General features: G+C 62.7%; 51 protein-coding genes and 1 tRNA gene (1 of these 52 only partly in view). 21 read left to right on the forward strand and 31 right to left on the reverse strand.

Features of this window, described 5'->3' with window-relative positions; all coding sequences use genetic code 11:
* Positions 1-20 precede the first annotated feature (20 nt).
* Positions 21-1,493 carry an inorganic phosphate transporter gene (locus tag ACEWE8_RS22420; RefSeq protein ID WP_046784907.1) on the reverse strand — a complete coding sequence of 491 codons (1,473 nt, stop codon included), beginning with the start codon at positions 1,491-1,493 and terminating at the stop codon, positions 21-23.
* A 317-nt stretch (positions 1,494-1,810) separates the two neighbouring features.
* On the reverse strand, positions 1,811-2,011 hold the full coding sequence (locus ACEWE8_RS22425) for a hypothetical protein (protein ID WP_012312935.1): 201 nt from the start codon (positions 2,009-2,011) through the stop codon (positions 1,811-1,813).
* 466 nt (positions 2,012-2,477) lie between these two features.
* Between ACEWE8_RS22425 and pcaR the strand changes: the two genes are divergently transcribed.
* The 7 genes from pcaR (at position 2,478) to pcaC (ending at position 10,498) form a co-directional block, all read left to right on the forward strand.
* A complete protein-coding gene (gene pcaR, locus ACEWE8_RS22430; protein ID WP_046784908.1) occupies positions 2,478-3,353 on the forward strand; it encodes a pca regulon transcriptional regulator PcaR in 876 nt (291 codons plus the stop codon).
* Between the two features lie 325 nt (positions 3,354-3,678).
* Positions 3,679-5,022 (forward strand): MFS transporter, encoded by a 1,344-nt coding sequence (locus ACEWE8_RS22435; RefSeq protein ID WP_046784909.1) that lies wholly within the window; start codon positions 3,679-3,681, stop codon positions 5,020-5,022.
* A 218-nt stretch (positions 5,023-5,240) separates the two neighbouring features.
* Entirely contained in the window at positions 5,241-6,446 is a 1,206-nt protein-coding gene (gene pcaF / locus ACEWE8_RS22440) for a 3-oxoadipyl-CoA thiolase (RefSeq protein WP_177433159.1), read from the forward strand.
* A 188-nt stretch (positions 6,447-6,634) separates the two neighbouring features.
* Positions 6,635-7,924 (forward strand): MFS family transporter, encoded by a 1,290-nt coding sequence (locus ACEWE8_RS22445; RefSeq protein WP_046784911.1) that lies wholly within the window; start codon positions 6,635-6,637, stop codon positions 7,922-7,924.
* Positions 7,925-7,933: 9 nt separating this feature from the next.
* Positions 7,934-9,286, forward strand: coding sequence for a 3-carboxy-cis,cis-muconate cycloisomerase (locus ACEWE8_RS22450; RefSeq protein ID WP_046784912.1), 1,353 nt, complete (start codon positions 7,934-7,936; stop codon positions 9,284-9,286).
* A gap of 11 nt (positions 9,287-9,297) precedes the next feature.
* Positions 9,298-10,089: a 3-oxoadipate enol-lactonase gene (gene pcaD / locus ACEWE8_RS22455; protein ID WP_046784913.1), complete on the forward strand. Its 792-nt coding sequence runs from the start codon at positions 9,298-9,300 to the stop codon at positions 10,087-10,089.
* Between the two features lie 10 nt (positions 10,090-10,099).
* Positions 10,100-10,498, forward strand: coding sequence for a 4-carboxymuconolactone decarboxylase (gene pcaC, locus ACEWE8_RS22460; RefSeq protein ID WP_046784914.1), 399 nt, complete (start codon positions 10,100-10,102; stop codon positions 10,496-10,498).
* A gap of 126 nt (positions 10,499-10,624) precedes the next feature.
* Here the strand turns inward: pcaC and ACEWE8_RS22465 are convergent, their stop codons facing one another.
* The 5 genes from ACEWE8_RS22465 to ttgA all read right to left on the reverse strand — a co-directional run bounded on the left by ACEWE8_RS22465 (position 10,625) and on the right by ttgA (position 18,565).
* Complete coding sequence (locus ACEWE8_RS22465; RefSeq protein WP_046784915.1) at positions 10,625-11,137, reverse strand: DUF962 domain-containing protein; 513 nt, start codon at positions 11,135-11,137, stop codon at positions 10,625-10,627.
* A 155-nt stretch (positions 11,138-11,292) separates the two neighbouring features.
* Positions 11,293-12,546, reverse strand: coding sequence for an OprD family porin (locus ACEWE8_RS22470; protein WP_125924258.1), 1,254 nt, complete (start codon positions 12,544-12,546; stop codon positions 11,293-11,295).
* A 257-nt stretch (positions 12,547-12,803) separates the two neighbouring features.
* Entirely contained in the window at positions 12,804-14,258 is a 1,455-nt protein-coding gene (locus tag ACEWE8_RS22475) for an AdeC/AdeK/OprM family multidrug efflux complex outer membrane factor (RefSeq protein ID WP_046784917.1), read from the reverse strand.
* The gene (gene ttgB, locus ACEWE8_RS22480) at positions 14,255-17,407 is read right to left on the reverse strand and encodes a multidrug efflux RND transporter permease subunit TtgB (protein ID WP_046784918.1); all 3,153 of its coding nucleotides are present in this window, start codon (positions 17,405-17,407) and stop codon (positions 14,255-14,257) included. The genes ACEWE8_RS22475 and ttgB overlap by 4 nt, the downstream gene beginning before the upstream one ends.
* Positions 17,408-17,410: 3 nt before the next feature.
* The gene (gene ttgA / locus ACEWE8_RS22485) at positions 17,411-18,565 is read right to left on the reverse strand and encodes a toluene efflux RND transporter periplasmic adaptor subunit TtgA (protein WP_046784919.1); all 1,155 of its coding nucleotides are present in this window, start codon (positions 18,563-18,565) and stop codon (positions 17,411-17,413) included.
* Positions 18,566-18,820: 255 nt separating this feature from the next.
* Here ttgA and ttgR point away from each other — a divergent pair, with 255 nt between their 5' ends.
* A complete protein-coding gene (gene ttgR / locus ACEWE8_RS22490) occupies positions 18,821-19,453 on the forward strand; it encodes an efflux transport transcriptional regulator TtgR (RefSeq protein ID WP_046784920.1) in 633 nt (210 codons plus the stop codon).
* A gap of 71 nt (positions 19,454-19,524) precedes the next feature.
* Here the strand turns inward: ttgR and ACEWE8_RS22495 are convergent, their stop codons facing one another.
* Positions 19,525-20,976 (reverse strand): MDR family MFS transporter, encoded by a 1,452-nt coding sequence (locus ACEWE8_RS22495; RefSeq protein WP_046784921.1) that lies wholly within the window; start codon positions 20,974-20,976, stop codon positions 19,525-19,527.
* Between the two features lie 383 nt (positions 20,977-21,359).
* Between ACEWE8_RS22495 and ACEWE8_RS22500 the strand changes: the two genes are divergently transcribed.
* Positions 21,360-22,229, forward strand: coding sequence for an oxaloacetate decarboxylase (locus ACEWE8_RS22500; RefSeq protein ID WP_046784922.1), 870 nt, complete (start codon positions 21,360-21,362; stop codon positions 22,227-22,229).
* Between the two features lie 20 nt (positions 22,230-22,249).
* Here the strand turns inward: ACEWE8_RS22500 and ACEWE8_RS22505 are convergent, their stop codons facing one another.
* Entirely contained in the window at positions 22,250-22,390 is a 141-nt protein-coding gene (locus ACEWE8_RS22505) for a hypothetical protein (RefSeq protein WP_168216568.1), read from the reverse strand.
* 126 nt (positions 22,391-22,516) lie between these two features.
* On the reverse strand, positions 22,517-23,425 hold the full coding sequence (locus ACEWE8_RS22510; protein WP_046784923.1) for a LysR family transcriptional regulator: 909 nt from the start codon (positions 23,423-23,425) through the stop codon (positions 22,517-22,519).
* A 104-nt stretch (positions 23,426-23,529) separates the two neighbouring features.
* Between ACEWE8_RS22510 and ACEWE8_RS22515 the strand changes: the two genes are divergently transcribed.
* Positions 23,530-24,405 carry an MBL fold metallo-hydrolase gene (locus ACEWE8_RS22515; RefSeq protein WP_046784924.1) on the forward strand — a complete coding sequence of 292 codons (876 nt, stop codon included), beginning with the start codon at positions 23,530-23,532 and terminating at the stop codon, positions 24,403-24,405.
* 27 nt (positions 24,406-24,432) lie between these two features.
* Complete coding sequence (locus tag ACEWE8_RS22520) at positions 24,433-25,047, forward strand: NAD(P)-dependent oxidoreductase (protein WP_012312954.1); 615 nt, start codon at positions 24,433-24,435, stop codon at positions 25,045-25,047.
* Here ACEWE8_RS22520 and ACEWE8_RS22525 read toward each other — a convergent pair.
* Positions 25,041-25,919: a LysR substrate-binding domain-containing protein gene (locus ACEWE8_RS22525; protein ID WP_046784925.1), complete on the reverse strand. Its 879-nt coding sequence runs from the start codon at positions 25,917-25,919 to the stop codon at positions 25,041-25,043. The two genes, ACEWE8_RS22520 and ACEWE8_RS22525, sit on opposite strands and share 7 nt — an antisense overlap.
* A 113-nt stretch (positions 25,920-26,032) precedes the next feature.
* Here ACEWE8_RS22525 and ACEWE8_RS22530 point away from each other — a divergent pair, with 113 nt between their 5' ends.
* Positions 26,033-27,670: a 5-guanidino-2-oxopentanoate decarboxylase gene (locus tag ACEWE8_RS22530; protein ID WP_046784926.1), complete on the forward strand. Its 1,638-nt coding sequence runs from the start codon at positions 26,033-26,035 to the stop codon at positions 27,668-27,670.
* A 12-nt stretch (positions 27,671-27,682) separates the two neighbouring features.
* Here ACEWE8_RS22530 and ACEWE8_RS22535 read toward each other — a convergent pair whose 3' ends face one another.
* Complete coding sequence (locus ACEWE8_RS22535; protein ID WP_039604874.1) at positions 27,683-28,603, reverse strand: AraC family transcriptional regulator; 921 nt, start codon at positions 28,601-28,603, stop codon at positions 27,683-27,685.
* A gap of 202 nt (positions 28,604-28,805) precedes the next feature.
* Here ACEWE8_RS22535 and ACEWE8_RS22540 point away from each other — a divergent pair, with 202 nt between their 5' ends.
* Positions 28,806-29,099, forward strand: a complete 294-nt coding sequence (locus ACEWE8_RS22540) for a putative quinol monooxygenase (RefSeq protein ID WP_012312958.1) — start codon at positions 28,806-28,808, stop codon at positions 29,097-29,099.
* A gap of 56 nt (positions 29,100-29,155) precedes the next feature.
* Entirely contained in the window at positions 29,156-29,389 is a 234-nt protein-coding gene (locus ACEWE8_RS22545; protein WP_046784964.1) for a hypothetical protein, read from the forward strand.
* Here the strand turns inward: ACEWE8_RS22545 and ACEWE8_RS22550 are convergent, their stop codons facing one another.
* From ACEWE8_RS22550 to bglX, 6 genes are all read right to left on the reverse strand, one after another.
* On the reverse strand, positions 29,390-29,995 hold the full coding sequence (locus ACEWE8_RS22550) for a flavin reductase family protein (protein WP_046784927.1): 606 nt from the start codon (positions 29,993-29,995) through the stop codon (positions 29,390-29,392).
* Between the two features lie 116 nt (positions 29,996-30,111).
* Positions 30,112-30,438, reverse strand: a complete 327-nt coding sequence (locus tag ACEWE8_RS22555) for a hypothetical protein (protein WP_046784928.1) — start codon at positions 30,436-30,438, stop codon at positions 30,112-30,114.
* Positions 30,439-30,824: 386 nt separating this feature from the next.
* Positions 30,825-32,144: an MFS transporter gene (locus tag ACEWE8_RS22560; RefSeq protein WP_046784965.1), complete on the reverse strand. Its 1,320-nt coding sequence runs from the start codon at positions 32,142-32,144 to the stop codon at positions 30,825-30,827.
* Positions 32,145-32,421: 277 nt separating this feature from the next.
* On the reverse strand, positions 32,422-33,756 hold the full coding sequence (locus ACEWE8_RS22565; RefSeq protein ID WP_046784929.1) for a sigma-54 dependent transcriptional regulator: 1,335 nt from the start codon (positions 33,754-33,756) through the stop codon (positions 32,422-32,424).
* Positions 33,750-35,507, reverse strand: a complete 1,758-nt coding sequence (locus ACEWE8_RS22570) for an ATP-binding protein (protein ID WP_046784930.1) — start codon at positions 35,505-35,507, stop codon at positions 33,750-33,752. Before ACEWE8_RS22570 ends, ACEWE8_RS22565 begins: the two co-directional genes overlap by 7 nt.
* Before the next feature lie 82 nt (positions 35,508-35,589).
* Positions 35,590-37,881, reverse strand: coding sequence for a beta-glucosidase BglX (gene bglX, locus ACEWE8_RS22575; RefSeq protein WP_125924249.1), 2,292 nt, complete (start codon positions 37,879-37,881; stop codon positions 35,590-35,592).
* A 186-nt stretch (positions 37,882-38,067) separates the two neighbouring features.
* Here bglX and ACEWE8_RS22580 point away from each other — a divergent pair, with 186 nt between their 5' ends.
* Positions 38,068-38,685 carry a TPM domain-containing protein gene (locus ACEWE8_RS22580; RefSeq protein ID WP_046784931.1) on the forward strand — a complete coding sequence of 206 codons (618 nt, stop codon included), beginning with the start codon at positions 38,068-38,070 and terminating at the stop codon, positions 38,683-38,685.
* Between the two features lie 99 nt (positions 38,686-38,784).
* Complete coding sequence (locus ACEWE8_RS22585) at positions 38,785-40,014, forward strand: SAM-dependent methyltransferase (RefSeq protein ID WP_046784967.1); 1,230 nt, start codon at positions 38,785-38,787, stop codon at positions 40,012-40,014.
* A 31-nt stretch (positions 40,015-40,045) separates the two neighbouring features.
* On the opposite strand, the gene ACEWE8_RS22590 is transcribed toward ACEWE8_RS22585, so the two are convergent.
* A complete protein-coding gene (locus ACEWE8_RS22590; protein WP_046784932.1) occupies positions 40,046-41,059 on the reverse strand; it encodes a DUF4917 family protein in 1,014 nt (337 codons plus the stop codon).
* Positions 41,060-41,172: 113 nt separating this feature from the next.
* Between ACEWE8_RS22590 and ACEWE8_RS22595 the strand changes: the two genes are divergently transcribed.
* Positions 41,173-42,240 (forward strand): glycerophosphodiester phosphodiesterase, encoded by a 1,068-nt coding sequence (locus tag ACEWE8_RS22595; RefSeq protein WP_052750405.1) that lies wholly within the window; start codon positions 41,173-41,175, stop codon positions 42,238-42,240.
* A 92-nt stretch (positions 42,241-42,332) separates the two neighbouring features.
* Here the strand turns inward: ACEWE8_RS22595 and ACEWE8_RS22600 are convergent.
* From ACEWE8_RS22600 to ACEWE8_RS22615, 4 genes are all read right to left on the reverse strand, one after another.
* Positions 42,333-42,406: transfer RNA gene (locus ACEWE8_RS22600), tRNA-Gly, on the reverse strand.
* Between the two features lie 119 nt (positions 42,407-42,525).
* Positions 42,526-43,416, reverse strand: a complete 891-nt coding sequence (locus ACEWE8_RS22605) for an alpha/beta fold hydrolase (protein WP_046784933.1) — start codon at positions 43,414-43,416, stop codon at positions 42,526-42,528.
* Positions 43,417-43,760: 344 nt separating this feature from the next.
* Positions 43,761-44,453 (reverse strand): pseudouridine synthase, encoded by a 693-nt coding sequence (locus ACEWE8_RS22610; RefSeq protein ID WP_046784934.1) that lies wholly within the window; start codon positions 44,451-44,453, stop codon positions 43,761-43,763.
* Positions 44,454-44,487: 34 nt separating this feature from the next.
* A complete protein-coding gene (locus ACEWE8_RS22615; protein ID WP_046784935.1) occupies positions 44,488-44,718 on the reverse strand; it encodes a cysteine-rich CWC family protein in 231 nt (76 codons plus the stop codon).
* A 246-nt stretch (positions 44,719-44,964) separates the two neighbouring features.
* Here ACEWE8_RS22615 and ACEWE8_RS22620 point away from each other — a divergent pair, with 246 nt between their 5' ends.
* Positions 44,965-45,405: a hypothetical protein gene (locus ACEWE8_RS22620; RefSeq protein ID WP_046784969.1), complete on the forward strand. Its 441-nt coding sequence runs from the start codon at positions 44,965-44,967 to the stop codon at positions 45,403-45,405.
* A 31-nt stretch (positions 45,406-45,436) separates the two neighbouring features.
* Here ACEWE8_RS22620 and ACEWE8_RS22625 read toward each other — a convergent pair whose 3' ends face one another.
* The gene (locus tag ACEWE8_RS22625) at positions 45,437-46,543 is read right to left on the reverse strand and encodes an enoyl-CoA hydratase/isomerase family protein (protein WP_115273686.1); all 1,107 of its coding nucleotides are present in this window, start codon (positions 46,541-46,543) and stop codon (positions 45,437-45,439) included.
* 126 nt (positions 46,544-46,669) lie between these two features.
* Between ACEWE8_RS22625 and ung the strand changes: the two genes are divergently transcribed.
* The gene (gene ung, locus ACEWE8_RS22630) at positions 46,670-47,362 is read left to right on the forward strand and encodes a uracil-DNA glycosylase (protein ID WP_046784937.1); all 693 of its coding nucleotides are present in this window, start codon (positions 46,670-46,672) and stop codon (positions 47,360-47,362) included.
* 52 nt (positions 47,363-47,414) lie between these two features.
* On the opposite strand, the gene ACEWE8_RS22635 is transcribed toward ung, so the two are convergent.
* The 5 genes from ACEWE8_RS22635 to ACEWE8_RS22655 form a co-directional block, all read right to left on the reverse strand.
* Positions 47,415-48,446 (reverse strand): AbrB family transcriptional regulator, encoded by a 1,032-nt coding sequence (locus ACEWE8_RS22635; RefSeq protein ID WP_046784938.1) that lies wholly within the window; start codon positions 48,444-48,446, stop codon positions 47,415-47,417.
* Positions 48,439-49,953, reverse strand: a complete 1,515-nt coding sequence (locus ACEWE8_RS22640) for a tripartite tricarboxylate transporter permease (RefSeq protein ID WP_046784939.1) — start codon at positions 49,951-49,953, stop codon at positions 48,439-48,441. The genes ACEWE8_RS22635 and ACEWE8_RS22640 overlap by 8 nt, the downstream gene beginning before the upstream one ends.
* A 3-nt stretch (positions 49,954-49,956) precedes the next feature.
* Positions 49,957-50,415: a tripartite tricarboxylate transporter TctB family protein gene (locus tag ACEWE8_RS22645; RefSeq protein WP_046784940.1), complete on the reverse strand. Its 459-nt coding sequence runs from the start codon at positions 50,413-50,415 to the stop codon at positions 49,957-49,959.
* An 83-nt stretch (positions 50,416-50,498) separates the two neighbouring features.
* Positions 50,499-51,479, reverse strand: coding sequence for a tripartite tricarboxylate transporter substrate binding protein (locus ACEWE8_RS22650; protein WP_012312979.1), 981 nt, complete (start codon positions 51,477-51,479; stop codon positions 50,499-50,501).
* A gap of 31 nt (positions 51,480-51,510) precedes the next feature.
* Positions 51,511-52,800, reverse strand: a complete 1,290-nt coding sequence (locus tag ACEWE8_RS22655; RefSeq protein ID WP_046784941.1) for an OprD family porin — start codon at positions 52,798-52,800, stop codon at positions 51,511-51,513.
* A 199-nt stretch (positions 52,801-52,999) separates the two neighbouring features.
* Here ACEWE8_RS22655 and ACEWE8_RS22660 point away from each other — a divergent pair, with 199 nt between their 5' ends.
* Positions 53,000-53,671 (forward strand): response regulator, encoded by a 672-nt coding sequence (locus ACEWE8_RS22660; RefSeq protein WP_012312981.1) that lies wholly within the window; start codon positions 53,000-53,002, stop codon positions 53,669-53,671.
* Positions 53,664-55,043, forward strand: a complete 1,380-nt coding sequence (locus ACEWE8_RS22665) for a sensor histidine kinase (protein ID WP_046784942.1) — start codon at positions 53,664-53,666, stop codon at positions 55,041-55,043. The genes ACEWE8_RS22660 and ACEWE8_RS22665 overlap by 8 nt, the downstream gene beginning before the upstream one ends.
* 40 nt (positions 55,044-55,083) lie before the next feature.
* Here ACEWE8_RS22665 and ACEWE8_RS22670 read toward each other — a convergent pair whose 3' ends face one another.
* A complete protein-coding gene (locus ACEWE8_RS22670; RefSeq protein ID WP_046784943.1) occupies positions 55,084-55,890 on the reverse strand; it encodes an HDOD domain-containing protein in 807 nt (268 codons plus the stop codon).
* 31 nt (positions 55,891-55,921) lie between these two features.
* A protein-coding gene (locus ACEWE8_RS22675; protein ID WP_046784944.1) for a folate-binding protein YgfZ crosses the window boundary here: on the reverse strand, positions 55,922-56,322 show its 3' portion. Its footprint extends 541 nt past the window's final position; the window shows 401 of its 942 coding nt (coding positions 542-942); the start codon falls outside the window, past its right edge; its stop codon occupies positions 55,922-55,924.

Here is a 56,322-nt window from a genome sequence, read left to right on the forward strand (position 1 = left end):
TTTCACTGCGCCGCTATGGCTCAGCCCATCACCTTGGACGCCAGCCAGAACAGGCCAGCCGCCAGGCCCATCGTCGCCGGCAGGGTCAATACCCAGGCCAGCAGGATGGTTTTCACTGTGCCGCCTTGCAGGCCGCTCTTGTTGGCAACCATGGTGCCGGCCACGCCGGACGACAACACGTGGGTAGTCGAAACCGGCAGGGCGAACACGTTGGCCATGCCAATGGCGCATGCTGCGGTGATCTGGGCCGACATGCCCTGGGCATAGGTCATGCCCTGTTTGCCGATCTTCTCGCCTACGGTCAGTACCACGCGTTTCCAGCCGACCATGGTGCCCAGGCCCAGAGCCAGGGCGACGGCAACGATTACCCAGAACGGGGCATATTCGGTGGTGGCGGTGAGGTCCTTGCGCAATTTGTCGAGGTCGGCCTTTTCACGCGCATCCAGCCCCGGCAGCTTGCCGACCTTCTTCGCCGTGTCATCCAGGCACAGCAGATAGCGGCGCACTTCCACGCGCTTGTCGGCTTCCAGGGCACGGTAATCGGTCACGCCCTGCAGCGAGGATTGCAGTGCGGCGATGGTGGGTTCGGTCTGCTGCGGGTTGCAACTGAACTGCTCCGGCAGGTCGCTGGCTTGCGCCTTGCCCAGTGCCAGGAACTCGCCCAGGGTGGCGGCGTTGCGCTGGTAGAACTGGCTCAGGTGCATCGTCGCGTCGCGGGTGCGCTCGATCTGGTAGGTGGTGCTGTTCAGGTCGAGTACGAACTTGGCCGGAACAATGCCGATCAGTACCAGCATGATCAGGCCGATGCCTTTCTGGCCATCGTTGGAGCCGTGTACGAAGCTCACGCCCATTGCCGAAATTACCAGCACCAGGCGGTTCCAGAAGGGTGGGTGCTTCTTGTCGTCGAGCTTGCGGCGCTGCTCTGGCGTCTTGTGCATCTTCGACAGCGGGCGCCACCATTTCAGGCCGAGCAGCAACAGCGCAGCCACAGCAAAGCCGGCCATGGGCGAAATGACCAGGGACATGGCGATGTCGATCGCCTTCTGCCAGTTGACGCCGTCACCCAAGGGAATGTCGCTGATCAGGGCATTGGCCAGGCCCACGCCAAGGATCGAACCGATCAAGGTGTGCGAGCTCGAGGCCGGGATGCCGAAATACCAGGTACCCAGGTTCCATGTGATGGCCGCAGCCAGCAACGAGAAGACCATGGCCAGGCCATGCCCGGTGTTCACATTGATCAGCAGCTCGACCGGCAGCAGGTGAACGATGGCGTAAGCCACCCCGACACCGCCCAGCAGAACGCCAAGGAAGTTGAACACCCCGGAGAAGAACACGGCCAGGTGTGGTGGCATGGCTTTGGTATAGATGACGGTGGCTACCGCGTTGGCGGTGTCATGAAAGCCATTGATGAACTCGAATGCGAGCACGAAGGTCAGGGCGAGCAGCAGGCTCACCAATACCCAGGCATCCAGTCCGCTGAATAAATCGATCATGAAGGTTGTCTGGCGGTCATTTGGGGGGCGGGATTATGCCAGAAAACCTTGGCAATCGATGCACCCGCAGCTGACCGATGGCAGTCTTTTGATCGACTTCCAAGCATTGTCGTCCACGGAGTAAAGCGTAGAAGGTTTCGCTAAAAATCACAAAAAACGCCGAATTTCGCCGTTTTCCTGCAAACTGGAATGGCTATTCATGATTCAAACGGCTGTATGAAATTTGTGTAATTCCATTTCATACTCGGCCTTTTGGTAACGATCGGTGCCAGGGGCACCGCCCTCGACCGCGAATGCAATTGCGCGCAGCAAGCCGCTCAGGTGTCTTCGTTGCGCAACTCTTTCTCCATCTTCTCCAGTTCCTGGTTGAAGGCCTGATCCTGGACCGTGGCCCGTTTGCGCCAAGGTTTGCGCTCCGGTTCCGGTTGAGCGGCGTAAGTGGTGACTTCACCACCGTAAACTTCCTTGTAACGTTCAGCCTGGCGCTCCAGTTCCGCGCGCAGTTCATCTTTCGTCACAGTAGTACCTGAATGTAAAAGTGGCCGGTAGTGCGTGCACGTGCACGTTGCCCATGCACAGGGCGTGCTGGTCGTCGGATAAGGGTCAGGCCGTAAGTGCCTTGCCCGAATGCGGATCCGGGCCAGCCGACTGGATTATAGCAATCGATAAAATGCCAGACAGTGTTATTTACCCAGCCCTTACAACCGTCGTTCAAGTGGCGGGTAATGGCTGCTTGTGCAAAGTTTGAACGGCCGGCGCTTGGAAAGTTCGCTTATGTTCAGATGTCAGGCAGGGAAATAAAAACGGCCTCGCACAAAGGCGAGGCCGTTGCCTGGGGACTTCTACGGTGGGTACCTGACCAGTCTCTCCAAAGAAGCCACAAGTGGCAGAAGAAAGGTATAAGCAAACGTGTCAGCGGTCAATTGCGATTATCGGCCGTTTGTTCGATAATCGCACGAAGCAGCGATTTTTTTGAGGTGAGCGATGAGTGACGAAATCCCGGCCAACGAAACTGCCAGCCCAGAGTCGGTGCGCCCGAGCGCCCCTGCCTTGGCGCCGCCAATCGTGGCCTCGCCAGCCAAGCGCATTCAGGCATTTACCGGTGACCCGGATTTCATGACTTCGCTGGCGCGGGGGCTTGCCGTGATCCAGGCATTCCAGGAGCGCAAGCGCCACCTGACCATCGCTCAGATCAGCCACCGCACCGAGATCCCACGAGCGGCGGTGCGTCGTTGTTTGCATACGCTAATCAAGCTCGGCTATGCCACGACCGATGGGCGTACCTATTCGCTGCTGCCCAAGGTGCTGACCCTTGGCCACGCCTACCTTTCGTCGACGCCCTTGGCGATGTCGGCCCAACCTTATCTGGACCGCATCAGCGATCAGTTGCACGAGGCTGCCAACATGGCCACCCTCGAAGGCGACGACATTCTTTATATAGCCCGTTCGGCCACTGTGGAGCGGTTGATATCGGTCGATCTGTCAGTCGGTGGGCGGCTGCCGGCCTACTGCACGTCGATGGGGCGCATTCTGTTGGCAGCGATGGACGACACCAGCTTGCGCGAGTACCTTGACCGCGCCGACCTCAAGGCCCGCACCAGCCGTACCTTGCATGATCCGGAGTCGCTGTTCGCTTGCATTCAGCAGGTGCGTGAGCAGGGCTGGTGCGTGGTCGACCAGGAACTGGAGCAGGGGCTGCGCTCGATTGCTGTGCCGATTTATGATGCGTCCGGGCAGGTGCTTGCGGCGTTGAATGTCAGTACCCATGTGGGGCGTGTAAGCCGCAGCGAGCTGGAGCAGCGCTTCTTGCCGATCCTGCTGGCATCCAGTCGCGATCTTTGTCATCAGTTGTTTGGCTGAAACACGTACAGCCCGTCTTGCCGCTGTGCACTGTTATCGAACATGCCAACCGTTTCCTGTTCGATAAACGCACAGTGTCGCTCTGGACGAATTGCGCGCCCTCCATTGGCTGATTAATGTCTCTCGCAGCGGTCGGCTGTGCCGACCGAACAAGAAAAACACAAGAGGCGCACATCATGACCACTGTCACTTCGCTGCTGCGGCCGCACCCGCACGCAGTTGTGTTGTATCCAGGCTGACTCAGGCCGCATTCCTTCGACTTTGAACCCTGTACCGGTTGCCCTTGTGCAGTGGCTCGACTGTGCCCAATTTCTGGATAACAACAATGAACAAGCCACAATCTGTCGGGAACTGCCTCGACGTTCAATCCTTCATCAATGAACAACCGCTGTCGCGCTACCAGTGGCGCGTGGTGATCCTTTGCTTCCTGATTGTCTTCCTCGACGGTCTGGATACTGCGGCCATGGGCTTTATCGCTCCGGCATTGTCCCAGGAATGGGGTATCGACCGCGCCAGCCTTGGCCCGGTGATGAGCGCCGCATTGATCGGGATGGTGTTCGGTGCCTTGGGGTCAGGGCCGCTGGCCGACCGCTTTGGCCGCAAGGTCGTGCTGGTAGGTGCGGTGTTGGTGTTCGGTGGTTTCAGCCTGGCCTCGGCCTACGCCAGCAACGTCGACCAGTTGCTGATGCTGCGCTTTCTGACCGGCCTCGGGCTGGGTGCCGGTATGCCCAATGCCACCACACTGCTTTCCGAATACACCCCAGAGCGCCTCAAGTCACTGTTGGTGACCAGCATGTTCTGCGGTTTCAACCTGGGCATGGCCGGTGGTGGGTTCATTTCCGCGAAGATGATCCCGGCCTACGGCTGGCATAGCCTGTTGGTGGTGGGCGGTGTGCTGCCGCTGCTGCTGGTTGTGGTGCTGATGGTCTGGCTGCCTGAGTCGGCACGCTTTCTGGTTGTACGCAACCGCGGTACCGACAAGGTGCGCAAGACCCTGGCGCCGATTGCACCGGCCGTCGTAGCGCAGGCAGCCAGCTTCAGTGTGCCGGAACAGAAGGCTGTGGCCGCGCGTAACGTGTTCGCAGTGATCTTCTCCGGCACCTATGGCCTGGGTACGATGCTGCTGTGGCTGACCTACTTCATGGGCCTGGTCATTGTCTACCTGCTGACCAGCTGGCTGCCGACGCTGATGCGTGACAGCGGCGCAAGCATGGAGCAGGCCGCGTTCATCGGTGCGCTGTTCCAGTTCGGTGGTGTCCTCAGTGCCGTGGCAGTAGGCTGGGCCATGGACCGTTACAACCCGCACAAGGTCATCGGTATCTTCTACTTGCTGGCTGGCGTGTTCGCTTATGCGGTAGGGCAGAGCCTGGGCAACATTACCGTGCTTGCCACTCTGGTGCTGGTAGCCGGGATGTGTGTGAACGGCGCGCAATCGGCCATGCCTTCGCTGGCGGCGCGGTTCTATCCGACCCAAGCGCGTGCCACCGGTGTTTCCTGGATGCTCGGCATCGGCCGCTTTGGCGCGATTCTCGGCGCCTGGAGTGGCGCGACCCTGCTTGGCCTGGGCTGGAACTTCGAGCAGGTGCTGACGGCATTGCTGGTGCCAGCTGCGCTGGCCGCGGTAGGCGTGATCGTGAAAGGCCTGGTGAGCCACGCCGACGCGACCTGAGCCTGCGCTGACGGGCCGCGCTGCGGCCCCTTGGGAAAGGGTGGCTGGACGACAATATGTTCGATAAACGCACGGATAGTCGATTATCGGATTGTCAGCGACCCGCCACTCTCCTTAATCTGAGCCCAACGTAGCACCCTGAACCGAGGTCGAGCTGGGTGCGCTGCGTGACTTTGAACCCGCACCGCCGAGGCCCATGGCCCACTGGCAGGAGAAGCTTGATGCGCGACGTATTTATCTGTGACGCTATTCGCACCCCCATCGGCCGCTTCGGCGGCGCCTTGGCCGGCGTGCGTGCCGATGATCTGGCCGCTGTACCGCTCAAGGCGCTGATCGAGCGTAACCCGGGTGTGCAGTGGGATCAGGTCGACGAAGTGTTTTTTGGCTGTGCCAACCAGGCCGGTGAAGATAACCGCAACGTGGCACGCATGGCCCTGCTGCTGGCGGGCCTGCCCGAGAGTATCCCGGGTGTGACCCTGAACCGCCTGTGCGCCTCGGGTATGGACGCCATCGGTACTGCATTCCGTGCCATCGCCAGCGGCGAGATGGAGCTGGCCATTGCCGGCGGCGTCGAGTCCATGTCGCGCGCGCCGTTTGTCATGGGCAAAGCCGAAAGCGCCTACTCGCGCAACATGAAGCTTGAAGACACGACCATCGGCTGGCGCTTCATCAACCCGCTGATGAAGAGCCAGTACGGTGTGGATTCCATGCCTGAAACCGCTGATAACGTCGCAGACGATTACCAGGTTTCGCGTGCCGACCAGGATGCCTTCGCCCTGCGCAGCCAGCAGAAGGCCGCCGCAGCCCAGGCTGCCGGCTTCTTCGCCGAAGAAATCGTGCCTGTGCGTATCGCCCACAAGAAGGGCGAAACCATCGTCGAGCGCGATGAGCATCTGCGCCCGGAAACCACCCTTGAGGCACTGGCCAAGCTCAAACCGGTCAACGGCCCGGATAAGACGGTCACCGCTGGCAATGCCTCGGGCGTGAACGACGGTGCTGCGGCACTGATCCTGGCCTCGGCTGAAGCGGTGAAGAAGCACGGCCTGACCCCGCGTGCCCGTGTTCTGGGCATGGCCAGCGGCGGTGTAGCGCCACGGGTGATGGGCATTGGCCCAGTACCGGCGGTGCGCAAGCTGACCGAGCGCCTGGGTGTAGCCATGAGCGATTTCGATGTGATCGAGCTCAACGAAGCGTTTGCCAGCCAAGGCCTGGCGGTGCTGCGTGAGCTGGGCGTGGCCGATGATGCGCCGCAGGTGAACCCCAACGGCGGTGCGATTGCCCTGGGCCACCCGCTGGGCATGAGTGGTGCGCGCCTGGTGCTGACTGCACTGCACCAACTGGAGAAGAGCGGCGGGCGCAAGGGCTTGGCGACCATGTGTGTCGGTGTTGGCCAAGGTCTGGCGTTGGCCATCGAGCGGGTTTGACCTGTTCCGGCCTTTTCGCGGGACAAGCCCGTTCTCACAGGGGACCACGCCTCTCTTGTGGGCGCGGGCTTGGCCCGCGAAAAGGCCGGACTTATGCGACACAAGGCCAATAGCCAGCCCGGAAGCGGAACGAGTGTGTTACTAAGTGTGTCTAGACCTACTTAGCACACTCCAGGAGTAAAGCCGTCATGACCTCAACCTACTACACCGGTGAAGAGCGCAGTAAGCGCATCTTCGCCATCGTCGGTGCCTCCTCAGGCAACCTGGTGGAATGGTTCGACTTCTATGTCTACGCCTTCTGTGCAATCTATTTTGCGCCGGCCTTCTTCCCCTCTGACGACCCCACTGTTCAGTTGCTCAATACCGCGGGCGTGTTTGCCGCTGGCTTCCTGATGCGGCCAATCGGTGGCTGGATCTTCGGTCGCCTGGCGGACCGCCATGGCCGCAAGAATTCCCTGATGATCTCGGTGCTGATGATGTGTTTCGGCTCCTTGATGATTGCCTGTTTACCCACCTACTCGAGCATTGGCACCTGGGCCCCGGCATTGCTGTTGCTGGCCCGCTTGATTCAGGGCCTGTCGGTAGGCGGCGAGTACGGCACCACTGCGACCTACATGAGTGAGGTGGCGCTGCGTGGCCAGCGTGGTTTCTTTGCTTCGTTCCAGTATGTCACCCTGATCGGCGGCCAACTGCTGGCAGTGCTGGTGGTGGTGATCCTTCAGCAACTGCTGACCGAAGACGAACTGCGCGCCTGGGGCTGGCGCATTCCGTTCGTGGTCGGCTCCATCGCTGCACTGATCTCGCTGATGCTGCGCCGCTCGCTGCACGAGACCAGCAGCGCCGAAGCCCGCAAGGACAAGGACGCAGGTTCCATCAAAGGCCTGTTCCGCAACCACACGGCAGCCTTCATCACCGTGCTCGGCTATACCGCCGGTGGCTCGCTGATCTTCTATACCTTCACTACGTACATGCAGAAGTACCTGGTCAACACTGCGGGCATGACCGCGAAGAACGCCAGCTTCGTGATGACCGGCGCCTTGTTCCTGTACATGGTGATGCAGCCGTTCTTCGGCATGCTCTCCGACCGTATCGGCCGACGTAACTCGATGCTGCTGTTCGGTGCCTTGGGGACGCTGTTCACCGTGCCGTTGCTGATGGCGCTAAAGACCGTCAGCAGCCCGTTCATGGCCTTCGTACTGGTGACCCTGGCACTGTGCATCGTCAGTTTCTACACCTCGATCAGTGGCCTGGTGAAGGCCGAGATGTTCCCGCCGCAGGTGCGTGCGCTTGGTGTAGGCCTGGCTTACGCGGTAGCCAACGCAATGTTCGGCGGCTCGGCCGAGTATGTGGCCCTGGGCTTGAAAAGCCTGGGTATGGAGAACACCTTTTACTGGTACGTGACGGCGATGATGGCAATCGCGTTCCTGTTCAGCCTGCGCCTGCCGAAACAGGCGGCGTACCTGCACCATGATGATTAAGGACGTTGCATGAGCAACCTACTGTTCGACGCCTATTTCACCGCCCCGGCCATGCGCGAGATCTTTTCCGACCGCGGCCGTCTGCAGGGCATGCTCGATTTCGAAGCTGCCCTGGCCCGTGCCGAGGCTGCTGCCGGCCTGGTGCCGCACAGCGCGGTAGCGGCCATCGAGGCGGCCTGCCAGGCCGAGCGCTTTGACGTTCGCGCGCTCGCCGATGCCATTGCCACGGCAGGCAACTCGGCAATCCCGCTGGTCAAGGCGCTGGGCAAGGTGATCGCCAGTGGTGTTCCCGAGGCCGAACGCTATGTGCACTTGGGCGCCACCAGCCAGGATGCGATGGATACCGGGCTGGTGCTGCAGTTGCGTGATGCACTGGCGCTGATCGAGGCTGACCTCGCCACGCTGGCCGAAACCTTGTCGCGCCAGGCCCTGCTGCATGCCGACACACCGCTGGTGGGGCGTACCTGGCTGCAGCACGCCACCCCGGTGACCCTGGGCATGAAGCTTGCCGGCATACTGGGCGCCGTTACGCGCCACCGCCAACGGCTGCAGGAGCTGCGTCCGCGCTTGCTGGTGCTGCAGTTCGGTGGCGCTTCCGGCAGCCTGGCGGCCTTGGGCAGCAAAGCGCTGCCGGTCGCCGAGGGCCTGGCCGCTCAGTTGCAACTGACCTTGCCCGAGCAACCCTGGCACACCCAGCGCGACCGCCTGGTGGAATTCGCCTCGGTGCTGGGCCTTATTGCCGGCAGCCTGGGCAAGCTGGGCCGCGATGTCAGCCTGCTGATGCAGACCGAGGCGGGCGAGGTGTTCGAGCCTTCCGCGCCTGGCAAGGGTGGGTCGTCGACCATGCCGCACAAGCGCAACCCGGTGGGCGCTGCAGTGCTGATCGGTGCCGCCACCCGGGTGCCGGGGCTGCTATCGACGCTTTACGCAGCCATGCCCCAGGAGCACGAGCGCAGCCTAGGCCTGTGGCATGCCGAGTGGGAAACACTGCCGGAGATCTGCTGCCTGGTTTCAGGCGCCTTGCGCCAGGCCCAGGTGATCGTCGAAGGCATGGAGGTGGACGCCGAGCGCATGCGCAGTAACCTCGACCTGACCCAGGGCCTGGTGCTGGCCGAGGCGGTGAGCATCGTCCTGGCCCAACGCCTTGGCCGCGACCGCGCCCATCACTTGCTCGAACAATGCTGCCAGCGCGCCGTGGCCGAACAGCGCCATTTGCGCGCTGTGCTGGGCGACGAGCCGCAGGTGACCGCCGAACTGACTGAACAAGAGCTAGACCGTCTGCTCGACCCTGCCCATTACCTTGGCCAGGCCCGCGTCTGGGTGGCGCGCGCCGTGGCTGAACATCAACGTTTCACTGCCTGAAGGAGACCGCTGTGGCGCATTTGCAACTGGCCGATGGCGTACTGAACTATCGACTCGATGGCCCGGACGATGCCCCGGTGCTGGTGCTGTCCAACTCCCTGGGGACTGACCTGGGCATGTGGGACAGCCAGATTCCGCTGTGGAGCGAGCACTTGCGTGTACTGCGTTACGACACTCGCGGTCACGGCGCTTCGCTGGTCACCGATGGCCCATACAGCATCGAGCAACTGGGCGGCGATGTGCTGGCGCTGCTCGATGCACTGGATATCCGGCATGCCCACTTCGTCGGCTTGTCCATGGGTGGCCTGATCGGCCAGTGGCTGGGTATCAATGCGGGCGAGCGTCTGCACAGCCTGACCCTGTGCAATACCGCGGCCAAGATCGCCAATGACGAAGTGTGGAATACCCGCATCGACATGGTGCTCAAAGGCGGCCAGCAGGCCATGGCCGACCTGCGCGACGCCTCGATCGCTCGCTGGTTCACCCCCGCGTTTGCCCAGGCCCACCCTGAGCAGGCGCAGCGCATCTGCCAGATGCTCGCGCAGACCTCTCCACAGGGCTACGCCGCCAACTGCGCGGCAGTACGCGACGCCGATTACCGTGAGCAACTCGGCCGTATCCAGGTGCCTACGTTGGTCGTTGCCGGTACCGAGGACGTGGTGACCACGCCGGAACATGGCCGCTTCATGCAGGCCGCGATCATCGGTGCCACCTATGCCGAATTCCCGGCAGCGCACCTTTCCAATGTCGAGATCGGCGAGGCGTTCAGCCTTCGCGTGCTTGACTTCCTGCTGGCTCGCTGAGGAATCTGCCATGGATGAGAAACAACGTTACGACGCCGGCATGCAAGTACGCCGTGCAGTACTCGGCGATGCCCACGTGGATCGCAGCCTGGAGAAACTCAACGACTTCAATGGCGAGTTCCAGGAAATGATCACTCGCCATGCCTGGGGTGATATCTGGACCCGCCCAGGCCTGCCACGGCACACGCGTAGCCTGATCACCATCGCCATGCTGATCGGCATGAACCGCAACGATGAACTCAAGCTGCACCTGCGCGCGGCGGCCAACAACGGCGTGACCCGTGAAGAGATCAAGGAAGTGCTGATGCAGAGCGCTATCTACTGTGGTATTCCAGCAGCCAATGCCACCTTCCACCTGGCAGAGTCGGTGTGGGATGAGTTGGGTGTAGAGTCTCGTCAACAGCCGTGAAGCTCACGCACCTGTAGGAGGAGCGGCCTTGTGTCGCGAAGGGCTGCGAAGCGGCCCCAGGATGGTTGTAGCGTCGCGGAAAGTGATGGGGCCGCTTCGCAGCCCTTTCGCGACACAAGGCCGCTCCTACGCAGAGCGCAGCGCCACCGGCCCGGCATTGGCCTCAACTGCATGCTTGAGCGCCGGGCACATTCCCAGCATGAACGCCGCCTCCGCCACCACGAACAGCGGCCCGATGATCAGCCCGCTGATATCGTCGACGAACGCTGGCTTGCGGCCTTCGTAGTAATGCCCGACGAACTGGATGATCCAGCCCACCACAAATGCCCCTGCCCCAGCACTGAGCCACAGCGCGGTGCTTTGCAGCGCCAGTGCCTGGCCAACCCACAGGCACAGCCCCAGCAGCAAGCCCATCACCAGCCCGAAACGCAGGTCCAGGCGCAGGTAGAACCACACCGACGCCGCCGCTGCCACAAGGGCAGGGGACAGCCAGATCCCGGCGACGTCCCAGCCCGGGCGCGACAGCAGGATGGTCACGGCCAGCACGATCAGCGGAATGCCGACGAAGTGGGTAGCGATATTGCGTGGGTCGCGGTGGTAGCTGGCGTATTGGCTCAGGTGTTCAACGAGGTTTTTCATTGTTGTTCCTCCCTGGGTGGCCTGTTTGCATGGTGTAGCCTGTGCCGCACTGTTGGCGGGCACAGGCCACTCATACTGCTCAGGATAGCCTGTGGCGCACCACTATCATCAGCTTAGCGAATGGTGGCAGTGCGCATGGCTGATGGCCGGTGAGATCACAACAGGTTCAACGGATAACTCACGATCAAGCGGTTCTCATCGAACGCGTTGGTGCTGAAGTCCCTGCGCATGGTGGAGTTGCGCCATTTCAGCGAAAGGTCCTTGAATGACCCCGACTGCACCACGTAGGCCAGTTCGGTTTCCCGCGCCCATTCCTTGCCGTCGTCGATGCTGCCAGAGGTGACATTGTCACCCTTGATGTAGCGGTTCATCAGGGTCAGGCCGGGGATACCGACGGTGACGAAGTTGAAGTCATGGCGCACCTGCCAGGAACGTTCCTTGGCATTGTCGAAGCTGGAGTTGTAGCTGTCGTTGGCCAGGGTGCCACCGCTGGTGCCGTTGACCCGCAACCAGGCATCGTCGCCACTGACTTTCTGCAGGCCGACGTAGAAGGTGTTGCCCTTGTAGCGTGCCGAGAGCATGGCCGAGGCCGTGCGGTTGTCCAGCTGGCCTGCGCGTTCGGCCCCGTCTTCTTTGCCGATGAAATAGCCGAGGTTGGCGCCCAGGGTCCATTCGCCCAGCGGCTGGCTATGTACCAGGTTGATGTATTGCTGACGGTAGATGTCCTTGAGCTGGGCATCCCACAGGCCGATCATCGTGCGCTTGTCGTTGAAGGTATATTCGCCACCGCCGAAGTTGAAACGATCGGACGTGAACGCCGCCCGCCCATTGAGCGACATGTCTTCCATGCTGGCGTCGTTGCGCGGGCTGTTGGCGCGGAACTGGCCCGCGTACAGGGTCAGGCCCTCGATTTCTTTCGAGGTGAGCTGGCCGCCGCGGAAGGTCTGCGGCAGCGAGCGGCCGTCATCCGAGCGCAGAATCGGCAGCACGGGCATCCATTCGCCTACTTTCAGTTCGGTCTGCGACAGCTTGGCTTTCAGTGCGACGCCCAGGCGGCCGAAGTCGTCGGCGGGCCGGCCGTCATCGTGGACCGGTAGCAGGTTAGTATTGGTGGTGCCCTTACCGCCGTCGAGCTTGACCGAATACATGCCCAGTACATCCACGCCGAAACCTACGACGCCCTGGGTGAAGCCGGAGCGGGCATCGAGGATGAAGCTTTGCGTCCATTCCTCTCCCTTGGCTTGGGAGTGAGCCGGGTCGACGAAGTTGCGGTTGATGTAGAAGTTGCGCAGGTTGAGGGTGGCCTTGGCGTCCTCCATGAAACCGCCTTCGGCGGCCAATGCGGGGAGGGCACAGGACATGGCCAACAGGCCGGGCAGCAGCTGGCGTGCGGGGTGCGAAATGCTCATCTGTCGTGGATCTCTTGTTTTTATTGGCGAACCGGTGCGCTGCAGAGTGCAGCCTGCAGGGCGGGTCTTTTTGTCAAATTGGCAACGTGTTGCTGGAGAGGATGGTGCGGGGAGGGCAGCAGTGAGGCAATTCGTCGCAAGCGGAAGCGGGCGATAATCGAACGGAATGTTCCAGTTGGTTAATTATTTGTCAGGCAGCGTTGTGCGCAACAAAAAACCCACCGCGAGGGGTGGGTTTTTTGTTTTTACCTGAACAGTCAGCTCTTCGGTGTTGCCGCCGATGCCTGCTGATTGGCCTGCCCGGTCTGCTCGTACCAGCCACCGCCGAGCGCTTTGTACAGGTTGACCTCGCTGGTCAGCTGCGACAGGCGATCGGTGATCAGCGACTGCTGTGCACTGAACAGGTTGCGCTGGGCGTCGAGGAAGGTCAGGTTGCTGTCGATACCGATGCGGTAACGGCGTTCGGCCAGGCGGTAGTAATCCTGGTTCGCCTGCACCAGGTCACGTTGCGCCTGCAACTGCTCTTCGAAGGTCTTGCGTGCCGCCAGGCCATCGGAGACTTCCTGGAAGGCGGTCTGGATGGTCTTTTCATACTTGGCGACGTTGATGTCCTTCTGGATCTTCGAGTAGTCCAGGCTCGCCTTCAGACTGCCGGCATTGAAGATCGGCAGGTTGATCTGCGGCTGGAACAGCCAGGTCCCCGAACCACCTTTGAACAGCCCGTCCATGTCCGGGCTCAGGGTGCCGGCGTTGGCGGTCAGGCTGATGCTCGGGAAGAACGCTGCTCGCGCTGCGCCAATGTTGGCGTTGGCGGCCTTGAGCAGGTGTTCGGCTTCCTGGATGTCCGGGCGGCGCTGGAGGATGTCCGACGGCAGGCCAGCCGGCACTTCCGCCAGCTGGTCGGCATCGAGCTCCAGCGGCTTGGGCAGGTTGGCCGGGATGCCGGTACCCACCAGCACGGCCAGGCTGTTGAGGTCCTGGGCGACAAGGCGCTGATACTGCGAATACTTGACCCGTGCCCCTTCCACGGCGGTGCGCGCCTGGCTGAGGTCGAGCGCCGAAGCCACACCGACTTCGTTGCTGCGGCGGGTCAGGTTGTAGCTTTCCTCGTAGGTCTTGAGCGTCTCTTCGGTCAGCTTGAACAGTGCCTGGTCGGCCTGCCAGGTGTAGTAGGCGTTGGCCACGCTAGCCACCAGGGCGATCTGCGTGGAGCGACGCGCCTGCTCACTGGACAGGTAGGTTTCCAGGGCCTGCTCGGTCAGGCTGCGTACGCGGCCGAACAGGTCCAGCTCGTAGGCGCTGACGCCCAGCGTGGCCGAGTACTGGCTGGTGATGTTGGCTTCGCCGGTGGTCGACAGGTCAGCCGGGACGCGCTGGCGGCTGCCGCTGCCAGTGGCCGAAACCGCCGGGAACAGGTCGGCGCGCTGGATGCGGTACTGCGCGCGGTAAGCGTCAAGGTTCAGTGCCGCCACGCGCAGGTCACGGTTGTTCACCAGCGAAGTCTGGATCAGCTGCTGCAGTGCCGGGTCGTGGAAGAACTGGCGCCAGCCCTGTTCGGCGGCGGCCACGTCGGCCGACTCGGTCGGCGAGTACGCAGGGCCTTGCGGCCACTGCGCTGCCACCGGTGCTTCCGGCGTCTGGTAATCAGGGATCAGCGAGCAGCCGCCGAGAATGAAAGCGGTTACCGCCAGGGACAACAAAGACTTGGTCATTGCCCAGCCTCATAACGTGGAGTTTCAGGGGTGGCGTCCTGTTCCGGCTTTTTGCTGCCGAACAGCGACGACACTGCGACGAAGAACAGCGGTACCCAGAAGATGGCCAGCACGGTCGCACTGATCATGCCGCCGATTACCCCGGTACCGATGGCATGCTGGCTGCCCGCGCCAGCGCCGCTGGAAATGGTCAACGGTACCACGCCGAGGATGAATGCCAGCGAGGTCATGATGATCGGGCGCAGACGCATGCGGCATGCCTCGATCGCTGCGTCATACAGGCTCTTGCCTTGTTCGTGCAGTTCCTTGGCGAATTCCACGATCAGGATCGCGTTCTTCGCCGCCAGGCCGATGGTGGTCAACAGGCCTACCAGGAAGTACACGTCATTGGACAGGCCGCGCAGGCTGGTGGCGATCAGCGCACCGATGATGCCCAGTGGAACGACCAGCACGACGGCGATCGGGATCGACCAGCTTTCATACAGTGCTGCCAGGCACAGGAACACGAACAGGACCGAGAGGGCGAACAGTGCCGGCATCTGCGAGCCGGAGAGCTTTTCCTCGTAGGACATGCCGGTCCAGGAGTAGCCGATGCCGTCCGGCAGTTCGCCAGCGATCCGCTCCACCTCAGCCATGGCTTCACCGGTACTGTAGCCTGGTGCCGGTGCACCGAGAATTTCCATTGCCTCAACGCCGTTGTAGCGCGACAGCTTGGGCGAACCGTAGGTCCATTCACCTGTGGCGAAGGAGGAGAACGGCACCATCTCGCCTGCACCGTTGCGCACGTACCACTTCTGCAGGTCTTCCGGGCTCATCCGGGCGTTCGGTTCGCCCTGGATGTACACCTTCTTGACCCGGCCGCGGTCGATGAAGTCGTTGACGTAGCTGGCACCCAAGGCAATCGACAGGGTGTTGTTGATGTCGGAGATGGTCACGCCCAGGGCGCTGGCACGTTCGTCATCAATGGTCAGCTGGTACTGCGGCTCATCGTTCAGGCCGTTCGGACGCACGGCGCTGAGCACCTTGCTCTGGGCAGCCTTGGCCAGGAACTGGTTGCGCGCTTCCATGAGTTTCGCATGGCCGACGCCACCACGATCCTGCAGGAATACGTCGAAGCCGGTGGCGTTACCCAACTCCAGTACCGCAGGCGGAGCAAAGGCGAACACCATCGCATCACGGAAGCTGAAGAAGTGCTGCTGGGCACGCTCGGCCAGGCCGAACACGCTGTTCTCCTTGGAGCGTTCGTCCCACGGCTTGAGCATGATGAACGCCATGCCCGAGCTTTGCCCGCGACCGGCGAAGTTGAAGCCGTTGACGGTGAACACCGACGACACGGTATCGGCTTCGTCCTCGAGCAGGTACTCACGCATCTGGTCAATCACCACCTGGGTGCGCTCGGCACTGGAACCGGCCGGTGTCTGCACCTGGGCGAACAGTACGCCCTGGTCTTCCTCGGGCAGGAACGCGGTAGGGATGCGGGCGAACAGCCAGATCATGCCGACGACGATCAAGGCGTAGCCCAGCAGGAACGGCACCTTGTTGCGCAGGATGGTACCCACGCTGCGCTCGTAGCCGTTCACGCTGCGGTCGAAGTTGCGGTTGAACCAGCCGAAGAAGCCACCTTTGGCCACATGGTGCTCGCCCTTTTTGAGCGGCTTGAGCATGGTGGCGCACAGCGCCGGGGTGAAGATCAGTGCCACCAGCACCGACAGGCCCATGGCCGAGACGATGGTGATGGAGAATTGCCGGTAGATCACACCCGTGGAGCCGCCGAAGAAGGCCATCGGCAGCAGCACTGCCGACAGCACCAGGGCGATACCCACCAGCGCGCCCTGGATCTGCTCCATCGACCGCTTGGTCGCCTCTTTGGGCGGCAAGCCTTCCTCGGACATGACCCGTTCGACGTTCTCCACCACGACGATGGCGTCGTCCACCAGCAAGCCGATGGCCAGGACCATGGCGAACATGGTCAGGGTGTTGATGCTGAAGCCCGCGGCGGCAAGGATGCCGAAGGTGCCCAGCAATACCACCGGTACGGTCATGGTGGTAATGATGGTGGCGCGGAAGTTCTGCAGGAACAGGTACATCACCAGGAATACCAGGACCACGGCTTCGATCAGGGTGTGTATGACCCCGCTGATCGATTCGGTGACCACCGGCGTGGTGTCATACGGGAACACCGCCTTGACCCCTGGCGGGAAGAACGGCTCCAGGTCGCTGATGGTCTTGCGCAGGGCCGTGGCGGTATCCAGGGCGTTGGCGCCGGTCGCCAGCTTGACCGCAAGGCCCGAGGCCGGCTTGCCGTTGAACTGGGCGCTGATGGCGTAGTTTTCGCCGCCCAGGCCGACCTGGGCAACATCGCGCAAGCGAACCTGCGAGCCATCGCTGTTGACCTTGAGCAGGATATTTTCGAACTGCTCGGCGGTCTGCAGGCGAGTCTTGCCGATGATGGTGGCGTTCAGCTGGGTGCCGGGTATGGCAGGCAGGCCGCCGAGCTGGCCGGACGACACCTGCACGTTCTGCGCGGCGACCGCGGTCTTGACGTCGACCGGAGTCAGCTGGAACTTGTTCAGCTTGGCCGGATCGAGCCAGATACGCATGGCGTACTGTGCACCGAACACCTGGAAGTCACCGACACCTGCCGTGCGCGAAATCGAGTCCTGCATGTTGGAAACGATGTAGTTGGCAAGGTCATCCTTGGTCATGCTGCCGTCTTCGGACACCAGGCCGATCACCATCAGGAAGTTCTTCACTGCCTTGGTGACGCGGATACCTTGCTGCTGCACTTCCTGCGGCAGCAGTGGGGTGGCCAGGTTCAGCTTGTTCTGTACCTGAACCTGCGCGGTATCGGGGTTGGTGCCCTGCTCGAAGGTGGCGGTGATGGTCATGCTGCCGTCGGAGTTGCTCTCCGAGGACACATAACGCAGGTTGTCGATACCGTTGAGCTGCTGCTCGATCACCTGCACCACGGTGTCCTGCACGGTTTGCGCCGAGGCGCCCGGGTAGGTCACGGAGATGGCGATGGCCGGCGGCGCGATGCTTGGGTACTGGTTGATCGGCAGCTTCAGGATCGACAAAGCGCCGACCAGCATGATCACCAAGGCGATCACCCAGGCGAAGATCGGGCGATCGATAAAGAACTTCGACATGGTTTACTCCGCTTTGGCGTCTGCTTTGGCCGCGCTGGCCTGATCAGGGCTGCCCGGTTTCTTGACGTTGGTGGCATCGCTGACCTTGACCTCGACACCCGGGCGCACGTACTGCAGGCCCTCGGTGATCAGGCGGTCGCCCGGGTTCAGGCCTTCTTCGATCAGCCAGTCGCTGCCCAGGGTGCGGCTGGCCTTGAGCTGGCGCAGTTCGACCTTGTTCTCCTGGTTGACTACCAGCGCGGTCGGTGCACCCTTCAGGTCACGGGTCACGCCTTGCTGCGGGGCCAGGATGGCATTGCTGTTGACCCCGGCCTTGAGCCGCGCGTGCACGAACATGCCGGGCAGCAGGGTGTGATCAGGGTTGGGGAAGATGGCGCGCAAGGTCACCGAACCTGTGGTCTCGTCGACCGCCACTTCGGAGAACTCCAGGCGACCTTCCTGCTTGAACAGGCTGCCGTCTTCCAGCACCAGCTGGACGGACGCGGCGTTGTCGCCGGACTTCTGCAACTGGCCGCTTTCCAGGTCACGGCGCAGCTTGAGCAGCTCGGCGGTGGACTGGGTGACATCGACGTAGATCGGGTCGAGTTGCTGGATGGTGGCCATGGCATTGGTCTGGCCATTGCTCACCAGCGCACCTTCAGTGAACGACGAGCGACCGATACGACCGCTGATCGGCGCCAGTACCTTGGTATAGCGCAGATCGATCTGGGCACTTTTGAGCGCTGCCTCGGCCTGCAATCGTTTGGCATTGGCGTCGTCGTATTCCTGCTTGGACACCGCCTGTTCGTCTATCAGCTGCTTGTAGCGCTCGGCCAGCGAGCGGGTAGCCTGGAGGTTGGCCTGGGCGTTGGCCAGGGTGGCCTCGTATACGGCAGGGTCGATCTGGTACAGCTGCTGACCGGCCTTGACGTCGCTGCCTTCCTTGAACAGGCGCTTGAGAATGATGCCATTGACCTGAGGGCGCACTTCGGCAATGCGATAGGCGCTGGTGCGCCCCGGCAGCTCGGTGGTCAAGGTGAAGGCCTGGGGCTGGATTGTCACGACGCCGACCAGAGGAGCCTGTGCTGCGGGCGCGGCTTCTTCTTTGTTACAGCCACTTAGCAGAGTTGCCAGGGCGACGGCGGAAACCAGAGCGGTAACGGCTGGCTTGAATTGCATGAGGATCCTCGGGTCGCTAGAGCAGGGAGACGCTCAAGAGTAATGGAAGAGTCTTGTCAGAAAAAATGCTATCAGGTGGATAAATAGCTTACTAACGAATATACTTACATTCATGGTTGTTTGTAAATACCGTTGGGTAGTACTTGGCTACTATCCGGCCCCTTGATTAGCCCATCCGGAGGCACCCTTCAGAGGTGACCCCGGCGGATTCCCCGCAAGCAACGTGCCTGCGGGCCCAGATGAGGTTGTACTGCCATGGTCCGTCGAACCAAAGAAGAAGCCCAGGAAACCCGAACCCAGATCATCGAGGCGGCGGAAAAGGCTTTCTACAAGCGTGGGGTTGCGCGAACCACCCTGGCTGACATCGCCGAACTGGCGGGCGTGACCCGCGGTGCTATCTACTGGCATTTCAACAATAAGGCGGAGTTGGTGCAGGCGCTGCTCGACAGCCTGCACGAAACCCATGACCACTTGGCGCGTGCCAGTGAAAGCGAGGACGAACTGGACCCACTCGGCTGCATGCGCAAGCTGCTGCTGCAAGTGTTCAACGGGCTGGTGCTCGACGCCCGGACCCGGCGTATCAATGAGATCTTGCATCACAAGTGCGAGTTCACCGATGACATGTGTGAAATTCGCCAGCAGCGCCAAAGTGCGGTGCTGGATTGCCATGAGGGCATTACCCTGGCGTTGGCCAATGCCGTGCGCCGTGAGCAGTTGCCGGCCGGGCTGGATGTAGAACGGGCAGCCGTGGCCCTGTTTGCCTATGTCGATGGCCTGATCGGGCGCTGGTTGCTACTGCCAGACAGCGTCGATCTGCTGCGCGATGCCGAAAAATGGGTGGACACCGGGCTGGATATGCTGCGCTGGAGCCCTGCCTTGCGCAATTGACACTTTGTTAAGGATTGTGAGGGAGTGTTTTCCCTGAGCATTAAGGGATGATTAAAACCTAAGGTGCTCCCTTAGCGCCCACGCAACTGCCGGTCCGGCAATGCCACTGCCGCCACCAGCCCCAGCAGCGCCACCGTGGCGCTGCCCAGCAACAGGTGCCTGAAGGTTTCCAGCAATCGTGCCTGGGTTGCAGGATCCGCTTCCCCAGCCTGCAGGCTCCCCAGCAACGGATTACCCGCCAATTCGAACCCACCCTGATGCAGCAGTGCCAGCAGTACGCTGGACATGCAGGCCACGCCCATGGCGCCGCCAAGTGAGCGGAACAGATTGGTCGTGCTGGTGGCCACGCCGATGTCCTTGCTATCCACAGCGCTCTGGGTGCCTACCAGCGATGTCGGGAACTGCAGCCCACAGGCGATGCCTGTGAACAACATGAAAAGCGCACTGAGAACGCCCGACTGCGGTGGGGTGATGGCCATGGCGAAGATCGCCACCGGCATCAGCAACGCACCGGCGAGGATCTGCGGCTTGTAGCGGCCAGTGAAGCTGGTCATGCGCCCGCCGGTGAATGCACCGATGGGCAGGCCGATGGCCAAGGGCAGCAGGTGCAGCGCGGCGCTGTCGGCCCCGGCCCCGGTGATGCCCTGGTAGCGCAGGGGCATCAGCATGGTCAGAGAGATCGATTGGAAACTGGCGAAGAAAATCACCGCCCAGCACAGCACGGCCACCCGGTTGCCGAACAGCTCCAGTGGCAGCAACGGTTCCTGGCAACGACGTTCATGCCCGATGAACAAGGCTGTGCCAAGCCCGGCACAGGCGAACAGGGCCATCACGGCAGGCGCAGTCCAGGCGTGGCCCTGGCCGACCAGGGTAATGCCCAGCAGCAGGCTGCCCAGGCCAAGGATCAACAACACCGCCCCCACATAGTCCACCTGGGCCTGGCGGCGTTGCACGGGCATGCCCTCCAGGGCGCGGTGGATGGCCCACAGGGCGGCCAGGCCCAAGGGCAGGTTGATCCAGAACACCCAGCGCCACGACAGGTATTCGGTCAGCCAGCCACCCAGTACCGGCCCGGCCACGCTGGCTGCGGCATACATGCTGCTAAAATAGCCCTGGTAGCGGCCACGCTCCCGGGGTGGTACGAAGTCGCCAATGATCGCCTGGCTCACCGAAACCATGCCGCCCGCACCGATACCCTGCAGCACCCGCGCCAGCACCAGCTGCTGCATGTCCTGGGCCAGGGCGCAGGCGATGGAGGCCAGGGTGAACAGGCTGATGCCGGTAAGGATCATGCGGCGGCGCCCATACAGGTCCCCCAGCTTGCCGTAGATCGGCACTGCCACGGTCATCGCCACCATGTAGCCCGATATCACCCAGGCCAGCAGCCCGACGTCATTGAACCGGGCGGAGATGGCAGGCAGTGAAACGGCGACGATGGTCTGGTCGAGGGCGCCAAGGAAGATGGCCAGCATCAACGCGGTGAGGACGCTGCGCAGGGCGGTCGGGGGCAGTGCGGCGGTCACGGAGGGGCACCTTGTTTGAAAGACAGCAGTGGCTTTGCTGGCCCACGAGGGGGCTGGCACCAAGACCGCAATTGTAACCTGACTTAGGTAGCTACCTATGTACTATCAGCATCGCCCATGCAAGATCGGCATTGGCGCATTCATCCAGTGCTGCATGGCTGCGTGATATCGTGCATGGACCGCAGAGCCTTGAATCCGCGGGTCGCACCAGCTTGGTGCGGCATGATGTCGCAGGATTCCAGTGCCGCTGTATCCCACACCTTTTATTCCTCTGCCTGCATGTCGAGCATGAGCGCCCCGATGGCGACGGTTGGAACAGGTCAGGTAGACCCGATTCAGGGGTCGGTAGCAACCGTTCAATTTCACGTATAAGCGGAGTGATCATGCCCAAGGCTTCCCATCAAGATCTGCGTTTTGCCTTCCGCGAGCTGCTCGCTTCAGGTTCCTGCTATCACACGGCCTCCGTGTTCGACCCGATGTCGGCGCGTATTGCCGCTGACCTGGGCTTCGAAGTCGGCATTCTCGGCGGGTCGGTCGCCTCGCTGCAGGTGCTGGCCGCACCAGACTTCGCCCTTATCACACTGAGTGAGTTCGTCGAGCAGGCTACCCGCATCGGCCGTGTGGCCCAGCTGCCGGTGCTCGCCGATGCCGACCACGGTTATGGCAATGCGCTGAACGTCATGCGCACGGTCATCGAACTGGAACGCGCCGGTGTGGCTGCGCTCACTATCGAAGACACGCTGCTGCCGGCCCAGTTCGGGCGCAAGTCCACCGACCTGATCCCGGTCGAAGAGGGCGTTGGCAAGATCCGTGCGGCGCTGGAGGCCCGGGTCGACTCGTCGCTCTCGATCATCGCCCGCACTAACGCCGGCGTGCTCAGCACCGAAGAAATCATCGTGCGCACCCAGAGCTACCAGAAGGCCGGTGCCGATGCTATCTGCATGGTGGGTGTCAAAGACTTCGAGCAACTGGAGCAGATCGCCGAGCACCTCAGCGTGCCGCTGATGCTGGTGACCTATGCCAACCCGAACCTGCGCGACGATGAGCGCCTGGCACGCCTTGGCGTACGGATCGTGGTCGATGGCCATGCCGCCTACTTTGCCGCGATCAAGGCCACTTATGACTGCCTGCGCCTGCAGCGCGGCCAGCAGAACAAGTCGGAAAACCTCACGGCCACCGAGCTGTCGCACACCTACACCCAGCCTGAGGACTACATCCGCTGGGCCAAGGAATACATGAGCGTCGACGAGTGACCGGCATTGCGCCGTTCGGCTCAGCGGACGGCGCTCAAGGTGGCGGTGTGCGGCACGCAGTGCGCCTGCTCGCAACTGGCTGCCGCGTTGGGCTGGCTGCGTAGCAGCTCGGCGCGCCAGCAGGCGGAGCCGTAAAGGCCGACGGCTGCAGTCATTGCCATGACAAGGGCGACTCTTCTTGATTTGATGCCCATGGTGCTCACCTCCTGTTGCAAAAACAGGTGATACCTCAAGCATAGGTCAATCACAGGTGGACGCTTGACGCAACAGCCCGGTTGCGCGGCAGTTCACAACAAATCTTTATCCCACTCCGGTTCGTCCCTGAAGCGCTGCGCCAGAAAATCCAGCATGCTGCGCAAGGTCGCCGGCATATGCTTGCGTGATGTGTACACCGCATTCAGGTTCAGCTCCTGCGGGCGTGCATCAGGCAGCAGGCGCACCAGTTCGCCTGTACGCAGGGCCGCGGCAGCCTGGTAAGTCGGCAGCATGGCGACCCCCGCACCGGCCAGTGCCGCCTTCTGCAGGGTCATGGCCTCGTTGGCACTGATATTACCTTCGACCGGGACAGTGATCGGCTGGCCGCCCACTTCGAAATGCCAGACGCTGTGGCCGAAGTAGGCATGAGTAAGGCAATTGTGCTGGCTCAGCTCCTCAACCCGTTGCGGGGTGCCATGCTCATGCAAGTAGGCGGGTGCCGCGCAGACGACTGAGCGGCATACAGTGAGGCGCCGGGCGATGAGGTTCGGGTCCAGGTCGTTGCTGGTGCGGATGGCCAGGTCGATGCGCTCGTCCACCAGGTTGACCGTGCGATCAAGCATCTGCAGCTCGACTTTCACCCCAGGGTAGCGGCGCACATACGCGGCTACCGCATCCACCAGTTGTGCCTGGCCGAATGAGGTACTGACGCTGATGCGCAGGGCGCCACGGGGCGCATCCGCCGGTTGCTGCACGGCGGCCTGCAGGTCGCCGGCCAGTTCCAGCAGATGCCGGCAGCGGGGCAGGGTCTCCAGGCCAGCGGCGGTCAGGCTCAATTTGCGCGTGGTGCGCTGCATCAAGCGCGCGCCAACCCAGTCCTCCAGCTCGGCGAGGTAGCGCGAGACCACCGGGCGGGACAGCTGCAGTTGATCGGCCGCCGCCGACTGGCTGCCCAGGTCGACGACGGTGACAAAAACGCGCATCGCGTTCAAACGGTCCATGATTTGCCCGATTTCAGAAACAAACTATGTTCGAGCATCGCATTTTTTGTCATGGATCGGGCAACTAAGCTGTTGATCATTCTTCTCGCGGACGGTCACAGAGCATGTCGATATACACTCCCTTGCGCAGCCTGGTGCTGGCATGTGTCGCCCTGGCTGGCCAGGCCCAGGCTGCCGAGCCGTTGCAACTGGACATTTACAACCCAGGCCATGAGGCCATCTTCCCGGTCAGCTCGGTAATCGTCAGTGGCGAAAAGGACGCCATCCTGGTCGACGCCCAGTTCGGCAAGGCCCAGGCCGAACAGCTGGTGCAACGCCTGCGTGCTGGCGGCAAACACCTGACGACCATCTACATCAGCCATGGCGACCCGGACTACTACTTCGGCCTCGACACCCTGACCCAGGCCTTCCCTGAGGCCAGCGTGGTTGCGTCGGCCGCCACCGTTGCCCATATCCGCCAGACCATGGATGCCAAGCTGGCTTACTGGGGCCCGCAGATGGGCTCCGACAAACCGGCGCGGCTGGTGGTGCCACAGGTGCTCGATGGCAATCGCCTGATGCTGGAGGGGCAGCCGCTCGAAGTCATGGGGCTGGATGGCCCGCAACCTGAGCGCAGTTTTGTCTGGATTCCGTCGATCAAGGCGGTGGTGGGTGGGGTGGTGGTCTCCGAAAACATCCATGTGTGGATGGCCGATACCCAGTCAGCCAAGTCGCATGCGGATTGGCTTGGCACGCTCAAGCATATCGAGCAGCTGGCACCGCGTACTGTCGTGGCCGGCCACTACTTGGGGCAGAGCGATCATTCGCTCGATGCCGTGCATTTCACGGCGAGCTACATCCAGGCGTTCGATGTTGAAGCGGCCAAGGCCAAAGACGCCGATGGGCTGATCGGCGCAATGAAGAAGCGTTACCCGGGCCTGGCCGACGAGAGCTCGCTGGAGCTCGGTGCCAAGGTCGCCAAGGGCGAGATTAAGTGGTAATTCCATTCAACTGAAGGAGTGTTCCTCATGAGCAAGATCGCAATCATCGGTGCTACTGGCCGCGCTGGCAGCCAACTGCTGGAAGAGGCGTTGCGCCGCGGGCACAGTGTGCTCGCCATTGCCCGCGACCCTTCGACACTGCAGGGGCGCGCGGGCGTGACCGTGCAGGCGCTCGACGTCAAGGACAGCGCGGCGCTTCAGAAGGCGCTGGCGGGTGTGGATGCGGTGCTGAGCGCTGCGCATTTTTCGACCATTGAGCCGCATGCGATCATCGAGCCGGTCAAGCGTGCGGGCGTCAAACGCCTGTTGGTGGTCGGGGGCGCCGGCAGCCTGCTGTTGCCTTCCGGGCATCGGGTCATCGACAGCCCGGACTTTCCCGAGGCTTACAAGGCCGAGGCCAGCGCCGGTGTACGCTTTCTTGAGGTGCTGCGCCAGGAACAGAACCTGGACTGGACCTTCCTGTCGCCGTCGGCTGAGTTCGTCGAAGGGGAGCGGACAGGGCATTACACCTTGGGCAAGGACCACCTGCTGATCGGCGCCGATGGCAAGAGCTGGATTACCTTTGCCGACTACGCCATTGCCATGCTCGATGAACTGGAGAAACCGGCGCATTCGCGGCAGCGGTTTACCGTCGGTTACTGAGCCTCGGCACGGCCCTCCAGCCAGTCCATCAGCTCGGCCAGCCCTGCTGGCAAGCTTTTGGACTGGCAGGCCAGGTAATAGGCTTTGCCGGTGGTCACCTTCAACCCGAAGGGCATGCACAAACGCCCGCCGCGCAGGTCATCGCCAATCAATGCCCAATCGCCAATGGCAATTCCAGTGCCCTGGGATGCCATGGCCATGGCCATGTCCAGCGTCTCGAAGTGCTGCTTCGGCCCGTGCAGGTCGAGTGACGCACCGGCCGCTTGCAGCCACAGGCGCCAGTCATGCTCATCCCGCGATGGGTGCAGCAGCATATGGCGCGCCAGGTCCTCGACCTGCTTCAGTGGTAAAGGCCCAGCCAGTAACGATGGCGCGCAGACGGGCGTGAGTTGCTCATCGAACAGCTTGCGCACCCGCAGCCCATGATTGGGCAAGCTGCCATAGACCACCGCCGCATCGAACCCTTCGCGCCGAAAATCCACGCCATGTTGCACCGTGGTGGTCAGCTCTACCGGCACATCCGGGCGCAGTGCCTGCCATTCCATCAGGCGCGGCAACAGCCAGCGCATCACGCAGGTCGGCGCCTTGAGCTGCAAGGTCGTGCTGCGCCCGCCCACCTCGCGCACACCCTGTTCGATCAAGGCGAACACCTGTTGCACGCGCGGCAGCCAGTCCTGGCCTTCACGCGTCAGGCTCAGGCCGCGGGCCTGGCGTTGGAACAGGGCATACCCCAGGTGCTCTTCGAGCCCGGCGATCTGCCGGCTGACGGCGCCCTGGGTGATATGCAACTGCTGTGCGGCACGGGTGAAGTTGCAGTGCTGAGCGGTGATCAGGAAGGTGTGCAGAGCGGAAAGCGGTGGAAGGCGTTTCATCGCGCAAGCCATGATTACAGGACATGGCTAGTATGTGTTTTTTTGCCTTGTGGCGATAGCTGTGCGTTGGGTCCAATGAGCGCAGATTCCAACAAGATCCAAGGTGAAACGCGATGGCTACCTGCGGCGAAGTACTGGTCAAACTCCTCGAAGGCTATGGCGTAGACCATGTCTTCGGCATCCCCGGCGTACATACCGTGGAGCTCTACCGAGGGCTGGCGGGCTCGTCCATCCGCCATATCACACCGCGTCATGAGCAAGGTGCCGGGTTCATGGCTGACGGCTATGCGCGTACGCGTGGCAAGCCGGGTGTATGTTTCATCATCACCGGCCCAGGGATGACCAACATCACCACCGCGATGGGCCAGGCCTACGCCGATTCGATCCCGATGCTGGTGATTTCCAGCGTGCAGTCGCGCAGCCAGCTGGGTGGTGGCCGTGGCAAGCTGCACGAGCTGCCCAACCAGAGCGCCCTGGTGGCTGGGGTGGCTGCCTTCTCGCAAACCTTGATGAGCGCTGATGACTTGCCACAGGTACTGGCGCGCGCGTTTGCCGTGTTCGATGGCGCCCGGCCGCGCCCGGTACATATCGAGATTCCGCTGGACGTGCTGGTCGAGCCTGCTGACCATCTGCTGCCGGGCCGCCCTGTACGCAGTAGCCGCGCGGGCGCCGCGCCGCAGGCTGTGGCACTGATGGCCGAACGCCTGGCCAAGGCGCGCAAGCCTTTGATCCTGGCAGGCGGCGGTGCTTTGGCTGCTGGCCCTGCGCTGGCGCGCATGGCCGAGTACCTGCAGGCCCCTGTGGCTCTGACCATCAATGCAAAGGGCCTGCTGCCCTCTGACCATCCGTTGCAGATCGGTTCGACCCAGTCGCTGGTCGCCACCCGCGCGCTGGTGGCTGAGGCTGATGTAGTGCTGGCGATTGGCACCGAACTGGCTGAAACCGACTACGACGTGACGTTCAAGGGCGGCTTTGAAATCCCCGGCGCACTGCTGCGCATCGACATCGATCCGGACCAGACCGTGCGCAATTACCTGCCGGAGCTGGCGCTGGTCGCCGATGCCGAGCTGGCAGCACAGGCATTGCTCGATGCCTTGCACGACCTGCCACAGCCTGCCCGCGATGGCGCGTGGGGGGCGGCACGCGCGCAGCGCCTGCGCACGTCACTGCACGCTACCTGGGACCAGCCAACCCTGAGCCAGACCCGCCTGCTGACCAGCATTCTGGAACGCTTGCCCAACGCCATCCTGGTGGGCGATTCGACTCAGCCTGTGTACACCGGCAACCTGACCCTGGATATGGATCAGCCACGCCGCTGGTTCAATGCCTCGACCGGTTACGGCACCTTGGGTTATGCACTGCCGGCGGCGATGGGGGCGTGGCTGGGCAGCGCCGAGCAACCGGCCACGCGTGCCCCGGCAGTGTGCCTGATCGGGGACGGAGGGCTGCAGTTCACCCTGCCGGAGCTGGCCAGTGCGGTGGAGGCGCAGGTGCCGTTGATCGTGCTGCTGTGGAATAACCAGGGCTATGAAGAGATCAAGAAATACATGGTCAATCGTGCCATCGAGCCGGTAGGGGTCGATATCCATACCCCGGATTTCATTGGCGTGGCACGTGCGTTGGGGGCTGAAGCGGAACAGGTTGGCGATGTGCAGCAGTTGCAGGCGGCCCTGGGGCGGGCAGTGGAGCGTAAGGGGCCGACGTTGATCCAGGTCGATCAGAACCAGTGGCAGGCGGTGGTAGAAGGCTGATTGTGCACTCTGTTACCCGGCACTGGCCCGCAAGCGCGCCACATCCCGGATCGGCGGCGCGCCATACAGCCGGCTGTACTCGCGGCTGAACTGTGATGGGCTTTCATAACCCACCCGATAACCCGCCACCGCTGCCTCGAGGCCATCGTTGAGCATCAGCCGGCGGGCCTCCTGCAGGCGCAACTGCTTCTGGTACTGCAAGGGGCTCATGGAGGTCACGGCTTTGAACCTGTGGTGCAAGGTTGACGTGCTGAGGTTGACCTCCCGAGCCAGGTCCTCGATGCGCAGCGGTTGCTGGTAATTCTGATTGAGCCAGGTGATGGCTTGGCACACCCGGTGCGTCTGGCTGTTGGCCAGGGCAATTTCATACAGGCGGTAACCCTGAGGGCCGCGCAACAGGCGATAGAGGATTTCCCGCCGGATCAGCGGCGCCAGCATGGCAATGTCACGCGGGGCGTCCAGCAGGCGAATCAGGCGCAGCAGTGCGTCGAGCAGTTGCGGATCTGTCCTTTCCACATAGAGGCCGCGACCTGAGGGCAGATTGGGCACCAGCATCGGCCCGCTTTCGGCAATCAACTGGCTGATCTCGGCCGGGTCAAGGTCCAGACGCAGGCCCAGGCTGGGGTTTTCCGGGCTGGCATCGAGCTTGGCACCGCTGAGCGGCAGGGTCACCGACACCACCATGTAATGCAGCGGGTCGTAGGCATACTGCTCGTCGCCCAGAAACAAGCTTTTGCTGCCTTGGGCGAGGACGCACAGGGCAGGCTGGGCCAGGGTTGGCACCGAGCGCACGTTCTCGGTGTAGCGCACCAGGTACAGATCATCGATGGCCGACGCGGGGCCGTGGGCTTCGCCGGCATGGCGCCCGATCAGCTCGGCCAGTTCCTGGCGCTGCACTTCCAGGGTCGGATCAATGGACGGGGCGGTGGTCATGATGGCTTTCCTCTGCTGACCGACGCAGCATAGGTTTGGGCAATGGCGGGCGCTAGTCCAAAGCTGCACGTCGATTGCCTGATCCTGCCGTGCGGCAGGATCAGGCAATCGACGTGCAGTAATGGCCTAACGCGCCGCGCGAGCGCGCCACTAACCTTGGCAGCCTGGTTTTCCCGTCCGTCTGCTCCAAGGAGATCGTGCAATGGCCCTTCTACAACCGGTCACCCATTTGGCTTTCATCCGTGCCAGCAGCGGTCGTTCGGCGGAGCTCGGCGCGCGCCTGCGGGACCTGCTTGAGCCTTCGCTGAGCGCGCCTGGCTGCCTGAGCTTTACCGTACAGCGTTCGCAGGCCGATGCCGATCTTTGGCTGCTCAGTGGGAGCTGGCGTGACCAACAGGCGATGACAGGTTATTTCGAGTCGCCGACCTTGCAGGTGTTTGGCGAACTGGTGCAGGCCCAGGTGGTCAGCAGCCTGGATCTGCATACCTTCGGTTGAATGCCATGCCGCGCGGGGTAGAATGCCGCCCCTCGATCAACGACGCGGATTGCAACATGGCACGTAAAGAATTCCCGCATTTCGAAGCGGTTTCGGCGATGGTCCCGGTGGAAGGCGGCGGCTACAACGCCGCTATCGCGGTCAAGGCGCTGGGCATGGGCGGTGCGCCGCGCTTTCACAAGGTGCTCGACGGTCAGGTGTTCAAGAGCGCCATGGCGGCCGATGAGGCCGCCTGCGCCCAACTCGAACGCCTCAAGGGCGTTGGTGAAGAAGGCGAGCTGGTCTGGTGATCAGGCCTGCGGCCTTCTCATCTTGAACAGGTTGCCCAGCTCGAAGTAGTCCGCCGGGCCACCGCCTCGCAAGATCGGCTCGGCGGCCGCGGTATCGTAGATACCGTCCTTGAGCAGGTGCTCAGCGATATGCACCGCCACCACCTCGCCGAGGATCAGCCAGCTCGGCACATGTTCCTGGTCGGCCCGCTTGAGCTGGACGATCTGGCTCACCTTGCATTCGAAAGCCACCGGGGTTTCGCCCACGCGGGGCACCTTCACCAGGCTTGACGGGGTTGCCGTCAACCCGCTCAAGTCGAACTCGTTCACCTCTGCCGGTACGGCTGCGCAGCTCTGGTTCATGGCTTCGGCCAGCGGGCGGGTGGCCAGGTTCCAGACGAACTCACCGGTCTGCTCGATATTGTTCAGGCTGTCTTTGCGCCCGACGCTGCAGAAACCGATGATCGGTGGGATGTAGTTGAAGGCGTTGAAGAAACTGTAGGGCGCGAGGTTCAAGCGGCCTTCGTGGTCCTGGGATGAGATCCAGCCGATCGGGCGTGGGCCGACGATGGCATTGAACGGGTCGTGGGGCAGGCCGTGGCCTTTGGCGGGTTCGTAGTAATACATCTGTCGGGCCTGTGGCCCTACCTCCAGAGGGGACGAGGCGCCTAGTGTGCCAAGCTTGTGCCCGCCTGGAAATGATCAAGCCCGACCGAGGCCGGGCTGGTTGCACGCATCAGGGATCAGCTGATGCGGTGAGCGTTGGTGCGGTCGAAGCCGTCTTCGGCGAAGCGCTGTGCGCCAGTGCGGTCGAAGCCGTCTTCGGCGAAGCGCTGTGCGCCAGTGCGATCGAAGCCGTCTTCGGCGAAGCGCTGTGCGCCAGTGCGATCGAAGCCGTCTTCGGCGAAGCGTTGTGCACCGGTACGGTCGAAACCGTCTTCAGCGTAAGTGGCCGCTTGGCTCTGGGCCGCTGCGAAGCTGTGGCCTTTGGTGCGCTCGAAGCCATCTTCGGCGAAGGCGCCAGTGGCGAAAACCGAGAGGGCCAGGGTGAGGATCAGTTTGTTTTTCATGGTCGTTGCTCCGTTGGGTTCAAGAGGTTGTTTGTTTCTATGGGTCCAATGCTACGCCGATTAATTTGATTAAAAAGCGCAAAAATTGGCGTTAAATAATCGAATTATTAGATCATTTTGGGCGCACCGATTGTCACTTCGCACTGGGTACGGCCCGGCAACGCCAGGGATGCGTTGCGCAGTGCAATTGGGCTCCAGCCTACGCAGGATGCAGCAGCGGTATTAATTCGGGGTTAAGGCGGGGATTTGGTGGGCTGTCGGGTGAGTGTCAAGGGCGCCAGAACACTCAAACCATGCAACCAGCGACATCACAAAAGCTTTGCGAGCAACCAAAAAAAGGGGCGCCCAGTTACTGGGGCGCCCCTTTTCAAACCGCAGGATCACTGTCAGTCAGTCGTAATCCGCGAATGCTGCTTGGTGTCCTTCATGGTCGCGTACACCAACAGCGAACAAGCGATGCACGCCGTGACGTACCAGTAGAAACCGCTCTCCATCCCGGCGCTCTTGAACCACAGGGCTACGTATTCTGCGGTGCCGCCGAAGATCGAGACGGTCAGGGCGTAAGGCAGGCCAACACCCAGGGCGCGGATCTCGGTCGGGAACAGTTCGGCTTTGACCACGGCATTGATCGAGGTGTAACCGCTGACGATGATCAACGCAGCCATGATCAGGAAGAACGCGCCCCACCAGGACTCAATGGTGTGCAGGGTGCTGAGGATCGGTACGGTGAACAGGGTGCCCAGTACGCCGAAGGCAATCAGGATCGGGCGACGGCCGATCTTGTCCGACAGGCCGCCGATGATCGGCTGCAGGCACATGAACAGGAACAGTGTGGCCGCCGAGATGGTGGTCGAGTCACTGATGCTCATGCCAACAGTGTTGACCAGGTATTTCTGCATGTAGGTGGTGTAGGTGTAGAAGGCCAAAGTACCGCCCATGGTCAGGCCGACCACGGTCATCAGTTCCTTGGGGTGGCGCATCAGGGTGCGCATCAGGCTTTCCTTGGCCTTTTCCTTCTTGGTGAACGAGGCGGTTTCTTCCATGCCGCGGCGCAGGTACAGCGCGACCACCGCGCAGAGCGCGCCAATCACGAACGGTACGCGCCAGCCCCAGGCATACAGTTGCTCGGTGGTCAGCGTCTGCTGCAGAACGATCAGCACCGCCAGGGCGATGAGCTGACCGGAGATCAGGGTCACGTACTGGAAGCTGGAGAAGAAACCACGGCGCTCCTTGCTGGCCATTTCGCTGAGGTAGGTGGCCGAGGTGCCGTATTCACCCCCTACCGACAGGCCTTGCAGCAGGCGGGCGATGACCAGCAGGACCGGGGCGGCGACGCCGATGGTTTCGTAACCCGGGGTCAGGGCGATGACCAGAGAGCCGGCGCACATGAGCAGAACCGAGGCCATCAGCGCGGCCTTGCGCCCCTTGCGGTCGGCGTACAGGCCCATCAGCCAGCCACCGATCGGGCGCATGAGGAAGCCCACGGCGAAAATCGCGGCGGTGTTGAGCAGTTGTGCGGTGGAATCGCCGGCCGGGAAGAACGCCTTGGCGAAATACAGCGAGAATGCGGCGTAGACGTACCAGTCGTACCATTCGACCATGTTGCCGATGGAGCCGCTGAAAATCGACTTGAGGCGGCTGGCGGTGGTTCTTTCTGCGGCGGGCGCGACGGCTGCCCCGGTTGGCAGGGAGGTGGCGTTATCCATCAGGGATACCTTCTCGTTGTTTTTGTGGAGCGCGCCGAAGCGCAGCTTGCCAGCGAGATTGCAGAAGGTGTGCCAAACGGGTGCGTGGTGATTCATTTGAGGGCGCGTGGTGCCGTTCGAGGAGCTTCAGCTTGCATGGAAGCCGCGCTGCCGCTGGCCGGCCGCGGTTTGCTTCGGTATGCGCCTGCACGTGATGAACTGCAGGGCAGGCCTAGGAAAAAGAGTGGAAGTAAGCGGATTTTTGCTTATTGAGATTAACCAATAGGCGGATTTCCGCTCATTCCCGCACGACGAAATCCTCGCGTACCAGCCCATGGCGCTGCATTTTTTCGTTGAGGGTGCGCCTGGGCAGTTGCAAGTCTTGCATCACGCCCTTGATCTCACCCTTGTGCAAGCGCAACGCCACACGCAGGCATTGCGCCTCGAACGCCTCCATCTGCTCTACCAGGGATTGGCCTGCAGGCAAGCTGTCAAGGCTCGGCGAACCCAAGCCCAGCGCGTGGCGTTCGGCGGCATTGGCCAGTTCCCGCACGTTGCCCGGCCAGTCATGTGACAGCAGCTGCGCCAGTTGCGTACCCGACAACGGCGGGGCTGAGCGGCCGAGCTTCTGGGCTGCAGCGTGGGCGAAGTGTTCGAACAGCAGCGGGATGTCCTCGCGCCGCTCGCGCAACGGTGCCAGGCGCAGTTCGGCGACATTCAGGCGATAGGCCAGGTCTTCGCGAAAACGCCCGGCGCGTGCCTCTTCGAGCAGGTCGGGCTTGGTTGCGGCGATAATTCGCAGGTCGACGCTGATGCTCTGATTGGCCCCCAGCCTTTCCAGCTTCTGCTCCTGGATCACCCGCAGCAGCTTGGCCTGCTGGGCCAATGGCATGCTCTCGATTTCATCGAGAAACACCGTGCCGCCGTTGGCATATTCGAGCTTGCCGATGCGCTTGCCTTGGGCGCCGGTAAAGGCACCGCTTTCGTGGCCGAACAGTTCGGCTTCGAACAGCGACTCAGGGATGGCTGCACAGTTGAGCGCCACGAAGGGCTTGCCTGCACGCGGGCCGAAGTCGTGCAGGCAGCGCGCCACGCGCTCCTTGCCACTCCCGGTTTCGCCGCGAATCAGCACATTGACCGGCAGGCTGGCCAGGTCCAGCACCTGCCGACGCAATTGCTGCAGGCCTTGGGACATACCCAGAAGCGTGGATTCCAGGCGCGACTTGAGGTCTGCCTGCTCATGCAGGCGGCGGTTCTCCAGCACCAGCTGGCGCTTCTCCAGCGCGCGGCGCAGGCTCCCGAGCAGGTGCTGTGGCGTGAAGGGTTTTTCCAGGAAATCGTAGGCGCCGTTGCGCATGGCCTCGACCGCCATAGGCACATCGCCATGCCCGGTCAGAAGAATGACCGGCAGGTCCGGATCATCGGCCTGCAGGCGCTCGAGCAGCTGCAAGCCGCCCATGCCCGGCATGCGCACGTCACTGATGACAACCCCTGGAAAATGACAGGGCAACTGAGCCAGGCAGTCCTCGGCGCGGGCGAACAACTGCACGTTGAAACCGGACAGGTTCAACCATTGCTCGACGGCGCTGCGAATACTGGCTTCATCATCGACAACGATCACTGAATTCAACATGCAGGCTCCAGGTCGCGGGGCAGGGTAAGGCTCAGGCGCGCACCGCCTGGCAGGTTTTCGGCCTGCAACTGGCCGCCGGCTTCATGGATGATGCCATAGGAAATCGCCAGGCCCAGGCCAAGCCCTTCACCCACCGGTTTGGTGGTGAAGAAGGGGTCAAACACCCTGGCCAGGTCGGTCTCGGCAATCCCGCCGCCAGAGTCGAGCACGCTCAATCGCCATTGATCGTGCTCGGGTTCGATGCGGATTTCCAGGCGTTTGTAACGTTTGTCGGCCATGGCGTCGAGGGCGTTGCGCAGCAGGTTGATCAACACTTGCTCCAGGCGGATCGCATCACCGCGTACCCATGCCGGGCGCGCCAGGTAGAGGGCCACTTCGACCTCGTCGCTGCGGATGCGTGTGTCCAGCAGGTGCAGGGCCTGATCGACAACGGTCGCCAGGTCCAGCCGCTCGCGCAGGCCGACCGGGCTGTTACGGGCGAAGGTTTTCAGGTGGCTGGTGAGCGCGGCCATGCGCGTGAGCATCTGCTCCAGCGGCTCCAGGGCCTGGCGTGCCTCGTCGTAGCGGCCGTGATCGAGCAGCAGGCGCAGGGTTTCCAGTTGCATGCGCTGGGTCGTCAGCGGCTGGTTGATCTCGTGGGCCATGGCGGCTGACATCTGCCCCAGTGCGGCCAGTTTGGCCGACTGCACCAGGCCCTCCTGGGCGGTACGCAGCTCGCGGGTGCGCTCTTCGACCTGGCGCTTGAGCTCTTCACGGCTGCGCCGGCGCAAGCGGGCCAGGCGCAGGCGCTGGCTGACGAACAGTGCAGCGAACACCAGGCTCAGCCACGCGGCAGCTGCGCCCAGGGCTGCATTACGGCCATCAGCGGCCAGTTGTGGTTTGCGCAACAGGTGCAAGGTCCAGTCTTCACTTTCCAGCGGTAGGCTTTCCCACAGGTACTCGGCAGGCCCATCAGGCCCCTGCACGCGGCTGAGGGTGCTGTTGCTGGCGAAGCGGGTCAACACCTGATGCTGCAGCGGTACCAGCGGTTGCTTGTCGTACTGGCGGGTCTCGGCCAGCTCTGCCCGATCGGGCCCGCTGAGCGGTTGCAGCTCGCGGTAACGCCAGCCGTCCTGGTTGGCGATGAAGGTGATGCCGCGTGCATCGCTGACCAGCAGGATGTCGTTGCCTTGGCGCCACTCGCGTTCCAGCTCGGGAAACTCTAGTTTCACCACCATGGCCCCGAGAAAACGGCCTTGTTCGTCAGTGACTGCGCTGGACAGGAAATACCCCGGCACGCCACTGGTCACGCCAACGGCATAGAAGCGGCCGCTACCCTGGCTGCGGGTTTGCTTGAAATACGGACGAAAGCCGTAGTTGGAGCCTACGTAGGTGGTGGGCAAGCGCCAGTTGCTGGCCGCCACGGCCAGCCCGGTGCGATCGAGCAGCTCCAGGGTGGAGGAATTGGCAGCACCATTGATGCGTTCGAGCTTAAGGTTGAGCGCGTCCTGTACCGGCTCGCTGATCGGGCCGCGCAGAGCCTGAATCAGTTCCGGGTCCAACGCCAGCACGGCGGGCAGGGCGCGATAGCGTTCGATCAGGGTATGCAGCGAGGTGGCGTACAGCCCCAACTGCTGGCTGGCACGACGGGCGTCATCCTCCATGGCCTGACGCTTGGCCTGGTGCATGGCCCAGCCGGCACTGAGCGCGGTGCCAGCGAAGATCAGCAGGGTGATCAGCCCCAGACGCAGGGCGCGAAAGGAAAATGGCATGGGGCGGGTCCGGATGAAGGAGTTGTCAGTACCGTCCTATCGCCGTCAAACCGGCGACAGGACGGTAATGCTTGCAGACCGGTTACAGCAGTTCGAAGCTCTTCTGCTGCACGGCCTCTGAGTCCAGCCCGACCTGGACATTGAAAGCGCCAGGTTCAGCCACCCGCTGCAGCTGCCCATTGAAGAACTTCAGGTCTTCCTCGCTGATGCGGAAGGCCAAGGTCCGCGACTCACCGGCCTTGAGCATCACTTTCTGGAAGTTTTTAAGCTCCTTCACCGGGCGGCTCATGGATGCTGCTACGTCCTGCAGGTACAACTGGACCACGGTCTCGCCATCCACCTTGCCGGTGTTCTTCACCGTCACCTTCGCCTCCAGCGTGTCGCCGCGCTTGAGGTCCTTGTGCGACAGGTTCAGCCCCGACAGCTCGAAGGTGCTGTAGCTCAAGCCGTAACCGAACGGGTACAGCGGGCCGTTTGGCTCCTCGAAGTACTGTGAGGTGTAGTTGCCCGGCTTGCCTGGGGTGAACGGGCGGCCAATGCGCGTGTGGTTGTAGTACATCGGGATCTGCCCGACCGAACGCGGGAAGGTGATGGCCAGCTTGCCCGAAGGGTTGTAGTCACCGAACAGCACGTCGGCGATGGCATTGCCGCCCTCGGTGCCAGCGAACCAGGTTTCCAGGATGGCATCGGCCTGTTCGCGTTCCCAGGCGATCGACAGCGGCCGGCCGTTCATCAGCACCAGTACCAGCGGCTTGCCAGTGGCTTTCAGGGCCTTGATCAGCTCGCGCTGGCTGGCCGGGATCTCCAGGGTGGTGCGGCTGGACGACTCGTGAGACATGCCGCGGGACTCGCCGACCACCGCCACCACCACATCGGACTGCTTCGCTGCCTTGACCGCTTCATCGATCAGCACAGCGGCCGGGCGCGGATCGTCAACGATTTCCGGGGCATCGAAGTTGAGGAAGTTGAGGTAATCGACGATCGCCTTGTCGCCGGTAACGTTGGAGCCTTTGGCATAGACCAGCTTGGCCTTGCCCTCGACGGCGCGGCGCAGGCCTTCGCGCACGGTGACCGAGTGCATCGGTTTGCCGTCGGCAGCCCAGCTGCCCATCATGTCGATCGGCGCATCGGCCAGCGGGCCGACCAGGGCAATGGTGCCGGCTTTTTTCAGCGGCAGGGTCTGCTTGCGGTTTTCCAGCAGCACCAGGCTGCGGCGCGCCACGTCGCGCGCGGCGTCACGGTGCAGGCGGTCTTCGCCGTAGTAATCCTTCAGGTCGGTTTCGGCCTTGCCGATCCGCACGTACGGGTCCTTGAACAGGCCCATTTCATACTTGGCGCCCAGTACTTCGCGCACGGCCTGGTCCAGTTCGGCCTGGGTCACCTCGCCTGACTTGAGCAGCCCTGGCAGCTCTTCGCCATAGAGGGTGTCGTTCATGCTCATGTCGATGCCAGCCTTGATCGCCAGCTTGGCCGCTTCGCGACCATCGTGGGCGACGCCGTGGCGGATCAGTTCCTGGATGGCACCGTGGTCACTGATGGTCACGCCCTTGAAGCCCCACTCCTTGCGCAGCAGGTCGTTCATCAGCCAGGTATTGGAGGTGGCCGGCACGCCGTTGATCGAGTTCAGCGCCACCATCACCCCGCCGGCACCGGCGTCGAGCGCGGCGCGGTAGGGCGGCAGGTAGTCGTTGTACATCTTCGGCAGGCTCATATCGACCGTGTTGTAGTCGCGCCCGCCTTCCACCGCGCCATACAGGGCGAAGTGCTTGACGATGGCCATGATGCTGTCCGGGTTGGCCGGGCTGCTGCCCTGGAACGAGCGGACCATCGCCTGGCCGATCCTCGAGGTCAGGTAGGTGTCCTCACCGAAACCCTCGCTGGTGCGGCCCCAGCGAGGGTCGCGGGCGATGTCGACCATGGGTGCAAAGGTCATGTCCAGGGCGTCGGCGGCGGCTTCGATGGCCGAGGTGCGGCCGACCTTGGCGATGGCGTCCATATCCCAGGTGGCAGCCAGCCCCAGGCCGATCGGGAAAATGGTGCGCTCGCCGTGGATGGTGTCGTAGGCGAAGAACATCGGAATCTTCAGGCGGCTGCGCATGGCGGCGTCCTGCATGGGCCGGTTCTCGGGGGCAGTGCGCGAGTTGAAGGTACCGCCGATACGGCCTGCGGCGATTTCTTCGCGGATCTTGTCGCGTGGCATCTCCGGGCCGATGCTGATCAGGCGCAGCTGGCCGATCTTTTCAGCCTCGGTCATCTGGCTGATCAGATGCTCGATGAATGCCTGCTTGTCCTGCAGGGGCGGGGCGGTGGGGGCGGCAAGGGCCGCCTGGCTGGCAAGGCCCAAGGCCAGGCCCAGCAAAGACAGTTTCATCATGAATTCCGTTGTCGAGGCCTGTGCCGTATCCACGGTGATACGCGCGCGGCCGAAGTTTTCAGGCGGCTATTGTTGTACGATTCACCGGCATTAATTCCAGCGGCGGATTATGCCTGATTATGGCGCTCGCTGAGGATCACCCGAGTGCCGGGACAACAACTATAAAAACGATCAGAGACCGAAGGCATGACTTCCCTCGACGAATACGAGCAGCGCCAGATCGCTGAGGCCATCGCGCGCGTGGAACGGCGCACCGATGCCGAGCTGGTGACCGTGCTGGCCCGGCGTGCCGATGATTACGCCTACCTTCCACTGTTTTGGGCCGCCGTGCTGGCGCTGGTGGTGCCTGGCCTTTTGCAGCTGCTGCTGGGCTGGCCCGTTGGGCACGGGCTGCTGGTGGCCAACCTGCTGCTGTTCATCGGCCTTTGTGCGCTGCTACGTACCCCACGCCTGAACGCCTGGTTGGTCCCCCCTGCGCTGCGCCGCTGGCAGGCATCGCGCCTGGCCCGGCAACAGTTTCGCGAGCAGAAACTGCATTGCACGGCCAAGGGGGCTGGGGTGCTGATCTTCGTGGCCGAGGCGGAGCTGCATGTGGAGATCCTGGTCGATCAAGGTATCGATTGCCACCTCGATGCACACTCGCGTGCGGTGATTGGTGCCCGCTTCGCCGAACAGGTGCGCCAGGGCCGTACCTTGCAGGGGTTTGTCGAGTGCATCGAGGCCTGCGGTGAACGGCTGTGCGAGCACGTGCCACGCACCCACGCACGCAACGAGCTGCCGAACCGTCTGGTGATTCTAGAGTGAACCACGCCCATCGCGAAAACCTTCGCCTGAGCCAGGCATCAACGTAGAATGCGCGGCATTGCGCAACGCGCTCACCGCTATCCGAGGCACCTGTTTTCCATGTCCGCCAGTACTTCCGCTTCTATCGCGCCGGACGCGCGCGCCCAGTTTCTCGACCTGCTGAGCGCTGCCTTGCACGGCAATACCCTGGTCAAACTGGTGCTGGCGCGCCATGTCGGCGAGGACCAGACCCTGCAGCGGATCATCGCCAAGCCGGTGCAGGTAAAAGGGCAGCCCAACCTTTCGTTGGTCTACCGCCACCAGACCCGCGACATCACCCGCAACGTGCCGGTGGACCAGGCCCAGGAACTGATCGCCGAGCTTCTGCCGCAGAGCTTTCGCAACGCCCACCTGTTCGACGCCGACGGCGAAGTGCAACTGACCTTCAGCAAAAAGGGCAAGCCGATGCTCCAGCGCCACGGTGCCCAGGCGCCGCGCGAGGCTGCTGCCAGCACGGGCCACGACCGCGAGAAGAAGCGTTACCTGGAACTGTCGCGGCCCTTCCTGCGCGATCTGGGCGTGACCGACGCACAGGGTGCGCTGATCCCGTCCATGTCGCGCAAGTGGAAGCAGATCAACAAGTTCGTTGAAGTGTTCGATCACGCACTGGCCAATGCGCCGGTGCCGGCTGACCAGGTGCTGCGGGTGGCCGATTTCGGTTCAGGCAAGGGCTACCTGACCTTCGCCATGCACGACTACCTGAGCAACAGCCTGGGCCGCGCAGCCCAGGTGACTGGGGTGGAGCTGCGTCAGGACATGGTCGATTTGTGCAATGCAGCGGCTGCGCGTCTGGAGCACCCGGGCCTGGAGTTTCAATGCGGTGACGTGCGCAGCGTAGTACCCGAGGCCATCGAGGTGATGATCGCCCTGCATGCCTGCGACATTGCCACCGATTACGCGATCCACACCGGAATCCGTTGCAACGCTGCGATCATCATGTGCTCGCCGTGCTGTCACAAGCAGATTCGCCCGCAACTGCACAGCCCGGGCTTGCTGCAGCCGATGCTGCAATACGGCCTGCATCTGGGGCAGCAAGCCGAGATGCTCACCGACAGCTTGCGCGCGCTGTATCTGGAAGCCTGTGGTTACGAGACCAAGGTGTTCGAGTTCATCTCGCTTGAGCACACCAACAAGAACAAGATGATTCTTGCGGTGAAGCGCAAGCAGCCCGTAGCGGCGCAAGCGCTGCTGGAAAAGATTGCGCAACTGAAAGCGTTTTATGGGGTGCAGGAGCATTGCCTGGAGACGTTGTTGCGCAACGACGGGTTGATTCCCCCCATCTCAGCGTAAGTCGGCTGTGGCGCTCGTCCCCGAGCGCCTGTCAGTGTTCTGCATGCACTGGCATCTTTATCGCGTACTCCGCCAACCCCAACGGATGCGTACCCGCATCAAAGAAATGCAGCGCTGTCCCCGCCAGATCACCAAAGCGGTCCACAAAGTGCTGCTTCTGATTGACCACCGAAGCCTCGCTCAATGGCCGTATGGCAATCGAAAGATGGCGCGGCCGCGCCTGGCGAATCGCTTCGAGCAAGTGCTGGTCACTGCTGTCCAGGTGCTGCCCGAACAGGCATAGCCCCTGGTTTTCCTGGGCCAGCTGGCCCAGGCACCAGGCCAGGTAGTCCGAGTTGCGGATGGCGCGCAGTTTTTCGTCACTGCGGTCTTCGTTGACGAACAGTGGTACTTCACCCGGAATGTTCACGGCGAAGCCGTCCAGCAGCTCGGCGCTTTCGGCGCTGCGCTGACGGGTGGTACCGTCGGGCAGCTTGAGCAGGTGCAGGCCGCCGTGCAAATGCAGCACGCGCGTCCCTTCGCTGCGGGTGCGGCGTACGTCGAAGAAGCCTTGCTCATCGAACAGCGTGGCGAAGCCCTGGGGTGCGTGCTGCACTGCCCAAGGCAGGATCAGGTCGTAGTTGCTGGTATAGACACTGCGGTAGCCGCGCAAGGCTTGGTTGATCGATGCCAGGGTTGTCGCTGGCATCTTTGGCCATGGCAGGTGCACGGTACGCACGGCGTGGATCAGCGCTTCCTTGATCGAGTAGTAGCGGTTCAGCGGCGCGGTGGAGTTGATCGCCAGGGCGGCGTTGGCGCGCACAGTCTGGTTCAGCGTGCTCAGCACCGGCTCGAACAATTCAGTGCCCAGGGACTTGAACAAGGCCTGGTCGCTGATTGCCAGGCCTTTCTTGCGGCCGGCGCGCTGGGCCTCCTCGAACAGTGAGAAATAGCCGAATGATTTCCACAGCACGCGGCTGGCGCCGTTGCCCAGTAGCAAGGCATCGCAGGGGTGGCGTTGGGCGAGTTCCTGCCAGGTGGCGAGGTGGGCGTCTAGTGCGGGCATGATGGGTCCATTCGCTGGAGCGGGAAACGGGGGCGACTTTAGCATGTCATGCAATGTGTGCGAGGGTTGCGCTACAGCCACGACAAGGTTCGCAGAATGAAAGAGGACTTCACATGCGCAAGTGTTTGATCGGGATGCTGGCCTTGGCAGCACTGGGGCCGGCCTCAGTGGCCTTGGCAACGGACGGCACAGCCCTCGCCGCAGCCCACGGCATACCATACCCGGCCGTGATCGCTCACCGCGGCGCCTCTTACGACGCACCGGAATCCACCAGGCCTGCCTACCTGTTGGCCCGCGAGTTGGGCGCCGACTACCTGGAACTGGACCTGCAGCGCACGCGCGACGGCGTGCTGGTCGTGGTCCACGACGATGAGCTGTCACGTACCAGCGATGTCGCCGAGCGTTTCCCCGAGCGCAAACACAGCCCGGTCAGTGCCTTCAGCCTCGCCGAGCTCAGGTCACTGGACGCCGGCAGCTGGTTCAACAACGCCTACCCGGCACGTGCCAGGGCATCGTTCGCCAAACTGTCGATCCTTACCCTTGACGAAGTCATCGATATTGCCGAAGGCAACCCGCAGCGCCAGCCCGGTTTGTATATCGAGACCAAGGTTCCCAGCCAGTTTCCAGGCATTGAACGGCAGCTCGAAGAGCGCTTGGAGGCCCGTGGCTGGCTCGATCGGCCTGGGCGCGTGGTGCTGCAGACATTCGATCGCAACAGCCTGGCGTTGCTGCACGAGGCGATGCCGCAGGTACCGAAGATTCTGCTGCTGTGGGTGGGTACCAAGGCCATAGCACCGGCCTCGGGGCAAGATTTGGCGGATTCAGGCGAAAGCGACAAGGCCGCTTTTTATGCACGCCAGCAACCGAAGAGCCGGGCTGAGTTCCTGCGCTGGCTGGACTTCGCCAAGCAGGGCGGTGCGATCGGTACCGGGCCTTCTGCCAAGCGCAGCAAGCTGGGCGAACAGAGCTATGCCGATCTCATTCAGCCATGGATGAACCAGGCCAGCCATGAGCGCGGGCTGCTGGTGCACGTCTATACGCTCGATGACGCGCAGGACTTCGCCGCAAGCATGAAGGCAGGGGTGGATGGGATCTTTACCAACAGGGCGGGTGCGCTACTGCGCTTTTATGATCGCCCGGCTGAAAGTGAGCCAGGTTTGCTGAAAAGGCTGGGGTACTGAGCTGTTGAAGGCGGCAAGCAGATCGACTTGCGGATGATCTTCGCCTCAGGGGCAGCGATGACGCTGGTTGAACGCCATGCGGGAATGCGGTGTGGAGCGGGTAGAGGGAATCGAACCCTCGTCGGAAGCTTGGGAAGCTACTGTTCTACCATTAAACTATACCCGCGTCTGCGCCCGACTTTTTACCAGAACCTGCCTGGAATTAGAAGCCCTCGTTATAAACCGGTGAAAAAAAGCTGTCGGCGCCCGTAGCCTGCAGGCCATGGCTACAGGGCGCCGATGCACTCAGATGGCCCATGCATGCTGCTCTTGGCTGGCATTGTACGGGGTGCGTGCCCGGGCCTGGCGCACGGTCGGCTTGAGGAAGCCGAGCAACGCGCTGCGTGTGGCTTCGCAGGCCGTCTTGTTCTCCATGTCCAGGAAGTGCCCGGCATCACGGATCACCGTGAAGTGGCTCTTGCCGACATGGTTGCCGAACTGGCGAGCGTCTTCTGCGGTGGTGTACTCGTCACGGTCGCCGTTGATGAACAGCACCGGGATGTCGATGTTGCGCGCGCCTCGCAGTGCCCGTTCCAGGTCATGCTGCAGCACCTGGTTGATGTGGAAGTGCATCTGCGCATACTCGTGGCTGTCCAGGCTGCTGACGTGCCGGTAGTTGAAGCGCTTGAACAGCGATGGCAGGTGCTTGCCGATGGTGTCGTTGACCAGGTTGCCGACCTGGTAGCGATCGCAGGCAGCCAGGTACTGGCAACCACGGTTCAGGTAGTCGCGCATCGGTTCGTTGATCACCGGTGAGAACGAGCTGACCACCGCCTTTTTCACCATACGAGGCTGGTGCGCCAGCGCCAGCAGGGTGCAGGCACCGCCCCAGGAGAACGACATCACGTGGTCGGCCTGGAAGTGCTCGATCAGCTCAAGCAGGATATGCGCCTCGTCTTCCTTGCTGATCAGGCGTTCCTGGCGGTTATGTGCCTTGGACTTGCCGGAGTAGGGCTGGTCGTACAGCACGACGTTGAATTGTGGGTGCAGGTTACGCACCGTCTGGGCGAACGAAGCCGTGGTGGCCAGTGAGCCATTGATCAGGATGATCGTCTTCTCGGCTGCATCCGCGCGATGGAACTCCGTGTAAACCCGATACTGACCTTGGATATCAAGTACAGCGATTTCTGGCCTCATGTCATCGACTCCTGGCGCAAAAAGGGTGTTCGCGTCACCTAGGGTGCACGTTCTTTATGACAGGTAGGCATTTGCCTGAAGGAATTACCGGGGCCCTGTGTCGATCCTTGGCACACGTGTCGACGGTATTGTTTTTGGCGGGCAATTTGCCGTGCTCCAAGGCATCGAGGCCTTGGGTAGTCGGCAAAAAGGTGTCTGGCGCGCGGTGTGACTGGCGAGTCACGCACGGACCGACAAGTTAGGAGTCAAGCAGTGGGTTGAGGATCACGCAAGTGCCGGCTGGGTGAAATTGTGACTTTTGTCGCCGGGCGGTCGTATGACGTCCGGACAGTGCCTGAAGCGGCCTAGACCGAGGCGATTTCCGTAGCCGTGAGTGCCCGGAATTCACCCGGCGCCAAGCCTGGATCGAGCTGGATCGCGCCCATGGTTTCCCGGTGCAACCCTACAACCTTGTTGTCGAAGTAGCCGAACATGCGCTTGACCTGGTGATAACGCCCTTCAATGATGGCCAGCCTCGCCGTGCGCGGGCCAAGGATGTCCAGTTGCGCGGGGAGGGTGGTCAGGTCTTCGAAGGCGAAGTAGAAGCCTGTGCGAAACTTGTCGACGTAATGCGCGCCGATTTCATCTTCCGTTTCCACCAGGTAGTGCTTGGGCAGCTTGGTCGCCGGCTGGGTCAGGCGCCGCGACCATTGGCCGTCGTTGGTCAGAATCATCAGCCCGGTGGTGTTGTAGTCGAGCCGCCCGGCAATGTGCAGGTCCTCGCGCAACGGCGCAGGCAGCAAATCGAGTACGGTGCGGTGCTGTGGGTCGTGCGTGGCGCTGACGCAGCCGGCCGGTTTGTGCAGCATCAGGTAGCGCGCCGGGCGCCCCGCCTGGAGTAGTTGATCATCCACCTCGATACGGCTGAATTCGCGGACTTCAGCCCGTGGGTCGGCTACCGTTTTGCCATCCACCCGCACGCGGCGCTGTACCAGCAGCAGGCGTACTTGCTGGCGGTTATAGCTGGGCAGGTTGGCGAGGAAGCGGTCAAGGCGCATGGCATCGAGGACGTCGAGGGGAGGGGCGCGCAGTCTAGCGCTTTTCTGCCTCGACCTGGGCGGGCGCGTTCTCGGGCAGACCTGCCCCTGCGGCGCAGCGCGGGCAGAGGCAGGATTTGTCGCGCAGCTCGGTTGGCAGGGCCTTCAGAACTGCGGGGTCGATGTTCACGGCGTAGCACCAGCAGGCTGCTGGCGCAGTGCGTGGGTCGGCCAGGGTGCATTGGTTGAGGGCGCCGCAGGCAGGGCAGTGCTGGCTGTCATTCATACGCTAGTCCGGGGTGTTCAATGCAGGCACGGTTGCGGCCGGCCTGCTTGCATCGTCGAGGTGCTCATTCTAGTGATATGGCCGGAAAAAGACTGCAGGTTTATTGGGGTATCCAAGCTATTTCAAATTATTGCGCAAATGGCACTGCACGATGGCGACAATGTCTCAATCATTGTCGATGTTCGCTTTGGCTTCGACGCTCGGCAGCGCCGCTGTACGGGCACCCCAGCGGTCCAGGAGGCCGCCATGTCCTATCGAATTCTGTTGATCGCCCTGTTGGGCCTGATGACAACCGCCTGCGTGCCTTACCACGAGGGAGGCCGTTATTATCGTACGGATTACTACACCGCTGACCGGTATGCCTCGCCGGGTTATTACCGCCATGACCGCTATTACGTAGCCCCCCAACCGCGCTATTACTACCACCCGGCACCGCGTTACTACCGGCCTGCGCCCGTGCCGCAATACCGTCCGCACCCGCAGCCGGGGATGAAGCAGTGGCATGGCAACCCGCGTCACGACTACGGCAACCGCCAGCGTTATGACTACGGCCGTGATCGTGACCGGCATGATTACCGCAACGATAGCCGGCGGTATCAGAACGACCGTTGGCACTCCAATGGACGGGGTGATGGTGACCGCCGTCCCGGTGGTGGCCGCAGGGGTGATCGCAACTGGCGACGGTGAAGGTTGACGGGGGCGCGCGGAGCGGCCAAGGTCAGGCAAGATCGGCCAACGGGTGGCGCCCCTCCCATACCTTCACAAAATGGGCTTCGACCACGGCCGCCGGCACTTGCGCAACATCCGGCCAGTGCCAGCGTGGGTGGTTGTCCTTGTCCAGCAGGCGGGCGCGCACGCCTTCGCTGAATTCGGGGTGACGGCAGCAATTGAGGCTCATGCTGTATTCCATCTGGAATACCTGGGCCAATGACAGGTGCCGGGCCCGACGGATCTGTTCCCAGACCAGGTGCGCCGTGAGCGGGCAGCCCTCCTGCAGGCGTTGGCCTGCATCAGCCAACAATGGGTCGTTATGCTGCTTGAGCCCCTCCAGTGCACGCCACGCGGCCGCCGGGTCGGCAACATCGAGCAGCGCATCGATCACCTGGCGCCGGGGCAGCCATTGCGCCTCCGGCAGTTCGGCATAGGCGCGGTGCTGTTCGGCCTTGAGCAGGCTGTTCAGCTGCAGGTCGGTCTGCTCTTGCCAGTTCAGTTGCAACAATTCTTCGATAAGCCCTTCCTGTTGATGCTCGCCAAAGAATCGGTCCGCCAGGCCCAGGTCGATGGCGTCCCGGGCATTGATGGGGGCGCCGGTCAGCCCCAGAAACAGCCCGAGCTTGCCCGGCAGGCGCGCAAGAAACCAGCTGGCGCCCACGTCGGGGTAGAGGCCAATGCTGATTTCTGGCATTGCCAGGCGGCTGCTAGGCGTGACTATGCGTATCCCCGCCCCCTGCAACAGCCCCATGCCGCCCCCCAGCACATGGCCGTGGCCCCAGCACAGCACCGGCTTGGGGTAGGTGTGCAGGAGATAGTCGAGGCGGTATTCGGCGGCAAAGAACGTGGCAGCCAGCGGTGGCACGCTGCCGGGGTGGTCGCGGCAGGCCTGGGCCAGTGCCCGTACATCGCCGCCGGCGCAGAATGCCTTGGCGCCGTTGCCACGCAGCAATACACAGACAACGCCCGGGTCGCGGGCCCAGTCTTGCAGGTATTCGCCGAGCACTTCGATCATCGGCAGGTTCAGGGCATTGAGCGCCTTGGGCGCATCCAGTGTGGCAATGCCGATGCGGGCGCCATCGGCGCCGGTGAGTACCTCGCAATGAATGGCCATGGACTACCTCGTTCAAGTCATCGCTCAAGTATGGCCTGCCTGGGCGATCATGCAGGCCATAGGTCAGACCGATTGACAAGGGGGGATGGCTTACCTAGTGTCGCGCCATTGTTTACGGATGGCCTCATGACTGACGACGATCGCATCAAACTTGAACCCGGCTGGAAAAACGCCCTGCGTGCCGAGTTCGATCAGCCCTACATGCACCAGCTGCGTGAGTTTCTGCGCCAGGAGTACGCCGCCGGCAAGGAAATCTACCCGCCAGGCCCGATGATCTTCAATGCGCTCAACTCCACCCCGCTGGAGCAGGTGAAAGTCGTCATTCTCGGCCAGGACCCGTATCACGGCCCAGGCCAGGCACACGGCCTGTGCTTCTCGGTGCAGCCGGGTGTGCCGACGCCGCCGTCGCTGGTCAACATCTACAAGGAGCTGCAGCGCGACCTGAACATTCCCATCGCCAGCCATGGTTACCTGCAGAGCTGGGCGGAGCAGGGTGTGCTGCTGCTCAATACCACCATGACCGTCGAACGCGCCAATGCCGCTTCGCATGCCAAGAAAGGCTGGGAATTCTTTACCGACCGGGTCATCCAGGTGGTCAGCGAGCAGTGCCCGAATGTGGTGTTCCTGCTGTGGGGCGCGCATGCCCAGAGCAAGCAGAAACTGATCGATGGCACCAAGCACCTGGTGCTCAAATCGGTGCACCCGTCGCCACTGTCTGCGTACCGCGGGTTCTTGGGTTGTGGGCATTTCAGCCGGACCAACGGCTTCCTCGAACAGCGTGGCCTGGCGCCGATCAACTGGGCGTTACCGCCGCTTTAAGGGGCGAGCCGGTGCTCAGTGGCCGGCTTGCCGGCGATCACCTGCAAAGCTTTCAGTGCTGGCCTTTCACCCAGCATCTGAACAGCGGTTCGGCCAGAAACAGCACGAACAGCAAGCGCATCACCTGCAACGCCGTCACCAACGGCACCGACAGCTGCAATGTCTCTGCGGTCAGGCTCATCTCGGCAATGCCGCCCGGCATCATGCCCAGCGTCAGCGAGCGCAGATCCAGCGCAGTCATCACGCTCAACCCCCAGGCGGCAGTGCCCGCGATCAGCATGCACAGCGCCGTGGCGAGCAACGTGCGCAGCAAGAACGAGGGAGCACGGCGGAAGAATGCGCGATTGAAGTGGCAAGCCAGGCCACTCCCGATCAGCCATTGGCCGATCTGGCTGGCACCGTCGGGCAGGGCGATCTGCAGGTTGCCCGCCAGGCTTAGCGTGGCGGCCACCAGCAGTGGCCCGAACAGCCAGGGGTTAGGCTGGCGCAAGCGCTGCCAGGCGAAACCGACCGCTACACCCAGCGGTGCGATCAGCGCCAGCCAGCCCCAGCTCACGCTGCCGGCATGATTGAGCGGTACACCGTCACCGATCAGGAACTTGAACAGCGCCGGTACGCACAGCACCACCGCCAGCACACGCAGGCTTTGCGCCGCCGCCACCTGGCTGAGCATCGCGCCGTTACGCGCGCCGAGGTTGACCATCTCACCGGAACCACCGGGCATGCTGGCAAAAAATGCCGTGGCACGGTCTTCGCCGGTACGCCGCAGCAGCCACACGCCAACCACGCTGGAAACGGTGGTCAGCAGTGCGGCAAAGAAGATCAGCACGAAATGGCTGGCGACCTGCTCGATCACCGCTGGGGTGAAGTGCAGGCCAATACCCAGGCCGATGATGCATTGGCCGCACTTGCGGCCATTGGGTATTTCCGAAAGCTGCCAGGGCGTCAGGCAGCGCACCAGGATGATCGCCAGCAATGAGCCGACCATCCAGGGCAAGGGCCAGCCGACCTGGCTGGCGAGATACCCGCCCGCCAGGCCGACCAGCCCTGTCGCGCAGTACAGCGGCAACGACCGATCAGGCATCGGCCATCGCCCGACGCTGCAGGCTACGTTTGCGCCAGATACGCAGCAGCGGCAGGCAGAGCATGCACACCACCAGTACCCAGATGCCCATGCTGATCGAGCTCGACCACAGAATGCCCAGCTCGCCATTGGAAATCGACAGCGCACGGCGCAGGTTCTGCTCCATCAGGCCGCCCAGGATGAAGCCGAGCAGAATAGGCGACAGCGGGAAGTCCAGCTTGCGCAGGATGTAGCCCATGATGCCGATGCCAACCATCAGGAACAGGTCGAAGGTGGTGGCGTGCACCGCGTACACACCGATCGCGGTGATGATCGCGATTACCGGCACCAGCGCCCAGTTCGGCACGGCGAGGATGCGGGTGAAGATGCGGATCATCGGTATGTTCAGGATCACCAGCATGATGTTGGCGACGAACAGCGAAGCGATCAGCCCCCAGACGATGTCCGGTTGCTGTTCGAACAGCAGTGGGCCGGGGGTGATGTTGTACAGGGTCAGTGCACCGATCATCACTGCCGTGGTGCCCGAGCCGGGAACCCCCAGGGTCAGCATCGGCACCAGCGCGCCGCAGCAGGATGCGCCGATGGCTGTTTCCGGGGCAGCCAGGCCACGGGCGTCGCCCTTGCCGAACTTGCCGCTTTCGCCGGCGATACGCTTTTCGGTCATGTAAGCCACGGCGCTGGCCAGGGTCGCCCCCGCACCTGGCAGCACGCCCATGATGAAGCCGAGCAGGCCGCAGCGGACATTGATGGCGAACACCGACGCTGCTTCCTTGAAGTTGAACAGCATGCGCCCGGTAGCCTTGACCGCCTGGTGGCCATGGTGGGTCTTCTCCAGCAGCAGCAGGATTTCGCTGATCGAGAACAGGCCCAGCACCAGCACCACGAACTGGATACCGTCGGCCAGGTGCACGCTGTCACCGGTGAAGCGGTATACGCCACTGTTGGCGTCGATACCGACCGCTGACAGGAACAGGCCGATCAGTGCGGCGATGAAAGTCTTCAGCGGTTTGTCCCCGGCCATGCCGCCCAGAGCAACGATGGCGAACACCATCAGCACGAAGTATTCCGCCGGCCCGAAGGCAATCGCCCATTTCGCCAGCAGCGGGGCGAACAGCACCATGCCGCAGGTGGCGATGAGTGCGCCGATGAACGAACTCCACGCCGACAGCGACAGGGCAACGCCAGCCAGGCCGTTGCGGGCCATCGGGTAGCCGTCGAGGGTGGTCATCACGGTCGAGGCCTCGCCCGGGATATTCAGCAGGATCGAACTGATCCGCCCGCCGTATTCACAGCCCAGGTACACCGCTGCCAACAGGATCAGCGCCGATTCGGGCGGCAGGCCAAGGGCGAAGGCGATCGGGATCAGCAGCGCCACGCCGTTGATCGGGCCCAGCCCCGGCAGCAGGCCGACCACGGTGCCGATGAGGGTGCCCGAAAGGGCGGTAACCAGGTTGTAGGGGCTCAGGGCGACGCCGAAGCCCTGGCCCAGGTAGCTCAAGGTATCCATCTGTCAGTTCTCCAGTACGCTCAGCAGGCCGAGGGGCAGGGGCACATCCATCACGCGGTCGAACAGCCAGTAGAGGAACAGGCTCATGCCCACCACCACCAGGGTGCTGCGTAACCAGCGGCCGCCGTACAAGCGGGCCATAGGGATGCCAACCAAGATGGCGCTGAGGATGAAGCCCAAGGCTTCAAAGGTGCTGGCGAAGAGCAGCAGCAGGCCGACGCAGGCGGCAATTTTGGTCAGGGTTGCGCGGTCTAGCGCAGGCTCGTCGTCCTTGTGCACGATGGGCGTGGGGCGTATGGCGAGATAGAGCAGGCCCAGGCTCATCAGCCCAAGCATCAACAGCGAGTAGGCACGTGGGCCGACCGGTTCGTAGGAAAAGGCCGCCTGGTAGGGCCAGGCCATCACGGCCAGGACGGCGCACAGCGCCAGCAAAGCCAGGGCGAAGATGCGTTGCAGGATCATTGGGAATCCTCATTGAGGTTGCAGTGGCCGTAAAGGCCCCTTCGCCGGCAAGCCGGCGATGGGGCCAGTACATGCACCCAGGCTTACTGAACCAGGCCGAATTCCTTGGCCAGTGCCTTGTAGTCCGCCACTTGCTTCTTCACATAGCCGTCCAGTTCGTCACCTGTCATGGCGAACGGGAACAGCTCGCGCTGGTCACGCAGCTTGGCGAAGTCTTCAGAGGCGAGCATCTTGTCGAAGGAGTCCTTCCACCAGGCGTACTCTTCATCGCTCACTTTCGGCCCAAGGTAGAAACCGCGCACCACCGGCCAGACGATGTCGTAACCCTGCTCCTTGGCGGTGGGGATGTCTTTCATCTCCGGCTCGTCCAGGCGGTTTTCCGAGAACACCGCAAGGATGCGCATGTTGCCGCTCTGGATGTGTGGCATGGAGTCGGAGATGTCGGTGGAGCCGACCTGGATGTGGCCACCTAGCAGCGCGGTGGCGATTTCACCGCCCCCTTCCAGGGCCACGTAGCGCAGATCGCGGGGGTTGATGCCGGCGGCCTTGGCGATAAGAGCAGTCTGCATCCAGTCCTGGCTGCCGACGGTGCCACCGGAGCCGATCACCACCTTGCTCGGGTCTTTTTTCAACGCCGCGACCAGGTCATCGAGGGTCTTGTAGGGGGAATCGCTTTTCACGGCGATGGCGCCGTAGCTGGTGCCGACCGCCGCCAGCCATTTCACGGCATTTTCGTCGAAGCGGCCGAACTTGCCCTGGGCCAGGTTGAGCAAGGAGCCGCTGGACCACGCCACCAGCGTGCCGGCATCGCCCGGGCGCTGCGCTACCACGGCGTTGTAGGCCACTGCGCCGACACCGCCTGGCATGTAGGTGACGCGCATTGGTTTGCTGAGGATCTTTTCCTGCACAAGGGCGCTTTGCACCAGTTTGCAGGTCAGGTCGAAACCGCCGCCGGGCGAGGCCGGGGCGATGCATTCGGGGCGTTTGGGTTCGGCGGCGAGGGCATTGCCGGCCAGCAGCAGGCAGCCGGTAGCCAAGGCGAGGCGGCGCAGTGAAAAGGTCATCGTCTATCTCCGTGAGCGTTGTTGTTATGGGTTACCACAGGGCGACGCTGTAGCTCACCAGCAGCCGCACTTCGTCGGCATCGCGGGCGAAATTCGAACGGAAGGTGGCGTTGCGCAGGCGCACGGCGACGTTTTTCAACGGGCCGCTTTGTACCACGTACTTGAACTCGGTATTGCGCTCCCACTCCTTGCCCTCGCTGCCATCGGCGCGGCTGACGTTGTCGCCGTTGATGTAACGGGTCATGAAGGTCAGGCCAGGGACGCCCAGCGCTGCGAAGTTGTAGTCGTAGCGCACTTGCCAGGAGCGCTCGTCGGCGCCGGCGAAGTCGTTGATCTGCACGAAGTTGACCAGGTACGGGTTGGCACCATCGACATAAGGGAAGGCGCTGTCACCTGACAGGTGCTGGTAGGCGGCGCTCACCTTGTGCCCGCCCAAGGCATAGCTGAACATGCCGTTGACGGTGGTGTTGTCGATGTTGCCGGCCTTGGCCTGGCCCTGATCATCACTCACTGCCAGGCGCAGGTCTGCACCGAAGGTGCCCGGGCCCCAAGGCTGGGTGGCGACCATGCCGAGGAAGTGCTGGCGGTAGATGTCGTCGAGCTGGCCGAAGTGGTAGCTGCCGGTGATGCGATCGGTGAATTGGTAGTCGACGCCCGCCAGGTCGAGGTTGTCTGCCGCGAACGTGCCGCCGAAGCGACCGTTCTTGTTGTTCAGGGTCAGGTCTTCCCAGTTGGTGTCGTTGCGATCCTTGACCTTTTCCAGGCGCCCGCCGGTGAAGGTGAGGTTCTGGATTTCTTTCGAGGTGACCAGGCCGCCCTCGAAGGTCTGCGGCAGGATGCGCCCGTCGTTGGGCTGCAGGGTCGGCAGTTCGGGGATCAGTGAGCCGATTTTCAGTTCGGTCTCGGACACTTTCACTTTGCCGGTCAGGCCGAGCTTGGAGTACTCATCGGCGGCCTTGCCATCATCGTGGGTCGGCAACAGGCCGGAGCCTGCGCGGTCGGGGCTTGAGTCGAGCTTGATGCCGAGCATGCCCAGGGCGTCCAGGCCAAAGCCCAAGGGGCCGTCGGTGTAGCCGGACTCGAAGTTGAGCATCAGGCCCTGGGCCCACTCTTCGCGCTTGGATTGCTGTGCACTGGTGCCGTCGCGGAAGTCGCGGTTGAAGTACATGTTGCGGGTTTCGAAGGTTGCCGTGCTGTCTTCGAAGAAGGCGGCCTGGCTCATCGGGGCGACGCCGGCAAGCGCAAGGGCGCAGGCATAGGCGTATGGGCGTGCGGATGGGGAACGGGTAGGCGCGAACGCCTGCGGCTGCGATGACAGCATCGGGGATGACTCCGTTATTGTTCTTATTCGATGCACCTTGCTGGTGCTTTTTTCGGCGCATAGGGCGACCGTGGTGCGATGCTAGGTAACGAACCTTTCGCTAACCTTTCAGCCTGAAAGGTTTGTTACAAGGGGCTTCACAGACCGGGCTACAGCGGTACACTCCGCGCCACCGCCCCACCCGAGCAGGGAGAATCCGATGCGTGTGCTGCTGGTCGAAGACCACGTACAACTGGCCGAAAGCGTGGCCCAGGCCCTGAAGAGCCATGGTTTGACCGTGGATGTGCTGCATGACGGCGTGGCCGCCGATCTGGCCCTGGCCAGCGAGGAGTATGCTGTTGCCGTGCTCGATGTGGGCCTGCCACGTATGGACGGCTTTGAAGTGCTGGCCCGCCTGCGCGGGCGCGGCAAGACCCTGCCGGTGCTGATGCTGACCGCGCGCAGCGATGTGAAGGACCGGGTGCATGGCCTGAACCTGGGCGCCGACGATTACCTGGCCAAGCCCTTCGAGCTGACTGAACTGGAAGCACGGGTCAAGGCCCTGCTGCGCCGCAGCGTGCTCGGCGGCGAGCGCCAGCAGCGCTGCGGCCCGCTGGTGTATGACCTTGATACCCGGCGGTTCGCCCTGGGCGAGGACAACCTGACCCTGACCTCCCGTGAGCAGAGCGTACTTGAGGCGCTGATCGCACGCCCCGGCCGAGTGATGAGCAAGGAGCAATTGGCCGCCCAGGTCTTCGGCCTCGACGAAGAGGCCAGCCCCGACGCCATCGAAATCTACATCCACCGCCTGCGCAAGAAGCTCGACGGCCAGTCGGTGGCCATTGTCACGTTCCGCGGCCTGGGCTACCTGCTCGAGCACCGTGATGCGTGACAATGGCAGCCTGCGCGGGCGCTTGCTGGGCAACCTGGCGCTGTTGCTGGTAGTGCTGATGCTGGCCAGCGGCCTGAGCGCCTACTGGAATGGCCGCGAGGCTGCCGATACCGCCTATGACCGGACCTTGCTGGCATCGGCGCGGACCATCGCTGCCGGCCTGTCCCAGCGAGACGGCACGCTCAGCGCGGACGTGCCTTACGTGGCGCTGGACACGTTTGCCTACGACAGTGCCGGGCGCATTTACTACCAGGTGCTGGACATAAACCAGAAACTGATCTCGGGCTACGAGAACCTGCCGCCACCCCCGCCGGGCACACCGCGTACCGACGATTACCCGGCGCTGGCGCGCTTCTACAACGCCACCTACCTCGGGCAGGACGTGCGCGTGGTCAGTCTGCTCAAGGCGGTCAGCGAGCCGAACATGAACGGCATGGCTGAAATTCGTGTGGCCGAGACGGAGGAGGCGCGGGTCAGGATGGCCCGCGGGCTGATGGCCGATACCCTGCTGCGCCTGGGCATGCTGGCGCTGGGGGCATTGGGGATGGTCTGGTTCGCCGTGAGTGCGGCGCTGCGCCCGCTGGAGCGTCTGCGCAAAGCCGTGGAAGAGCGCCAGCCGGATGACCTGCGCGCGCTGCCGCGGGTGCAGGTGCAGCGTGAGCTTGACCCGCTGGTGCGTGCCTTGAATCACTTCACCGAACGCTTGCGAGGGCAGTTCGAGCGCCAGGCGCAGTTCATTGCCGAGGCGGCCCACGAACTGCGCACGCCATTGGCAGCGCTCAAGGCGCGGGTCGAGTTGGGCTTGCGCTCGAAGCAGCCCGAACAGTGGCACCAGACGCTGGAGTCTGCCGCCCAAGGCACTGACAGGCTCACCCATCTGGCCAACCAGCTTTTATCGTTGGCACGGGTGGAAAATGGCGCTCGGGCAATCGCCGAAGGTGGCGCTCAGCGCCTGGACCTGAGTCAGCTGGCACGCGAGCTGGGCATGGCGATGGCACCGCTGGCGCACAAACGGGGCGTGGCCCTGGCGCTGGAGGCCGCGGCGCCGGTGTGGCTCAAGGGGGAGCCGACGCTGCTCAACGAGTTGCTCAGCAACCTGGTGGACAACGCGCTGGCACATACCCCGGCGGGCGGTAATGTGATCTTGCGGGTTCTGGCGCCAGCGGTACTGGAGGTCGAAGATGATGGCCCCGGTATCCCCGAGGATGAGCGCGAGCGGGTATTCGAGCGCTTCTATCGCCGCAGTGCCCAGGGAACTGGCTTGGGGTTGGCGATTGTGGGTGAGATCTGTCGCGCGCACCTGGCGCAGATCAGTCTGCATGACGGCGAGAATGGCGGGTTGAAAGTGCGAGTGAGTTTTATCGCTGACTGATGGCTTGCCTGTGCAGAACCTTTGGCGGGCAAGACGCTGGCTAGCGCAGCATGCTCCGCGCTTCCAGCAGTTCGCCAATCTCCAGCTCCGTGCCAAACGGCAACCCCAGGTGCCGATAGGCCGGCAACGCCGCCAGCGGCCGGCTGCGTCCGCGCTGGCTGAGGCAGCGGGCAATCTGCACCACGTCGATGTAGTCCACTTTGTCGGTGCGCCGGTCCAGGTCTTGCACCTGGCTTGGCAGGTTGACCAGTTGCTCGGGGAACTCCCATGACGAAAGTATCTTGTCGCCCAGCACAGGCTGGATCTGCTCAATCACGTAGTGCAGGCATACCGGGTCGGAGAGCAGTTCGTTGTGCTCTTCGGCGTAGATCAGCACCGGCAGCGCGCCGATCTGGTTGACCAGGCCGCCGAGGGTGGCCTGGTCAGGCTTGAGGTGGGTAAAGCGGCGGCAGATTTCATAGCTGATGCCCGCGACTTCGAGGCTGTTTGCCCAGATATCCCTCAATTTTTGCTCAACTGCCGATGAGCGTGCATGGAAGATCTGCTCGATCACCAGGCCGATGGCCAGGTTGCAGCTGTAGTTGATACCCAGGCGGGTGATGGCCGTGTGCAGGTCGGTGACCTCGATCGCCGCCCGCAGCAGCGGGCTGTTCACCACCTTGATCAGGCGGGCGGAGAGGGCAGCATCGCGGCCAATCACCTTGCTCAGGGCAGCAACGCTGATTTCCGTGTCCTCGGCAGCCTCGCGGATGCTCAGGGCAACTTCCGGAAGGGTCGGCAGAACCAGGTCATCGTTGGCGATGGCAGCCAGCAACTGTGCTTGAACCATCTCGGCCAGCTTGTTCATGTACTTCTCTACAGCAGGGGTGGCGGGCTGGTCAGCGCTGGATTTCCCGGTCGCGATCCAGTTCGTAAGGCAGGCTCGAGACCTGCAGGCGTGGGCCTTGCAGGCTGCCCAGGTGCAGGTTGTCGTCTTCCACGGCCTCGGCACTGAGTACCGCAAGCAGCTCGCAGCCTTGGCCCGTGCTGGCCGCGATGACCACTTCCCCGACCGATGAGCCATGGGTCGGCGAGAAGATTTGCGCACCCGGGGCAGGAATATCCTGCTGGTCCAGCAGCAAGCGGTACTGACGTCGCTTGAGCTTGCCCAGGTACTGCATGCGGGCGACGATTTCCTGGCCGGTGTAGCAGCCCTTCTTGAAACTCACGCCATCGACCGCCTGCAAATTGATCATTTGCGGGATGAACAGCTCACGGGTCGGGCCCATGACCTGGCCGA

Source organism: Pseudomonas sp. TR47, from assembly GCF_044143025.1.
In the GTDB taxonomy this organism is placed as follows: Bacteria; Pseudomonadota; Gammaproteobacteria; order Pseudomonadales; family Pseudomonadaceae; genus Aquipseudomonas; species Aquipseudomonas putida_E.

Bases quoted from the DNA above. Each gene is read 5' to 3' on its own strand.
- ACEWE8_RS22420 (WP_046784907.1), bottom strand. From the start codon at position 1,493: ATGATCGATTTATTCAGCGGACTGGATGCCTGGGTATTGGTGAGCCTG.
- pcaR (WP_046784908.1), top strand. From the start codon at position 2,478: ATGAGTGACGAAATCCCGGCCAACGAAACTGCCAGCCCAGAGTCGGTG.
- ACEWE8_RS22435 (WP_046784909.1), top strand. From the start codon at position 3,679: ATGAACAAGCCACAATCTGTCGGGAACTGCCTCGACGTTCAATCCTTC.
- ACEWE8_RS22445 (WP_046784911.1), top strand. From the start codon at position 6,635: ATGACCTCAACCTACTACACCGGTGAAGAGCGCAGTAAGCGCATCTTC.
- ACEWE8_RS22450 (WP_046784912.1), top strand. From the start codon at position 7,934: ATGAGCAACCTACTGTTCGACGCCTATTTCACCGCCCCGGCCATGCGC.
- pcaC (WP_046784914.1), top strand. From the start codon at position 10,100: ATGGATGAGAAACAACGTTACGACGCCGGCATGCAAGTACGCCGTGCA.
- ACEWE8_RS22465 (WP_046784915.1), bottom strand. From the start codon at position 11,137: ATGAAAAACCTCGTTGAACACCTGAGCCAATACGCCAGCTACCACCGC.
- ACEWE8_RS22470 (WP_125924258.1), bottom strand. From the start codon at position 12,546: ATGAGCATTTCGCACCCCGCACGCCAGCTGCTGCCCGGCCTGTTGGCC.
- ACEWE8_RS22475 (WP_046784917.1), bottom strand. From the start codon at position 14,258: ATGACCAAGTCTTTGTTGTCCCTGGCGGTAACCGCTTTCATTCTCGGC.
- ttgB (WP_046784918.1), bottom strand. From the start codon at position 17,407: ATGTCGAAGTTCTTTATCGATCGCCCGATCTTCGCCTGGGTGATCGCC.
- ttgA (WP_046784919.1), bottom strand. From the start codon at position 18,565: ATGCAATTCAAGCCAGCCGTTACCGCTCTGGTTTCCGCCGTCGCCCTG.
- ttgR (WP_046784920.1), top strand. From the start codon at position 18,821: ATGGTCCGTCGAACCAAAGAAGAAGCCCAGGAAACCCGAACCCAGATC.
- ACEWE8_RS22500 (WP_046784922.1), top strand. From the start codon at position 21,360: ATGCCCAAGGCTTCCCATCAAGATCTGCGTTTTGCCTTCCGCGAGCTG.
- ACEWE8_RS22505 (WP_168216568.1), bottom strand. From the start codon at position 22,390: ATGGCAATGACTGCAGCCGTCGGCCTTTACGGCTCCGCCTGCTGGCGC.
- ACEWE8_RS22510 (WP_046784923.1), bottom strand. From the start codon at position 23,425: ATGGACCGTTTGAACGCGATGCGCGTTTTTGTCACCGTCGTCGACCTG.
- ACEWE8_RS22515 (WP_046784924.1), top strand. From the start codon at position 23,530: ATGTCGATATACACTCCCTTGCGCAGCCTGGTGCTGGCATGTGTCGCC.
- ACEWE8_RS22520 (WP_012312954.1), top strand. From the start codon at position 24,433: ATGAGCAAGATCGCAATCATCGGTGCTACTGGCCGCGCTGGCAGCCAA.
- ACEWE8_RS22525 (WP_046784925.1), bottom strand. From the start codon at position 25,919: ATGAAACGCCTTCCACCGCTTTCCGCTCTGCACACCTTCCTGATCACC.
- ACEWE8_RS22530 (WP_046784926.1), top strand. From the start codon at position 26,033: ATGGCTACCTGCGGCGAAGTACTGGTCAAACTCCTCGAAGGCTATGGC.
- ACEWE8_RS22535 (WP_039604874.1), bottom strand. From the start codon at position 28,603: ATGACCACCGCCCCGTCCATTGATCCGACCCTGGAAGTGCAGCGCCAG.
- ACEWE8_RS22540 (WP_012312958.1), top strand. From the start codon at position 28,806: ATGGCCCTTCTACAACCGGTCACCCATTTGGCTTTCATCCGTGCCAGC.
- ACEWE8_RS22545 (WP_046784964.1), top strand. From the start codon at position 29,156: ATGGCACGTAAAGAATTCCCGCATTTCGAAGCGGTTTCGGCGATGGTC.
- ACEWE8_RS22550 (WP_046784927.1), bottom strand. From the start codon at position 29,995: ATGTATTACTACGAACCCGCCAAAGGCCACGGCCTGCCCCACGACCCG.
- ACEWE8_RS22555 (WP_046784928.1), bottom strand. From the start codon at position 30,438: ATGAAAAACAAACTGATCCTCACCCTGGCCCTCTCGGTTTTCGCCACT.
- ACEWE8_RS22560 (WP_046784965.1), bottom strand. From the start codon at position 32,144: ATGGATAACGCCACCTCCCTGCCAACCGGGGCAGCCGTCGCGCCCGCC.
- ACEWE8_RS22565 (WP_046784929.1), bottom strand. From the start codon at position 33,756: ATGTTGAATTCAGTGATCGTTGTCGATGATGAAGCCAGTATTCGCAGC.
- ACEWE8_RS22570 (WP_046784930.1), bottom strand. From the start codon at position 35,507: ATGCCATTTTCCTTTCGCGCCCTGCGTCTGGGGCTGATCACCCTGCTG.
- bglX (WP_125924249.1), bottom strand. From the start codon at position 37,881: ATGATGAAACTGTCTTTGCTGGGCCTGGCCTTGGGCCTTGCCAGCCAG.
- ACEWE8_RS22580 (WP_046784931.1), top strand. From the start codon at position 38,068: ATGACTTCCCTCGACGAATACGAGCAGCGCCAGATCGCTGAGGCCATC.
- ACEWE8_RS22585 (WP_046784967.1), top strand. From the start codon at position 38,785: ATGTCCGCCAGTACTTCCGCTTCTATCGCGCCGGACGCGCGCGCCCAG.
- ACEWE8_RS22590 (WP_046784932.1), bottom strand. From the start codon at position 41,059: ATGCCCGCACTAGACGCCCACCTCGCCACCTGGCAGGAACTCGCCCAA.
- ACEWE8_RS22595 (WP_052750405.1), top strand. From the start codon at position 41,173: ATGCGCAAGTGTTTGATCGGGATGCTGGCCTTGGCAGCACTGGGGCCG.
- ACEWE8_RS22605 (WP_046784933.1), bottom strand. From the start codon at position 43,416: ATGAGGCCAGAAATCGCTGTACTTGATATCCAAGGTCAGTATCGGGTT.
- ACEWE8_RS22610 (WP_046784934.1), bottom strand. From the start codon at position 44,453: ATGCGCCTTGACCGCTTCCTCGCCAACCTGCCCAGCTATAACCGCCAG.
- ACEWE8_RS22615 (WP_046784935.1), bottom strand. From the start codon at position 44,718: ATGAATGACAGCCAGCACTGCCCTGCCTGCGGCGCCCTCAACCAATGC.
- ACEWE8_RS22620 (WP_046784969.1), top strand. From the start codon at position 44,965: ATGTCCTATCGAATTCTGTTGATCGCCCTGTTGGGCCTGATGACAACC.
- ACEWE8_RS22625 (WP_115273686.1), bottom strand. From the start codon at position 46,543: ATGGCCATTCATTGCGAGGTACTCACCGGCGCCGATGGCGCCCGCATC.
- ung (WP_046784937.1), top strand. From the start codon at position 46,670: ATGACTGACGACGATCGCATCAAACTTGAACCCGGCTGGAAAAACGCC.
- ACEWE8_RS22635 (WP_046784938.1), bottom strand. From the start codon at position 48,446: ATGCCTGATCGGTCGTTGCCGCTGTACTGCGCGACAGGGCTGGTCGGC.
- ACEWE8_RS22640 (WP_046784939.1), bottom strand. From the start codon at position 49,953: ATGGATACCTTGAGCTACCTGGGCCAGGGCTTCGGCGTCGCCCTGAGC.
- ACEWE8_RS22645 (WP_046784940.1), bottom strand. From the start codon at position 50,415: ATGATCCTGCAACGCATCTTCGCCCTGGCTTTGCTGGCGCTGTGCGCC.
- ACEWE8_RS22650 (WP_012312979.1), bottom strand. From the start codon at position 51,479: ATGACCTTTTCACTGCGCCGCCTCGCCTTGGCTACCGGCTGCCTGCTG.
- ACEWE8_RS22655 (WP_046784941.1), bottom strand. From the start codon at position 52,800: ATGCTGTCATCGCAGCCGCAGGCGTTCGCGCCTACCCGTTCCCCATCC.
- ACEWE8_RS22660 (WP_012312981.1), top strand. From the start codon at position 53,000: ATGCGTGTGCTGCTGGTCGAAGACCACGTACAACTGGCCGAAAGCGTG.
- ACEWE8_RS22665 (WP_046784942.1), top strand. From the start codon at position 53,664: ATGCGTGACAATGGCAGCCTGCGCGGGCGCTTGCTGGGCAACCTGGCG.
- ACEWE8_RS22670 (WP_046784943.1), bottom strand. From the start codon at position 55,890: ATGAACAAGCTGGCCGAGATGGTTCAAGCACAGTTGCTGGCTGCCATC.